We start from the raw sequence: 55,001 nt of genomic DNA, 5'->3' as shown, positions 1-55,001 counted from the left end.
TCACGAACTGAGCCGAGAACGAGATGTCAGATCCTGTGCCGTTTGTAACCGACAACGTACCCGCAGTGCCGGAGTCGTAATCGACGGTCAGGCCGGTAATTCCCAGCTCTTCGATCTTCGATTTCAATCCGACAGCAACAAGGTCACCGGTCGTCGTCGCAGCAGCATCTTCCGCGGAAACGGTATAGGAAACAACCTGATCGTTAATGGCGACGACAACCTTGTCTCCGGCCGCGAAAGCGCCGCTGGATTCATCGGTCACCAACGCCGTCGCGGCCGTTGCACCATTGTCAATGGTTGCCCCCACGCGGTCATTGCCGGTCGATGCGCCGGTAGAGCCGTCGAAAACCTGTTTGGTGACATATCCACCGGTCGACAGGTTCTGCCCCGAGACTGAGATTGACGACGCAGTCACTGCCCCGGTGTTGTCCCGATCCAGCGATGCGAGGATCGATGCAGAGCCGGTCGAGCCGTCAACAAGGTTCAGACCGTTGAACTGGGCCGCGCTGACAACCGATGCGATCTGATCCTTCAGTGCGGTCACATCGTCATTGATCTTACCGCGATCAACGTTGTCTTCCTGCGCCGCGACGATCTTGCTTTTCATCTGGGTCAAGAGGTCGGTGACAGTTTCAGACGCATTTCGCGCAACCGCAACAGTCGATTCGCCCAGCGCGAGGCTGTCTTTGATCGCGTTAAAGCCCTTGACGTCGGACTCCATCACTTTCGAGATCGCCCAAACCGCCGAGTTGTCCTTGGCTGTCGCGACGTCCTTACCGGTCGAAATCGCGTTCTGGGTCATCGCCAGGTTCTTGTTGACCGACTTGAGAGTTTGCAGCGCAACCATCGCGCCATTGTTTGTCAGAATGCTGGACATAGCTTTTATCCTTTTGCCTTCGGGCGATTTTCGCCCATGTTCACCCCACAATATCTGCGGGCATTGGTGTCTTTCTGACTTGTGCGACGCGCCGCGTGGCTGTTCGCGCCACCTGATGTTTCCAGGTGCAGCATCACTTTTGAGCCCGATCCCCTAACGGAGTGCTAAAACGCCCGAACCAGGTGTTTCAGATTTGAATCAAACCCAGGCCTATGCGCGTTTTTCCAGCTTTGCCGTATTTCGAACGGAAAACTCACTTCGTTGCCCATCCGCGCCGTACGTGCTGAATTCCTGCCGAACCCGTCGCAGTTCAGCCATGCGGCTGGCGACGGCCCGAATCCCGTCGGCGGCACTGTTCAGCAATGCCTGATTGCGTTCGACTTTCTGCTGAACCCGCATGAGTGCATCGCTGTTCAGCACCTGAAGGTCGTTGATCGCGCCAATCAGTTTTTCTTTTTCCGGCACCATATGCGTCAGACGATCCAGATCACCCTGCACAAGCGCCGCACGCTCCAGATCCAGAACTTCTTCCAGAGATTTGATCAGTGCCATGTCGACCTCAGACGTCATCGGTTTTCTCCATCAAAGATTTCAGCAGAATTTCTGATAAGCCCACTCCGCCAGCCCGGGCCAGTTGCCGGGCCTGATGCTGAACTAGAAACGAAGAGAACTGGTCTTCACCGGCCCCGCCACCGAAGGACTGGCGCGTTTTGCCCAATCCGGCGGACTTCATCATTTCGCTGAGGAATGCGGCCTCCAACTCGATGGCCGCGCTTTTTAGTCGGGTCTGGGTCAAGGGCGTTTGAACCGCCTGGGGAAATGTCGAAACCTGCATGGTATTCTCCGAAAATGCTTCGAACTTTCTCGATCAAAGGTGAAAGCGGTTAAAATAAACGTAACTTCCTGCGGGCAGAGTTCTGATCAGTCACACGGAGCCAGAGCAAAATGCCCAAACCACTAACGCTGGCGGCCGCAGCGCCAACAGCAACTGCGAAACCCAATTCGCCCGCAAAAGAACCGGGTCGTGCTACCGGGGTGGGCAGTTTCGAGGACATCCTTGAACAGGGAAACGAAACAAGTCCCGCCACCGACAATACGGTTTTGGACGCTTCTATCGAAACCACCGACGAAACTGCCGAGATTGAGGTGGAGGCCATTCTGCCAAACACGGCTGAGGCATCTGTCGTGGCGATTTCACCTCGGGCACCAGAGTTGGCAGATAACATTTCACCGCAGACCGAAATTGTCGGAACGTTTGAAACGCCTACGGCGAATACGGTGCATCCCGCGCCGTTTATACCTGCTAGGGCGGATATCCCCGCAACGGGCACGACAGAACCGGAACAAACCGTTGCGTCAACGGGTCTACCCCGTCAGACCGACATTCAACCCTTTGTGCCTGGGCAACCAACCGAAAGGCAGGTTCACGCCGCTTCGACCCAGGTCGTGCCTGCCCAAAAACCCACAGAGGCTTTGCCTGTTTTGGGCCAGCCACCCCAATCTAAGGACCAGACAACCGGGGTGAAAACCGAACGGCTCCTTGAAAGCACAAAGGCGGCGCCCGAGACAGCAGAAGTCGCTGCCACGCCCAAGCCGACAAATCCAAACCGCGCGACACCGGTTGCGCAGCTTCAACTGATCCTCAACTCAATCGAAGCGGAACAGGCGACACCGGCGCAGGAGGTTGACGCGGGGTCCATCGCCTTAAACGAACCCGTTCAGCAAGCCCCCCGCGAGGTGGCACAACACACGGCGATACCCTCTCCGTCCGCCCGTGCTGAAATTGCTCGTGCTATAGCCGGGCAATTGGCGGCAACGATTCAGACCCGACCGGGAACCGGCATCATGGAAATCTCGCTAAGCCCCGAAGAACTGGGGCGTGTATCCATTGTGCTGAACGGTAGGGATGACGGGCTCCAGATGACAATCGCCACCGAACGCCCGGACACGATGGAACTTATACGCCGCCACCTGTCCGTTCTTACGGAGGAGTTTCAGAAACTGGGCTATGGAAACCTGAACATCGATCTGGGGACTCCGTCGGATTCAGGTGCACGGGATAAACCGGCAAATGAATTCGACGCTCAGGCCACACCGGAATCCGAACTGGTTCGGAACGTACACCTCGCGCAAGCCACGCCACATCCACAAACTCCTGCTCCGGTCAGGGGCATCGATATGAGATATTGAAAGATGATCACACCCGTCACTGCCACACAGGCTGCCACATCTCAGGAAACTGCCGGTCCGTCCCGAAGTTCTGCGATCACTTCGGATTTCGAAACGTTTCTGTTGATGCTGACCGCGCAAGCCCAGAATCAGGACCCGCTGGAGCCGATGGACTCAACCGAATACGCATCGCAACTTGCGCAGTTTTCGATGGTTGAACAACAGGTTCAAACCAATGACCTGCTTTCCGCCCTGACCAGCACGCTTGGCAGTGTCAATCTGAACGACCTTGCAAGCTGGGTCGGAATGGACGTCAGATCTGCCTCGGGTTTTCATTTCAACGGCCAGCCAGTGACCCTGTTTTCGCGCGCGGATTCTGACGCGGACGCAACCAAACTGGTGATCCGTGATCATGAAGGCACAGTCGTCGACACGGTTTCTGTTCCTACAACGGCGACGGAGTTTGCTTGGGCAGGTGTAAGTTCCTCAGGTGATCCGATGGCTGCTGGCAACTACACCGCGACGCTTGAAAGCTACAAGAATGACCGGCTGATTTCCGAGAAACCCGTCGCTGCCTATAACCGGGTCGTCGAGGCGCAGGTGGGAGAAGATGCTGTTCTGCTGACCCTGCAAGGCGGTCAGGTGATTCCCGCAGATCTGGTCACGGCTGTTCGAACGGGCGCTTGATCTGTTGGGCTGGACGGGCCAAAGGTTGGCAACTTGACTCGCCAGAAGAAGTGAAAAGACCTCTGCCCGACCTGCCTGCCCCCCCTCATGATCTGGTTGAACACCTCAGCACTATGGGGTTGGTCAACATATACGCGCAGTTCGAAATCCTGTATGGTGGTCGGACCAACAGGGTGTGGAAAGTGCTGGGGGACAACGGCGACAAAGTACTGAAGCTCTACAGCCCGACCTTACGCAACCCCTTGTTTCGAAATGATGCAAAGCTGGAAGCTCTCTGCCTCAAGGCGCTTGGTCCGACCGGATTTGTACCAAGGCTGCGCGCCGCAGGACAGCACAGGAACGCGCATTGGGTGTTTTACGACCACGCACCCGGAACACCTTGGCGGAATGGGTCGGACAAGGTTGGTGAACTGCTGCGCAGGTTGCACTCGCTGCCCAACACCATTCCTGCGCCCGCCGGGAGTAACGGCAGCGCGGACCTGATGGCCCATGGGCACAGAATTCTGCAAGGGTGCAGGTCAGAAACCCGAAAAGAACTGGCAAAACTGCAACCTTCGATATCTGTTCCTTCCACGACCAAGACTTGCCTGATCCATGGCGACCCGGTCGCTGGAAATATTCTGGTCGCGTCCCGCGGCCTGACCTTGATCGACTGGCAATGCCCGGCCTTTGGCGACCCGTGCGAAGACCTTGCGCTGTTTCTGTCCCCGGCAATGCAAAGGTTGTACCGGGGCTCACCATTGTCGGACGCGGAAGAAGTTCAGTTTCTGTCCGCCTATCGCAGACCCGAGATTGTTGCCCGTTATCAACGGCTCAAGCCATGGTATGCTTGGCGCATGGCCGCTTATTGCCTGTGGCGCGCGGAAAACGGTGCACCCGACTATTCCGAAGGCTTGAAACTGGAAATCGAAACCCTGAATCCGAACGAATTCACCTGAGGTCCGAAAGCGCAAACAAGGCGTATGCCGGTGGCATCAATGCGCGACGCCAGCGGCCCAACGGAAACCGTTCAGGAGTTTGCCTCATCGGGGCAGGCAAACGGGCATCCTTGCCCAAAGCCAGCCGTGCCAATGCGCGTCCGCTGTATGTGCCCATAGCGACGCCGTTGCCGTGATACGCAAATCCGGCAAACATGCCTGGCTGCATGGGCACGGCACCAACAAAAGGCATCAGGCTTCGCGAGAGGCACACCATACCTGACCAGATATGAGTCGCCTCAACCGCCGCCCAGGCCGGGAACATGCGTTTGAAATCCTGTTGAACCTTTGCCCGGATCGCGGCCTCGGACCGGGGCGACGATAACAAGCCGCCTCTCATTCCGAACAAAAAGCGCCCATCCGGCATCAGGCGAAAATAGTGCAGAAGATTGCGCGTGTCGTAACATATCTGGTCCGAGTTCCAGCCCTGCGCCGATAGTTCTGCCTGGCTAAGCGGGCGCGTTACCATAACCGTCGATTGCGCAGGCAAGTAGCGTCCGGACATCCAATCGGGGATGTCTTCGCTAGAATACCCGTTGGTACAAATCAGCACGACCTGAGCGTTAACCTGCCCTGCGCTTGTTTGCAGTCTGAAGCCGGACGTTGTTTTTTCAATGTTCAAAACGGGGGTGTTCTGAAAGAAATTCACACCCGAAGCCGCCGCAGCGCTTGCCAACCCGAACAGGTATTTCCGGGGATTGAGCCCAAAGCCGACCGGCAGAGTACACCCTCCGAAGAATGCACCACCCATACCAAGCGCTGGCAAATCAGCAGCTTGGTGCAGAATGCCGGTCTCGTCCGCGTGTCGGCGCAGGACATCCATCGCATGTCGCGAATGGGCCAGTTGGGTTTCACCTTTGGAATGCGTATCCGCATCTATCCGATGCCGCGCCAGCAGATCGGCAACCAGCTGTACCGCGTCTTGTTCAGCCGTCTCATAGGCCTGAGCCGCTTCGCGGCCGTAGCGGCGCGCCATGGATTTTTGCCCAAGCTTTGACCCGCCAAGACAGCAGAAACCGCCATTGCGGCCTGATGCGCCCCACCCCGGTGGGCCTGCCTCGAGCACAGCAACCGAGGTCGCGTTTTCAGCCAGATGCAAAGCCGCTGAGACCCCTGTAAAGCCGCCACCGACGATGGCGACATCAACGTTCAGATCGCCCTGAAACTCTGGCCAGTTCGGGTTTGCAATGGTCTCGTCCCACCAGCAACCATCACGAGGACCCGCACCATAGGTGTATTCGGGAAATATCCGTTTCATTCGGTGCGCGCAGCGGCCTGCTCGTCCTGCCGTTGACGCATCATGGCGCGCTTGGTCACAAGTGAGGCCGTTATCACCCCAACCGTCACGACCGCAATCATGATCGTCGACAGCGCGTTTATCTCGGGGCTGACGCCCAGCCGCACGGCCGAAAAGATCTTGATCGGCAGGGTCGTCGCCGACGGGCCCGATGTGAACGACGCTATAACCAGATCATCCAGCGACAATGTGAAAGCCAGCAGCCAGCCCGAGATTACCGCGGGCGCGATAATCGGTAGGGTGACCAGACCAAAGGCCTGCGCGGGTGAACAACCCAGATCCAAAGCGGCTTCTTCCAGCGATTTGTCGAATGTCACAAGCCGTGACGAGACGACAACCGACACAAAACACATCGAAAATGTTGTGTGCGCCAGAACGATGGTCAGGATACCCCGGTCCAGCCCGATCCCGATAAAGAGCAACAGCAGCGACAGGCCGGTGATCACCTCGGGCATCACAAGCGGTGCGTAGATCATGCCGGAAAACAGTGTCCGACCAAAGAACCGCTTGCCCCTGACAAGCACATAAGCGGCCGCAGTCCCCAGAATGGTTGCCAATGTCGAAGAAAACACCGCAACCCGGACCGTGACCCATGCGGCATCCAGAAATGCCTCGTTCTGAACCAGTTCGCCATACCATTTGGTCGAAAACCCGGCCCAAACCGTGACCAGCTTGCTTTCGTTAAAGCTGAAGATGATCAGGATGATCATCGGAATATACAGGAACGCGAAACCCAGCGTCAGCGAAACCGTATTGAACCAGCTTAATCTGTTCATCCGTCAGCCTCCGCCTGTTTCTGCTGGTTGCGCTGGAACAGCACGATGGGAACGACCAGAATAAGCAACAGCACGATCGCGACAGCACTTGCCACGGGCCAGTCTCGGTTCGAGAAGAACTCTTCCCACAACACCTTGCCGATCATCAGCGTGCCGGACCCACCCAGCAGTGACGGGATCACAAACTCGCCGATCACGGGGATCATCACCAGAAAACAACCTGCGATGATGCCCGGTCTGGACAGTGGAACGGTGACCAGCCAGAAGGCTTGTGCCCTCGAACAACCCAAATCCTCGGCCGCCTCGATCAGCGAACCATCCATACGTTCCAATGACGAATAAATCGGCAGGATCATGAACGGGAGATAGGTGTAAACAATACCGATATAGACGGCAGTCGAGGTGTTCAGGATCGTCAAAGGCGTCGAAATGATACCCGTCCACAGAAGCAGTTGGTTAAGGTACCCTTCATTCGACAGAATGCCCATCCAAGCATAAACCCGGATCAGGAATGACGTCCAGAAAGGCAGGATCACCAGCATCATCAGCGTTGGCCGCCATTCCTCGGGCGCACGGGCCATGCCATAGGCGATGGGGTAACCAACCAGCAAAGTCAGGAAGGTTGAGATCAAAGCGATCTTGACGCTGGACAGATACGCTTTCCAATACAGGTCGTCCTCGGTCAGCCAGACGAAGTTTTCAAGATCAAGTTGGCTGAAGAACTCTTTGATCCCCGCCCAACCAGCGGAAAAATCCAGTGTCGGTGTATAGGGCGGGATCGCAAGCGCGGTATCCGACAGCGAAATCTTCAGAACGATGAAGAATGGCACCATGAACAGCGCCAACAGCCAGACATAAGGTATGGCGATCAGAACAGCACGGCGCATCAGTCGACCAGCAGAACCGCAGCGGTGGCCGTCCAGGACAGCCAGACCGGGTCTTCCCAGGTGAATGAACGGCGCGAGATGCGGCGGGTATTGGCCGTCTGCGCCTTGATGATTGTGCCGTTTGCAAGTTCAACGTGATAAGTGGACAGATTGCCCAGATACGCGATGTCATGAACCTTGCCTTGCACCGCATTCACTGCATCCGCCGGACGCTCAGCCGAGATTGTCACTTTTTCCGGGCGGATCGCCAGATGGCACAACTGACTGTTTTCAAAGTTCTTCGCTGACGCTGCGGTCAGCGGCGCTTGCCCTTCAGCCCAGTCTACCTGATAGGTATCCTCTCCGACAGATGTCGCGCGCCCTTCTATGATGTTCACGTCCCCGATGAAATCAGCGACATAGACCGAGGCAGGATTTTCGTAAATCCGGTCCGGAGTGGCAACCTGCATAAGCTGACCCTGATCCATCACCGCCACACGGCTGGCGACTGTCATGGCCTCTTCCTGATCGTGCGTAACGATCACGAATGTGGTGCCGGTTTTTTCCTGAATATCCATCAGTTCGAATTGGGTATCCTGGCGCAATTTCTTGTCCAGTGCGCCCAGCGGTTCATCCAGCAGCAAAAGCTTGGGTGCCTTGGCAAGCGAGCGCGCCAGCGCCACACGCTGCCTCTGCCCACCCGAAATCTGATGCGGTTTACGGCGGGCGAACTGTTCAAGCCGGGTCAGGCGCAGCATTTCTTCGACCCGGTCTTCCAGATCATGTTTGGGCATTCTGTCCCGGCGCAGGCCAAAGGCGATGTTTTCCCAGACGCTAAGATGCGGAAAAAGGGCATAGGACTGGAACATCATGTTTACGGCACGCTTATTGGGCGGGATTGGGTCGATATCCTTCCCTCCAAGCAGGATTTGGCCTTCGGTCGGTGTTTCGAACCCGGCCAGCATCCGCATCATCGTCGTTTTGCCACATCCAGACGGACCAAGCAGGGCAAAGAACTCTCGCTCGAAGATATCCAGAGACAGGTTGTCGATGGCAGTAAATTCACCAAAACGCTTGGTCACGTTTCGGAACTGGATCAAGGGTTTCGCCTGCGGGTCATCCCATGGCGCAAAGACGTCAGAATTCACTACGGCCCTCGTTCGAATAGCTGAAAAGAGAGGCAAGGCGGCGGCGCCGCCCTGCCGGTGCAATTCGGATCAGGTGCCCGATTTGACCTTGGTCCACAGACGCGTCACGACCCGCTGCGTTTTCGCCGGATAAGGTGTCGTGATGTACAGGTTCTGCATCGTGGCATCATCCGGGTAGATGGCCGGATCGCCGATCACGTCCTCTTCCAGAAATTCCTGAGACGCTTTGTTGCCGTTGGCGTAATACACATAGTTCGATGCCGCCGCCATGTTGTTGGCGTCCAGAATGAAGTTAAGGAACGTGTGCGCGCCTTCGGGATTTGGAGCATCGACAGGAATTGCCATCTGGTCGAACCACATCAGTGACCCTTCGGCGAAGGGGTGGTATTCGATCTCTACCCCGTTATCTGCCTCTGCGGCACGGTCGCGTGCCTGAAGGATGTCACCCGACCAGCCAACAGCAACGCAGATGTCGCCATTTGCCAGCGCATTGATATATTCCGAGCTGTGGAATTTCTGGATATGCGGGCGGACTGCTGTCAAAACCGCTTCGGTCTTGCCGATCACGTCCGCGTCGTGGCTGTCAGGGTTTTCTCCAAGGTATTGCAGCACCATGGGAATAATTTCGGCCGGGGCATCCAGGAAATGCACACCGCAAGTGGCCAGCTTTTCCATGTTCTCGGGTTTCAGGACCAAGTCCATGCTGTTCAGGGCAATGTCGTCGCCCAGAACCTCTTTGACCTTACCGACATTCACGCCGATCCCGGTTGTTCCCCACATGTAGTTGATCGAATACGCGTTGTCCGGGTCATAGCCGGCGGTTCGTTCTTCGATTACATCCCAAAGGTTTCCGGCGTTCGAAAGCTTGCTTTGGTCCAGCTGCTGAAACGCGCCGGCCTGGATCTGGCGCTGAAGGAATGTACCTGACGGCACAACCACATCATAGCCCGAGCCACCGGCCAGCATCTTGGTTTCCAGAACCTCGTTGCTGTCGAACACGTCATAGATCAGGGTCAGACCTGTTTCTGCTTCGAACTTGCTCAGCAGTTCTTCGTCGATGTAGTCGGACCAGTTGTAAACACGCACCTCTTCGGCAAATGCCGCCGAAGTCCCCAATGCGATGACCGCTGTCATGGTCAGCGTTTTGATTGTCATATTCTTCTCCCTGCAAGTGTACGGGTATTTTCCCGTTTTTTTGGATTTGATCAAGTTTTGCGTTTTCCCTCGATCCAGCGTATGGTTTCACGTGGCCAGTCACCTGACAAGTCAGGCTTAGTCGAAATAGGAAGAACCAATTGGATTTGATCAAAAATAAGGCATATGCGCCGTCGACCGAAGGGGGCAAACAACCCGCGCATGAGCAGGTTTACCAAACACTCAGATCACAGATTCTGTTCGGTGAACTGGTCCCAGGTCAGCCCGTCACAATCCAGGGTCTGACTGATTCGCTGGGTGTTGGGATGACTCCGGTCCGCGAAGCGATTCGCCGGTTGATCTCGGATGGAGGGTTGGTTTTCCAGGGCAATCGGCGCGTCAGTGTACCGTTGCTGAACTCCAACGATATTGAAGAGATGATCTTCGCCAGAATTTCAATAGAATCAGAGCTTTCCAGACGTGCAACCGCCAACCTGAAAACGCAGGACATTGATCACTTGGAACGCCTGGACAGGCATTTGGATCGCATGATCGCCGATGGAGATGTCGGTGGCTATCTGCGTTTGAACCAGGCTTTTCACGAAACGCTGTATTCTTACGCAAACGCGCCGATCCTCAGTGACCTGGCTGAAAGACTTTGGTTGCGGTTTGGCCCCTCATTGCGTGTTGTCTGCGGGCGCTTCGGCACACAGAGCCTTCCGGATCGGCACAAGGACATTATTGCCGCTTTGCGCGTCGGTGACGCTGAAATGACCGCAAAGGCAACCGCCCAGGACATCGAACAAGGCATGGACCTGATGGCGGAAGCATTGACGTCCGTCTGATTCAGCCTGATTCGATTGACAGGAAAAAATTTGATCATATTGTGTTCGCCAACTGCGTTCTTGAAGGAGATTCTCCGATGTCTATAATCACCAACCATATGCCGACCGCCGAGTTGCAGGCGCTGGATGCGGCGCATCACATTCACCCCTTCTCGGCCAATGGTGCGCTGGGGAAGGAAGGGGCGCGCGTGATCACACGTGCCACTGGCGTTTATCTGACTGACAGCGAAGGCGAAGAAATTCTGGACGCGATGGCGGGCCTGTGGTGCGTCAATATCGGGTACGGGCGTGATGAGCTGGCTGATGTTGCCGCGCGCCAGATGCGCGAGCTGCCCTATTACAACACCTTCTTCAAAACGACCCACGTCCCGGCGATTGCTTTGGCTGCCAAGATTGCCGAACTGGCTCCGGGCGACCTGAACCATGTCTTTTTCGCAGCAGGCGGGTCCGAGGCAAACGATACCAATATCCGCCTCGTGCGCACCTACTGGGCCCAGAAGGGCCAGCCTGACAAGAACATCATCATCAGCCGAAAGAACGCCTATCACGGCTCATCCGTGGGCTCGGCCTCGCTGGGTGGTATGGCCGGGATGCACGCACAGGGTGGCATTCCGATCCCGAACATCCACCACATCAACCAACCCAACTGGTGGGCCGAAGGCGGCGACATGTCGCCCGAAGAATTCGGTCTGGCCCGCGCGCGCGAGCTGGAAGAGGCGATTGAGGAGTTGGGCGAAGACCGGGTAGCCGCCTTTATCGCCGAGCCGGTTCAGGGTGCAGGCGGTGTGATTGTCGCGCCCGATACATACTGGCCGGAAATTCAGCGTATCTGCGACAAGTACGATATCTTGCTGATAGCTGACGAGGTCATCTGCGGATTTGGCCGGACAGGCAACTGGTTCGGGTCGCAAACCGTTGGCATCAAGCCGCATATCATGACCATCGCCAAGGGCCTTAGCTCGGGCTATGCGCCCATCGGCGGGTCCATCGTGAACGACGAAATCGCCGAAGTGATTGGCGGTACCGAATTCAACCACGGCTATACCTATTCCGGCCACCCGGTCGCGGCTGCCGTGGCATTGGAGAACCTGCGCATCCTCGAAGAAGAGAAGATCGTTGAGCATGTGCGCGACGTTGCCGCCCCCTATCTGAAAGAAAAGTGGGAAGCACTGGCAGATCATCCGCTGGTGGGTGAGGCCAAGATCGTTGGCATGATGGCCTCCATCGCGCTGACCCCGGACAAAGCAAGCCGCGCCAAATTCGCATCCGAACCCGGCACGGTCGGCTATATCTGCCGTGATCGGTGCTTTGCCAATAACCTGATCATGCGCCACGTCGGCGACCGGATGATCATTTCACCCCCGCTGATCCTGACACCTGCGGATATCGACGAGATGTTCGTGCGGATCTACAAGTCGCTGGACGAAGCGCAGGCCGAGATCATTGCACAAGGGCTGATGAAAGCCGCATCTTGATTTAGCGACTTATGCGTCTTCAAAGGCGGCCCATTCGGGCCGCCTTTTCTTTACCGTAACCTCTCCAGCAGGTTTGGCGTGGGGTATCCGTCCGGGACCAGCCCCTGCGCCAGTTGATACGCCCGAACCGCGTTGATCGTATTTGGCCCGGTGCGCCCGTCGACACCCTTTGTGTCAAAGCCCGCATCCGTCAGACGGTTCTGCAATTCCTTTTTCTCGGTAAAGCTCAGCACCCGGTCGCCGTGCGGCCAGCTGGCCCGAAACGCTGAGCCCCCTGCAAGCCGGTCAGACAGATGCCCGATGCCGATCACATAGGCATCGGCCCCATTATACGCCTCGATCACGTTGAAATTGTCAAAGATCATCAGCGCGACGCCCTGACTTCCGGCCGGAAGCAGGATCGCGGCCTTCCCATGATCCGGCACGACGGTGCCATCCCGCGACACGACACCCTGTGCGGCCCATTCAGACGGCATCAGCGTAAAATCACGACGGGCTGAGGCGTAATCGAAATCGGCGGGCAAACGCACCTCCACGCCCCATGGCTGACCCCTGGTCCAACCATGCCGCGCCAGATAAGACGCCGCCGAAGCCAGCGCATCCGTCGGATCATCCGACCAGATATCCCGTCGGCCATCACCGTCGAAATCCACCGCGTGATCCAGATATGACGTGGGCATGAATTGCGTATGCCCCATTGCGCCGGCCCAACTGCCAAGCATCTTGCCGGCGCTGATATCGCCAGCCTGCACGATCCGCAGGGCAGCGACCAACTGCGTTTCAAAGAATTGTGCCCGCCGCGCATCAAAGGCTAGTGTTGCCAATGAACGAAGCGTTGGACTGCTGCCGCGATAAGACCCGAAAGAGGTTTCAAGCCCCCAGATGGCAGCGACCACCTCTTTTTCGACACCGTATTCAGCCTCGATCCGGTTCAACACCTGCCGATGCCGCTGCAGGGCGGCGCGCCCGTTCGACAGGCGCGTTTCCGACACTGCGGTTTCAAGATACTCCCAGATGGGTTTCGAAAACTCCGCCTGATTGCGATCCCGTTCCAGGACATCTTCGTCATAGCTCATCCCCGAAAACACCTGAGTCAGTGTTCCCTGCGAAATGCCCTGCCGCCGCGCGCGTCCCTGAAAGGCGCCAAGCCAGGACTGAAACCTTGCCGTTGTCGCAGAAGCCACGGGCAAGGCCTCAATCAACGGGCGCGGGACCGGACGGATCGAAACGGTCACATCCGCCGAAGCCAGTTGCAGCGCTGCGCGTGAAATCCCGCTGTCTGCCCATCTGGTGTTTTCTGTTGTTTCCGCCTGCACTATGGATGCCCACAATGCGACGGTCATGACGCCGCCTACGCATTTTCGCATTCCGTTTTTTCCTGATTACTGCTCGACCACAGGGTAGCGCAGAATCAGAAATTCACAAAGTGCTCAGACGTTCGCCTCTCGCTCCTGCGCAGCACGCTCTGCCCGAATGCGTTCCAATGCCTCGCGCAGCAGGGGCACGCGGTTCGGCCTGAAACTTTGTTCCGTCACTGACATGTCCTGTAAGCGATCCAACCGGAAAACGCGAAAATCCTGTCGCAGGTGGCACCAGCCCAACAACACGTTCGAGTGATCCAGATAGACGATGCTCAAAGGGCTGACGCGCCTGTGCGTAGCGTCGCCTTTCGCGTCCGTATAGAAAAACTCAACCGCGCGCTCATCCCACGTCGCCTGCCGCAGAGTGGCCACGTCAATCGTGGGTTCAGGCGGGCGGTTGAACCGCGTAGCAGCCAGAACCGCATGGCTGAGCCGGTGGGACTGGCGTTGCGGCAAGCGTCCCTGAAGTTTCCGCAGGGCCGTGCCCGCTGCGCCCGACAAAGCCGGATCGCCAATCACCTGAACTTCGCGCAGGCCCAGAACCAACGCTTCAAGCTCATCATCAGTGAACCCCAATGGGGGCAGGGTTGCGTCCTCGATCAGCGTAAAGCCAAACCCCGCTTCGCCATCGATCACGGCACCCAGTCCGCGCAATGCATCAATATCCCGATGAATTGTTCGGGCCGAAACACCCAAATCCTGCGCCAACTGTTCGGATGTTCTAGGCGAAGGGCCAGAACGCAGGGCTTGCATCAGTTGGAACAAACGGGCGGTGCGGGACATGATGTATTATAGCTTATCCCTAATGACAGAAACTGTCATTAGGTCCCGATACTCAGTCAGCACCCCATAACACGGAGCCTTATAATGCTGACGCTTCTCACCTTCCCCTCTGCCTTCGGCCTGTTCAGTGCCAGCCCCTTCTGTGTCAAGACAGCATTGATGCTTCAGCAGTCCGGCCAGACCTGGCAGCGCTCGGACATGCTTGACCCCCGCAAGATGCCCCACCAGAAGCTGCCCGTTTTGCGGACGCCGGAACGCCTGGTCCCGGACAGCGACCTGATCCGCGATTGGTTGGAACAGCAGGGCGCGGATTTCGACAAAGGGTTGACGGATGTCGAAAAGGCGCAGTCCCGCGCCCTGGTGCGCATGGCCGAAGAGCATCTGTATTTTCACATCGTTCTGGATCGCTGGGGCAATGACCAAGTCTGGCCGATCTTGCGTGATACGTTCTTTACTAGAATTCCGGCGTTGATCCGAAAACCCGCATCCAATGCGATCCGGAAATCCGTTCTGAAGGGGATCACGTCGCAGGGAATCGGGCGGTTTTCGCTGTCCGAACGGCTGGACCGGATCGAACGTGACCTCGAGGCGATCTCGGCCTATCTGTGGCAATCCTCTTTCCTGCTTGGGGACCGGCCGACATCGGCTGACATGAGCGTTGGTCCAATGCTTGCCGCGATGCGCGCCACACCTGCGGACACCCCCCTGACCCGCCGGATCAAACAGGATAACCTGCTAAACAGCTACGTGGATCGGTTGGAACAGGCGATACCAATTGCATGAAACCCTTTGAAAACCCTTTGGTCGCTTCGGCCTTTGAAGCCCTGCCCCCGCAAATCCGTGCGGGGGCTCTGGCCTTGCGGGCGCTTGTGTTTGACACGGCAGCCTCTCTGCCTGCCGCCCCCACGGTGCAAGAGGAACTGCGGTGGGGTCAGCCCGCCTATCTTGCGCCCAAGGGGTCAACGATCCGGCTGGGCGCGCACAAGTCGGCAAGTTTCGCCTTGTTTGTGCACTGCCGAACCCGGTTGATAAGCGATTTCACATCCGCCTTTCCGGGCGAGGACCAGATAGATGGGAACCGTGCCGTTCTGTTTGATGACACTACACAAATCGATCCAACACGCCACGGATGGCTGATTGCCCGGGCGTTGACCTATCACCTCTGACGGCGTTTGCGTTCGACCTTGCGCTTGATCTTGTCTTTCTTGCGCTTGGTGCTGATCGCTTTGCGCCGGGATGATCGCCCTTTTGGCCCATGTCCGCGCGGCAAGGCCTGGTCATCGATGGACAGCAGCTCCAGCTCCAACCCGCCGGTCACAGGTGTCGCTTCGGTCAGTCGAACGGTGACACGTTGGCCGATGGCGATAATCAGCCCCGTGTCCGCCCCCATAAGTGTCCCGGCCTCGCGGTCGAAATGGAAGAACTCGCGCCCCAATGATCGCACCGGAACCAAGCCATCCGCGCCGGTTTCGTCCATTTTGACAAATGCACCAAACCGGGCAATGCCGCTGATCCGGCCCGTGAATTCATTGCCGACACGCTCGCTCAGATACGCGGCCAGATAGCGATCAGTCGTGTCCCGTTCAGCCATCATGGATCGGCGTTCGGTATCTGAAATATGAGTCGCCGTTTCTTCGAGCCGGGTAATCTCGTCTTCGGTCAAACCGTCCGTGCCCCAACCGTGGGCTGAGATCAGCGACCGATGCACGACCAAGTCGGCATAGCGCCGGATCGGCGAGGTGAAATGCGCGTAGTTCCGCAGCGCCAGCCCGAAATGGCCGAAGTTTTCAGGGTTGTAATAGGCCTGTGCCATCGACCGCAGGGTGGTCAGGTTGATCAGTTCCGCATCCTCGGTCCCGGCGGCGGCGTTCAGCAGCGCATTCAGGTGTCGGGTTTGCAGCACCTGCCCCTTGGCAAGGTTTAATCCGGCGGCCTGCGCCGTTTCCCGCAGGCTTTCCAGTTTCTCGGGCGCGGGTTCCTCGTGCACGCGAAACAGCAGCGGACGGCGCTTGGCGATAAGTGTCTCGGCAGCCGAGACGTTGGCGAGGATCATGAACTCTTCGATCAACCGATGCGCATCCAACCGGTCGCGGAACGCCACGCTTTCAACATGACCCGTCTCGCTGAGCACGATCTTACGCTCGGGCAGGTCCAGTTCCAGTGGCTGTCGCACAGCCCGCGCTTTCTTTAGCGCGGCATAGGCGGCGTAAAGCGGTTTCAAGACCGTCTCCAGCAATGGCCCAGTGCGGTCGTTCGGGTTGCCGTCGATGGCCTCCTGCACTTCGGCATAGTTCAGTGACGCAACCGAACGCATCAACCCCCGCACAAAACGATGACCAATCTTGTTACCGTCCGCGTCAATCTGCATCCGCACAGCGACACAGGCGCGCGGGACGCCTTCATGCAGGGAACACAGATCACCCGACAGCCGATCAGGCAGCATCGGCACCACACGGTCAGGGAAATAACTTGAATTGCCCCGCTTGCGCGCCTCGCGGTCCAGGGCCGAGCCGGGCAGCACATAAGCAGCAACATCGGCGATAGCGACCCAGATCACATGTCCACCAGGGTTCTTGGGGTCTTCATCCGCGTGCGCGTAACAGGCATCATCACGATCGCGCGCATCCGAAGGGTCGATGGTCAGCAGCGGCATGTCCCGCAGGTCCTCGCGGCCCTTCAGGCCAACGGGTTTGGCATTGTCTGCTTCTGCAATGACCTTGTCGGGAAAGTCATCCGGGATACCGTGCTGGTGGATCGCGATCAGCGAAACAGCCTTGGGCGCGGTCGGATCACCCAGCCGTTCAACGATGCGCGCGCGCGGCAGGCCCATACGGTTTTTCGGCCCGGCCTGTTCGGCCTCGACTAATTCGCCGTCTTTGGCACCATGCACCGCGCCATCGGCAACCAGCCATTCAGTCTGGCCTGCCTTGTCGATAGGAACGATTCTGCCCCCTTCGGCCCCTTTACGGAATATGCCCACGATCTTGCGCGGGTTGGTCCCGATTCGGCGGATCAGGCGGGCTTCGTAATTGTGATCTTCTTCGTGCACGACGGTCAGGCGGGCCAGAATGCGGTCACCCTCACCCAGGGCCGGGTCGCTGGCCCGCGCGATGATGAGAACGATGGGCTCGACGCCTTCGCCATGCCATTCCAGTGGACGGGCAAACAGATCACCATCGGCATTCGGGGCCTTCACCTGCAAGACACTGACAGGTGGAAGACGGTCTGGATCGCGATAGCTGCGCTTGCGTTTTTCAAGATGTCCTTCGGCCTCAAGCTCTTTGAGGATGCGCTTGAGGTCAATGCGATCCGCGCCCTTGATACCAAAGGCTTTGGCGATGTCGCGTTTCGAGGTCAGGGTGGGGTTCGCCGAGATCCAGTCAAGGACCTCCTGCTTGGTGGGGATGCGAGTCATGCTTCCGGCGTAGCACGCGTTTGCGACCGCGTCATGACCAAAAAACCTCAGGGTTTCAGATCAGCGACCGTATCCACATCGCGCAGCTGGTCCAGCAGGGTCACACGGCAGTTTGGGATTGAGGCAAGTGTGTCGGCCAATGCATGTTCTGTGGACCAGCGCACATCGTGGAACAGACCTGCGGGCAGCGCGCCATAGCGCTGCGCACCGACCAGCCAATAGCCGCCATCCGGCGCGGGGCCGAACACCATCTGGGTTCGCCTAAGCGCTCCAAAAGCGCGGGCAATATGTGCACGCGAAATACCCGGAGTATCCGCTCCGATCAGGCAAACCGGCCCCTTGGGCATTCCGCGCAACATCCGTCTCATCCGGTCCCCCAGATCGCCGGACCCCTGCGGCGCGCGCGGCAGATCAACGGGCCAGATACGGCTTGCAAGACCTTCTGCATCGGGCGACACGGCCAGCACGATCTGCCAGCGAGGGTCACGCAGCTTTCGGATCAAAGCGCGGGTCTGGTGCCGAAACCACCACGCGGCACCAACCATGCCGATATCACGCCCCAGCCGCGTCTTGACACGGCCCGGTCGAGGTTCCTTGACCATGATCACCAATGTGCGCTGCATGGATCAGGCGAAATAATCCGTCAGGATACGGGTATAGATCGATTTGAGTTGCTCGATCTGCACAACCTCAACGCACTCGTCCACCTGATGCATCGTGCGTCCGACCAAGCCGAACTCCACCACCGGACAATGGTTTTTGACAAAGCGCGCATCCGAGGTGCCGCCGGTTGTCGACAGTTCAGGCGTAACGCCGGTTTCGGCTTCGACCGCTTTGGCCACCAGATCCGACAAAGGCCCTGGTGGGGTCAGAAAACTTTCACCCGATATGCTGATCGTGACACCGATGTCGACACCGTATTGGGCTGCCACCTGATCCGCCTCTGATTGCAACCAGTCACTCAGGCTGGCCCCGGAATGCAGATCGTTAAAGCGGATATTGACCGCGCCGCTGCATTGCGACGGGATCACGTTGGTTGCGGCGTTTCCGGTGTCGATGGTGACAACAGCCAGTGTTGAGGCGTCGAAATGGTCCGTGCCCTGATCCAGTTCATGGCTGGCAAGCCGATCCATCAGCCGCGCCATGGCGGGCAGAGGGTTTTTGGCCCGATGGGGATAAGCCGAATGTCCCTGCACACCTGTAATCTTAAACCACGCAGTCATTGAGCCCCGGCGACCGATCTTGATCATCTCACCCATTTTGTTCGGGCATGTTGGCTCACCCACCAGACAGACCGACATACGCTCACCCGCGCCTTCCATGTAATCGAGAAGCGCAGTGGTGCCGTCCAACGCATCGCCTTCCTCATCACCAGTAATCGCCAGAACAATTGCCCCATCCGGCGGGGTGTCACGCACGAAATCCATTGCGGCAGCCGCAAAAGCCGCAACACCGGATTTCATATCGGTAGTACCGCGCCCATACATCACACCATCCCGCACTTCGGCCCCGAAGGGCGGCGCAGTCCAGGCAGCTTCGTCGCCGACAGGGACGACGTCTGTGTGACCGTTAAATCCGAAACTACGCGCATGACCTTTCTGCCCCCAACGCGCGAACAGGTTACTGATGCCGCCGCGATCGACGCGCGTGCATTCGAAACCTGCCTCCGACAGCACTGTCTCAAGCAAAACAAGTGCTCCGCCCTCTGAAGGTGTGACCGAAGGGCAACGGATCAGTTCGGCTGTCAATTGGACGGGATCAGTCATGCGGGGACCTCTGAAACTGTGTCTGACGCGGGTTCGCGCACAGATTCAACGATTTGGCCGGTTTTCCAACCCCAATCCGTAAAAAAACGGTCATCCGAATATGTAGATGTCAAAGCGGCACCCCAATAAAACATGGAACTTTACCCTGCGACCACCTTGCCGCCCGCTACAAATTCGCGTTACAGGGCCGCGAAACAGGTGAATTGAATATGAAGCGCGCCCTCTTCGCACTGATCTGCCTGACTTTCGCCGTCATCGCACAGCAGAGCCTGGCACAGTCCCTTTCGGTCACAACAGTGACCCGCCCGCCGTTTTCCTATGTCGAGGGCGGCCATGAAACCGGTTTTTCCATGGATTTGCTGGCGGCCCTGGCCGAGGCTCTGAACTGGGACTACACGGTCAACCGCGTCGACGCGTTTTCTGACATGTTGGGTGCCGTGCAGAGCGGATCTGCAGACCTTGCCATCGCCAATATCTCGATCACCGCCCTGCGCGAAACGCAAATGGACTTTTCTCAGCCGATCTTTGAAGCGGGTCTTCAGATCATGGTGCCCTCGGACGCGGTACGAAAACCTTCGATTTTGCAGGCTCTGCTATCGAAAGAACTTTTCATCGCTATCGGGCTGGCCTTTGCCATTCTCCTCGGTGGCGGCATGCTGATGTGGAGCTTTGAACGCCGTGCCCAACCCTATTTCGACCGCAACCTTAACGAGGCGTGGTTCCCATCGTTCTGGTGGGCACTCAATTTGGTTGTGAATGGCGGGTTCGAAGAACGAATGCCGCGAACACCGTTCGGTCGTATGCTGGGGGTTACCCTGGTGGTGTCATCCTTGTTCATCGTGTCGGTGTTTACCGCCCGCATCACCTCGGTCATGACGGTGGACGCCATTACCGGCAGCGTGAATTCGGTGAACGACCTTTACGGCAAGAATGTCGGGACAATCTCGGGGTCTACAGCGGCGAGCTTTCTGAACCGGCGCGAGATCGAATTCACCGGCTACCCCGGACTGAACGAGATGCTGGACGCCTTCAAAGCCGAAGAACTGAATGCCGTCGTGTTCGACGCGCCGATCCTGTCCTACTTTGCAGCTCATGAAGGGCGGCGGATTGCATCGATGACAGGTGGCGTCTTCCTGCGCGAGAATTACGGCATCGCATTTCCGACCGGATCACCGCTGGTCGAGGATGTTAACCAGGCATTGCTCGGCCTGCGCGAAGACGGAACCTATGACGAAATCTATCGCAAGTGGTTCGGGTCGCGAAACTAGGCTTGTGCTTCGTCTTCGAAAAACGGTGTCATCTGCGCGACGATCACTGCGTTTTCATCCAATGCTCTTTGCATCAGCGCACGTTCGTCCGGCTCGATATCGTGGCCTTGCGCTTCACGCTCGGCCAATGTGCCATATCCGGTGACATCCAGCGGTGCGGTGTCTGCCTGCTTCAGGATCGCAACCGTCTCACGCACGGCCTCGGCCTCATCCACGCCGCTGGCATAGCACATCAGTGCCGCGCCGGTCGCCCCATCAGGCAGGCCGTCGCCCTCCTTGCGGCCAATCTGGACCAAAAGGGTATAGACTTGCTGACGTGAGGGTTTCTTTTGCTTCTCCATGCACCGGGCCATAGCCCCGCGCCGGTTCGCGGTCAAGCAGCCAACAATTGCAGGAGCCCCGCCTTGCGCCCATAGTACCCGGAATAAACCGATCCCGGATACCAAAGGACGCCTTCATGCCCTACCCAGATTTCATAACGAGTTTTCCCAGCCTCGACGTACCGTTCCCCGACGACGTGGTGCAAACGGCCGTGATCCGGTCGGATGCAGGGTTGGTGGCGTTCTTTACTTTTCTTCAGGATTTCGAATTGCCCTTACATTCTCACAAAGCCCAATGGGGCACAGTGGTCGAGGGTGAGGTTGAATTGACCATCGACGGGCAGACCCTAACCTACCGCTCTGGCGACAGTTATTCGATCCCGTCAGGCGTGGAACATGGCGGCAAAATCAAGGCTGGCACACGGGTTATCGATGTTTTCGAGGAACCGGACCGGTATCCGATCAAGGGATTAGCTGGGCGAGAGACTCAGTGAACGCGAGTCTCGGCCTCCCTCATTGATTGAAGACCTCCGGCCCGAAAAGCTGTTGAGTTGAATCCGGCGGCGATGGTGAAACCGAAGGCAACGGTGAATCCGAAGGCGGCAGCGAAACCGAAAGTGCTGAAGTAAACACAGGAAGCACTGAAGTCGAAGCCATGCAGGGTGAGAACCGCTAAGCAGCACTTCAAAGCTGATCGCGGCCACGAACTTCGTATCTGGTTCAGTCGGCTTGACCCAAAAAACAAATAGGCCGGAGCAGTTATGCCCCGGCCTTGCGCGTTAATCAGAACGATCAGTCCCGCAGCAATTCGTTGATGCCCGTTTTCGAGCGGGTCTTTTCGTCAACCCGCTTCACGATCACAGCGCAATAGAGGCTGACGTTGTTCTTCGACGGCATGGAACCCGCGACCACAACCGAATAGGGCGGAACCTCGCCATACATGACTTCTCCGGTTTCGCGATCCACGATCTTGGTGGACTTACCAATGAACACGCCCATCCCCAGAACCGAGCCTTCGCGGACGATACATCCCTCCACCACTTCCGAGCGCGCGCCGATAAAGCAATTGTCTTCAATGATGGTCGGGCCAGCCTGCATCGGCTCAAGCACTCCGCCAATACCAACGCCGCCCGACAGGTGCACATTCTTGCCGATCTGTGCGCAGGATCCGACGGTGGCCCAGGTATCAACCATCGTGCCTTCGTCAACATAGGCCCCAAGGTTCACGAAAGACGGCATAAGCACCACGCCCGGTGCGATGTAAGCGGATTTGCGGACAACGCAGTTTGGAACCGCGCGGAACCCGGCAGAACGCCACTGGTTTTCACCCCAACCGGCGAACTTGCTGTCCACCTTGTCCCACCAGCCGCCGTCCTGCGGACCGCCCGGCTGGATTTCCATGTCCTTGATACGGAAGCCCAGCAGAACCGCCTTTTTGGCCCATTGGTTTACGTGCCAGTCACCGGATTCCAGCTTTTCCGCCACGCGCAACGAGCCACTGTCCAGCGCATTCAGCGTATCCTCGATCGCCTCGCGCTGCTCGCCTGTGGTGGCGGGCGTGATGGTCTCGCGTGCCTCCCAGGCGGTTTCGATGGCGGCTTCCAGTTGCGCGTTGGACATGGAGTGTCTCCCTACAGAATCTGTTCACGTTGATTTGGCCTATACGCAAGCCCGACCCATGGCGCAATGCGACGCAGACGGGCCCAATTGCGTCTGAGGCTCAGGGTCATCAGCTTGCGCGCCGGATATGGCGGGTCAGGATCGCCGTTGCTGTGGCCATTTCCTTGCGCTTCAACGCCCGCACAATGGCCGCATGATCCGTGTCAGCCCTCTGCACCCATTTCAACCGCCATTGCGCGAACAGATGGCGTGCGCTTGCGATATGCAGATCGTCGATTGCGTGCAAAAGCCGAGGCAGCCCGCAAGGTGTCAGGATGGCGCGATGGAACGTTCTGTTGAGGGCCTCCCATTGCGGCATCGACTGCGCCTCGTCACAGGCGATACGTGCGTTCTCGATCTTTTCCAACGCGACCGGAGACATGTTTTGCATCGATTGCTGCAACGCCAGCGTTTCCAACGCCACGCGCATTTCGATCACCTCCCGAACCTCTGCCGGGTCTAATGCTGTTACACGCATTCCCTTGCGCGGTTCATGCCGGGCCAACCCATGCGCCTCAAGCCGCAACAAGGCTTCGCGCACCGGAACATGGCTGGTATCGAAGGTTCGGGCAATATGGTCCTGCCGCAGCTTTTCACCGGCCGCTAGCTCTCCGGTGATGATCCGCTGGCTGAGGCTTTGGTAAATCGTGTCGGAGATCATTGCAGTCATGGATTATAGATAAAATCCACCATCCACATCCACAACCCGATAATTCACTCAGCGAACGGGTCCGGCGCGATATTTGCACCACAAACCAGAACGGCCACGCGCTCACCCGGTTCAGGTCGATACGCACCCGAGGTCAAGGCGGCCAATGCGGTCGCGCCCGCAGGCTCTACCAGAATGCGATGCGCGCGCCAAAGCGCCTGTTGTGCGGCCGCGATGGCATCGTCTGACACCAGAACCGAACTCATACCCTGTGCCAGTTCAAAACAGATTTCGCCGATCCGCCGCGCGCCCAGCGCGTTTGCGGCGATGCCCGACACGGAAACATCAACCGGCTCACCAGCGCACAACGCTGCATTCAACGCACAGGACGTTTCCGGCTCGACCGCCACAACCTTGCGCGCGCCACCGAACCAGGCCAGCGCCCCGGCGATCAGCCCGCCGCCACCAACAGCGACCAGTACCGTATCCGCCTGCAAGCCCTGGGCGTCCCATTCCGCAAAACAGGTTCCTTGCCCAGCCACCGTGGCCGGGGCGTCGTAAGCATGGATCTGCATTGCACCCCTTGTTGCCTCATGCTCCTGCGCTGCGGTCAGCGCGTTTGCGTATTCACCGGAAACAACGCTCAGGTCGGCGCCGGTTTGCCGGATCAGTGCGATCTTGGAAGGGCCTGCCAGTTCCGGCACAAATATCTTTGCAGGATAACCCAGCGTCTGCGCTGCATAAGCCGCCGCCGCACCATGATTGCCACCGGATGCGGCGACCACACCCGCGGGCGGCACATCCGAGCTGAGCAGCGTATTGAACGCACCCCGCGCCTTGAAACTGCCAGTATGCTGCATGTGCTCGAGTTTCAGCTCAACCGGATAGCCGGGAATGTTGCTTTCCATAACCGGGGTCACTTGCGCATATCCCGCGATGCGGTCCCGTGCTGCCGATATTTCACTTTTCCAATTCATTCTCGTCTTTCCGTGACTGGCACTCTGCCCGCGAACCCTATAGCTGTTTGTCAAACACGCAAGCAGGGATCGATCACCGATGAGAGAAGACCGCCACAGTCCGTTTCGCGATGCGCAGACCGACCGCTCGACCGCGAAAGAGGTTCCGGACACACCGCAAACACGCTCTCCGGCCTACCGTCTGGCTTTCGCGGATGACGAGTTTCTGTGCCGGGACGAGCTGCGCCCTGTACGCTTGCAGCTTGAGTTACTGAAACCCGAAATGATCATGACCGAGCGTGAGATCACGTCGACCATCGTCATGTTCGGCGGCGCCCGCATTCCCGAACCCTCGCAAAAGCACACCGCGCGGACAGAAACCCTGGCCGGTCTGTCGAAATATTATGATGAGGCACGCGAATTCGCGCGACTGATGACCGTGAAATCGAAAGAAACCGGATGCCGCGAGAATGTGATCGTCACTGGCGGCGGCCCCGGTGTGATGGAAGCTGGCAATCGCGGTGCACACGAAGCAGGCGGGTGCTCGATCGGGCTGAACATCGTGCTTCCGCACGAACAGGCACCAAACAGTTTCGTGACGCCAGATCTCAGCTTTAATTTCCACTATTTTGCGATCCGCAAAATGCACTTCCTGATGCGCGCCCGCGCCATCACCATCTTTCCCGGTGGGTTTGGGACGCTGGATGAACTGTTCGAATCCCTGACCCTGATCCAGACCGGCAGAATGGATCGTGTGCCTTTCCTGCTGTTTGGCCGCGCGTTCTGGGAAAAGGTCATCAACTGGGACGCACTGGCGGATGCCGGTACGATCTCGGACGAGGATCTGGACCTGTTCCGCTTTGTCGATACCGCGCAGGAGGCGGCCGAGATCATCGAGAACTGGGAACCCGCCCCGCCCCGCGACGAAATTCCGGGGCGCTGAGCGATGAAAACCCCAAAGACAGGCGAAATGCTCCACCTGCGTGGCAACGCGTTGTCAAAAGGCGAACCCGTCGCCCTTCCACTGACGCAAAGCAGCATGTTCCATCTGCCCGGTGCGCCGGACGGTCACCCGACCTATGGCCGCGTCGATAACCCCACCTGGGTACATCTTGAGCATGTTTTGTCGCATCTGGAAGACGCGCCTTGCCTCAGCTTCCCGTCCGGCATGGCCGCGATTTCTGCGGCTCTGTTTGCAACGGTGCAAGCCGGTTCGCGCCTTCTGATCCCTTCGGACGGGTACTATGTCACCCGTCTGCTGGCGGACCGGTTCCTTTCGCGTCTTGGCGTGACAGTTGAAGAGCGCCCGACCACTGCGTTTGCCGCAGGTGGTTTTGATAAGTTTGACGTTGTGTTCGCCGAAAGCCCTTCGAACCCCGGTCTGGACATGATTGACCTGAAAGTTATAGCCAAACAGGTGCGGTCTGCTGGCGGGGTGACGATTGCCGACAATACGACGTTGACACCGCTGGGTCAGCGTCCGTTGGATTTGGGCATCGACGTGGTCGTGTCGTCCGACACCAAGGCGATGGGCGGGCATTCCGACATGCTGATGGGTCACGTGGCCAGCCGCAACAGTGACATCATGGAACGGGTCGAGGAATGGCGGAGAGTCTCCGGCTCGATCCCCGGACCGCATGAGGCATGGCTGTTGCATCGCGGGTTGGAAACGCTGGATGTCCGGTTCGACCGGATGTGCAACTCGGCTCAGGTAATGGCAGAACGGTTGGCAGGTCACCCGGCGGTCAAGCAGGTCCGCTATCCCGGGCTGGCCGATGATCCATCACACACACTGGCGCAGGCACAAACGGCACGGTTCGGATTTCTGCTATCCTTGACTTTGGAAAGCGAAGACAAGGCCGAAGCCTTCATCAACACCTGCCCGCTTTTGCGCCCCGCCACATCCTTCGGAGGTGTTCACAGCTCGGCCGAACGCCGCGCGCGCTGGGGCGATAGCGTCGACCCGGCCTTCATCCGCCTGTCCGTTGGATGCGAACCGGTGGACGAACTGTGGCAGGCGATCGAGGTCAGCCTGAACGCGCTGTGATTACTTATTCGCGGCACGCAGGTCCTTGAAAACGTAGATCGGCAGTACCACGCTGGCGATCAGCGCCCCCAGCCAGACAAGCAGCGTCGCCGCCAGCAGGTTCGAGATACCGCCAACGGTCAGCCCCGACGCGATGAGGTCGGTCACCAGCAGGCCCACAAATGTCACGACCAGGGCGATCCCGCCTTTCAACGCTGGCGCTTTCTTTTCGCCAAGCTTCAGTATCAATGGCTCGGCGATCACCTGAACGACGGTGAAAACGATCACAACCACGATAAATGAGATCGGTTTGATCGCGAAACCGGACAGTATCAGCGAAGCCAGCAACAGCCCGATGGCATTGCCGGCCAGCAGGGCCAAAGCGGATTTAATTCTGCGCGACATGGGATGGCCTCCGTCAATCTACAATCAGAAATATGAAGATATTAGCAGGCTTCTAAGTTTTTTCGAGACAATTCAATCGCCTCTTCCTTTTGACCCGTTGAAAACACATGGTAGAACACTTTCATCAAGATCAGACCTGCCCTGACCCGCGAGTGTGAGATGAGCGACGATCCCTATTCCGTCCTTGGCGTACCGAAAGACGCCAGTGCCGACGAAATCAAGAAAGCCTACAGGCGTATTGCTAAGGAGTGCCACCCGGACCTGAAACCCGGCGATGCCAAGGCCGAGACTAAATTCAAGGCCGCCGCCGCTGCGTATGACGTGTTGAAAGATCCTGAAACCCGCGCCCGTTACGACAATGGCGAAATCGACGCATCGGGTCAGGAACGCCCGCAACAACACTATTACCGGGACTATGCTGAGGCCGCTGGAAACCCCTATCGCGGGCGTCAGGCGGACCCGGACGACATGTCGGACATCTTTGCCGAATTCATGCGCGGCCGCAGTGGATTTGGCGGCCAGCAAAGGCATGAGTTTCATGCGCCAGGGCATAACCTGAACTATTCCCTGCAAATCAGCTTTCTGGATGCCGTGTTTGGCGCCAGTCAGAAACTGACGCTACCAGACGGCAACCGGATCGAGGTCAAGATCCCCGCCGGGATAACCGAAGGTCAGACCATCCGCCTGCGCGGCAAGGGTGCTCCGGGTTATGGCGAAGGCCCTCCGGGGGATGCGTTGGTGACCGTCACGGTCGCCAAACATCCGGTGTTTGACCGTCAGGGCGACGACATCCATATTACGCTGCCGATCAGTATAGATGAGGCTATTCTGGGCGGCAAAGTCGCCGCCCCCACAATCGATGGTGGTGTAAACGTCAATGTTCCGGCGGGCACCAGCAGCGGTAAAACCCTTCGCCTGCGCGGCAAGGGGGTGAAGAAACGCGGCTCATCCCAGCGCGGCGACCAACTGATCGAATTGACTGTCTCGATGCCCGACAAGATCGATGATGACCTCAGGCAGTTCATGGAGACTTGGCGCGAAACGCACCGCTACGATCCGCGGAAAGGAATGCCGTCATGACCCTGACCGAAAAGGAACTGATCGAAACCGTCTCGCGCCTGACCTCTGACCGCCTGACCGAATATCTTGCGGCCGAGATCGTGATCCCTGAACAATCGGAGCAGGGGCTGGTCTATCACAGTATCGACGTTGCCCGGCTGGAACTGGCTTGCGAGTTGCACGAGCAATACGACATGGAGGCCGATGCGCTGTCGATGATGATCTCGCTGATTGATCAGATGCATGGGCTGCGCGCCGAACTGCGTGAGGTTCTGAACGCAGTCGAGGCGCAACCCGAGCCGGTGCGCCAACAACTGATCGAAGTTATCGGCACAGCGCGGTTCCGTCGCAGATAACAGGGTTTTGGGCGCAATGATTATGGCGTAGAAGGCCGCCTTGATCCTTTGTCAGGTAGCTTCCATGACCCAGCCCAGATCCGAGTTGCTGATGCCTGCGGGCAATCTGCGCAAACTTAAACTCGCCATCCTCTATGGGGCAGACGCCGTGTATCTGGGCACGCCGGATATGTCGCTGCGCACCAAGTCCGAGTTTTCGCTGGACGAGGTAATTGAAGGGGTCGAGTTCTGCCACAACCATGGCCGGCGCGCCTACCTGACACTGAACCTGTTCTCGCATAACAAAGACATCCCGAAACTGGACGAATACATCGACACGGTGCGCAAGGTGCAGCCCGACGGGTTGATCATCGCCGATCCGGGCGTATTCCAATACGTCCGCGAGCGCGCGCCCGAACTGCCGCTGCATATCTCGACCCAGGCCAATATCTGTTCGTGGTTGTCGGTGAAGTTCTGGCAGGATCAGGGGGCCGAGCTGGTGGTTCTGGCGCGTGAGGTTTCCTATCCCGAACTGGTCGAGATCCGTGAGAAATGCCCTGATATCAAGTTAGAAGCCTTCGTGCACGGCGCTATGTGCATGACCTATTCGGGCCGCTGCCTGCTGTCGAATTTCATGGCCGAACGCGGGGCCAACCAGGGCAACTGCGCCAATTCCTGCCGCTGGAACTACGGTCTGAAACTGCGCCTCAAGGATGGTACGCATCAGGAATTGCGTATCACCGAAGAAAACGCCGACCTGTTCGAATTCCTGCTGGAAGAAGGCTGTCGCCCCGGTGACCTGATGCCCGTCGAAGAGGATGATCGCGGCTCGTACATCCTAAACTCACGCGACCTCTGCATCATGCCGAAGCTGGACGAGTACCTGAAAATCGGTGTCGACAGCCTCAAGGTCGAAGGGCGCGGCAAATCGGAATACTACGCCGCGATCGTCGCGCGGGCCTATCGTATGGCCATCGATGACTATTTCGCGGATCCCGAAAACTGGGACCCCAAGCCTTACATGCGCGAGCTCGAAACCGTCGGAAATCGCGGCTATACGCTGGCCTTTCACGAGGGTCGGCTGACAAACTATGCACATGATTACGAACACACGGCCTCGATCTCGCAATGGGAATATGCCGGGATCGTCACCGAAGTGACCGAGGATGCCTTTCTGGTTGAGGTGAAGAACAAGCTGGAACCGGGTGATGTGCTGGATTTCGTCTCGCCAGTCGCACGCGACACGGTTCTGCTGCGGGTCTATGATTTCGAATGCGCCCATGATGGCGCACGGTTGGACGTGGTTCATGGCAGCACAAAAACCATCATCCGGTTGCCTTTCACCCTGTTTGATCACGAGGATATCGACGATCTGCGCGCCCGTTTTCCGGTCTATTCAGTGCTGCGCAAGGAACGCGCCCTGACCGACGAACACTGGAGCCGCATTCGCTTTGACAAGCTCGTGCAGGGATTGGAAACCTCCGGTCGCGACAATTCAACAGCTTATGCACGCCGTCGCGATGATCTGGTTGAAAAGATTGGCGAAGACGGTAACGAACGCCGGTTCAAGACAAACCGCATCGGCACGGAAGGATGCTGCGGCAAGGGCTGCAACGGATGCCTGATCTTCTGGCAGGATGACAAATACGCGTTGGCCCGCGAGGTACTGTCCAAACGAAAACAAGGCGAACAGCTCAGCCGCCGTGAGGCGACAGAACTCAAGCTGCCGGGTGAACCGGCTTAGTTTCCCACCCGATATTCTTCGGGGATAAAGAACGTATAGTCGCGATCCGCCACTTGCTCGTGACAGACATGGCAGTACGCGACCTCACTGGCGCGGTCCCCCATAGTATCCCCGAACACCGACCCGTCCGGCAGCACCATTATATAACGCCAGTCAGCGGTGATCGGGCTGGTACCGTCTGGCAATTTTTCCATTATGAACATGGCGCCTGGATGTATGTGACCTTCATCGGTCACCGTCATGCTGTCCTTGGCAAGCACCGATCCCATGGGAAGTTTTTCGCCTTGCTGCAATGTCCCGTAGTTATGTGCCATTCGGTTGGCATACGAGTTTACGTAACGCTGCCCGTGCGTGGCCGAGATATAAGGCGCGTCGTTAAAAAGCGGCCAGCTTTGGTAGTTGAGGATCAGATCCAGTTGCGCCGCGGCATACCCCCGTGCCATGCGACGGCTTAGTGAATGGTAGTGGGCCGCGGCCTCATCCTTGCTCAGCTCTGCCGGATTTTCGATCGCGATATGAGCGTTGTGACCATCCGCCGTTGCCAGTCCTGAAGAAATCAGAAGTATCGCGCACGCAATGGCTTTGTGCTGGAGAATTATTCGTAGATAGGAGTCCATTATTACGACCCACCTGAAAATCAGTTCGCCTGAGCGCCACGTGACGACAGTGTTCTTATTCTAGCGGCTCTGGGATCTCTTACCAGCTCAGGTCCCAGAATCTCACCGCCTTGTGCTTCGATTTGAACCTGCATCCTGCGGCATTGAATCTTTAAAATATAGCAAATTATGCATATTGAATCAGTATCTGAAACATTAAGTTTACAGGCACACTTCATGCGTGCAGGCGGTCATTTTGGACAATCAAAGCACGACCACCCAATCCATGATGAACCCGACAGAAAAACTACCGGGTTAAACCGGCTTCGGACTCAATCTGTTTGCGCGATTTGCGGGCACGTTCGGTTGCCGATTTCAACTGACCGCACGCCGCCATGATATCCTCGCCCCGTGTCTTGCGAATGGGAGAGGCGTAGCCTGCCTGATAGATGATGTTGGCAAAAGCGCGGATGCGGTTGTTCGAGCTGCGCTTGTACGGTGCACCGGGCCATTCGTTGAACGGGATCAGGTTGATCTTGGCCGGAATCTTGTGGTGCTTGATATGGTCGATCAAACGATGGGCATCCTCGTCACTGTCATTCACACCGTCCAGCATCACGTATTCGAACGTGATCCGCTCGGAGTTCGAGGCATTGGGATAGCTGGCCAGCGCCTGCAACAACTCATTGATATTCCAGCGCTTATTGATCGGGACCAGAACGTCGCGGGTTTCATCCGTGGTTGCATGGAAAGAGATCGCCAGCAGACAGCCGATTTCCTCGGCGGTGCGTGCAATTTCGGGTACCACTCCGCTGGTCGACAGCGTGATGCGGCGGCGCGACAGGGATATCCCCTCGGGGTCCATCGCGATCTTCATCGCGTCGCGGACATTTTCGAAATTGTAAAGCGGCTCACCCATTCCCATCAGAACGATGTTCGACAGAAGGCGCGTTTCATCCTTTGGTGCACCAGGGGTCGGCCATTCGTCAAGATCGTCGCGCGCCATCATGATCTGCCCGACAATTTCGGCAGATGTTAAATTACGTACAAGTTTCTGGGTGCCGGTATGACAAAACGAACATGTCAGTGTACATCCGACCTGAGACGATATGCACAGCGTTCCGCGATCTTCCTCGGGGATGTAGACCACCTCGACCTCGTGCCCACCCGCGATCCGGCACAGATATTTGCGGGTGCCGTCCTCGGACACCTGTCGGGTCACGACCTCAGGGATCTCGACCACAAAGTTTTCGGTAAGTTGCGCACGGTACGCTTTGGCGAGATTCGTCATCTGGGAAAAATCGCGCACGCCCCATTGATAGATCCACTGCCAGATCTGACCGGTGCGCATCTTTGCCTGCTTTTCAGGCGTACCATGTTCGATCAGGACCTCGCGCAAACGGTCGCGGGTGAGACCGACAAGGTTCACCTTCCCCTCGGGCAATTTACGAGGGAGAGTCATGACGTCTTGAGTGATCGGCGCTTTGGGCGACATTGTGGTACCTGCTGAGGCGTATCTTCAAGGATTCTGGCTTGGGATGCGCCTCTATATAGGAACCTGTGCAAAGATCAAAAGGAATCGTTTCAGTCAGTTTGCAAAACTCAACAGTTCTTCAACGCGTGCCCGCCCCAAATTCACCCGGCATGATGTGATTGCGATACCTGTACCCGATCCGCCGCCAAACGACGCGCCGACGGCGGCGCAATGCGTGTCGCGATAGGTTTCCCAGGCTGTTTGCGCCGCCATGAGGGCAGGTTCAGCCACCACCCGCCCGGTGACCTCATCCAGCTCCTTGGCAGATTGTACCGCCAAATCAAAACTCACCTGCAGCGCACGCGACACCCGTGTGTCCATCTCTCCGACGCAGGATCCGATTTCGACTTGTGATCCGGCGTCGGAACATTCCAACGCCGGGTCGGCGGTTGCGGTGGCTGGCAAAAGCAGTGCAATCAAGATCAGACGCATGGCCGCCTCATTCATCTATTCAGCAGGGGTCAGGCCAGAGTAACATGTTTTGCCAGAAAGGTTTAGATGCAGGTTGGCCCCCTGAATCAACGGAAATGCGGTTCCGCGTCAGACACCCGCGGGTGGGACATAACAATCTTCGGCATCCAGGGTCTTGACCGGATCGTTCGGTCCGCATTGTTCGCCGGTTACGGGATAAGTCTCGCCCTTGTTTTCACAGGCGCTCAGCAGCATGGCCGATATCATCATCAGCGCGGCAAGAGATTTGTTCAGCATGGTGGCAACTCCTTGGTTTCTCTTGAACTGATTAGTTCGGAAATCGTCAGAGCTCACATTGATACGGATCAAGTAAACGGGTTGATCCTGCGTAAAGTTGCATCTTGCGCTCTGGGGTGAGTAACAGTGCTGTTCCACGTTGTGATTGAGTTCTGCGGTGTTGAAGGTTCCCCATCTCAGAGGGTTTCAACATAGCTACGACGGAAGCGCTTGTGTGGCATACTGTTTGAATGCGGAGCGTACCGAAAGCGGCGCTTGGTGATACTGCATCCTGACAGGCACGAATAAGAAAAGGCTTACGCAGACCGGTCAACATCGCAGTCTTGGCCTTCAACTCGCCGCGCACAACGCGAGCGGATTGGGTTGATATGCGAACGATCAGTGACCGCAACGCGGGACAAAGTGTTCATTCGCCGTGTTTGAGTTTGTAGCTGCTTTGGTGCGCTTCGCAGACCTTCACTTTGAATTGCGCTAAGTTTGCTCGGCTTCAGTCGTTATTGGCACCGATGCCAAAAAACGCCTTTACGATCCTCCATCACTTCTAAATCGCTCTCAAACGTCCGTGCTGAACCTATGATGGAAGGGACTGGTATCAAACTGTCTACCTAGGCGTTTGCCAGAAAACCTTTCGTTCGTACTACATACTTACAAGAGGCTAGATCATCCTCCAGATACGCTCAAACTCTCAGAGACCGTGGCAATTCCGTCCAATTGAAGTCGATCTGTAGGCGCGTGAACAAGGGTGGTGAAGAACAGCCCTACGCCAATCACAAGAACGCATATTGCACCTGCAAGACGCGCACCTTTAGCGAAGCGTTGTCGCGTTGGCTGATCAGATGCGAAGCGGCGTTCTGCCCAACCACGGCCCCAGAGCGCAGCGACCCCCAGCGCGGACATGGCGACCGCCATACCGGCCGAGATCGAGACCACCATCAGAGTAGCCGGCCAGATCAGGTCATTCGCAAGGCCGAACAGCATCACGATCAATGCTCCGGTGCACGGGACGACACCCACGGCAGCCGCGACCCAGCCGCCTACCGCACGCGCCTCGTGCCCATTGCAGGCTGCGCAGGCACTGTGGGCGTGATCGGCATGATGATGGTCGTGCTTGTGCTGAACGGCTTCGGGCGTTTGCTGCCGCATGGCGCGAATGGCCTGCCAGAGCATCACGGCACCGATGGCGACAATCAGCGAATAGCTGAGAAGGCGGATCATCCTGTAATCGGAGGGGGCAGCTCCTGTCGCTTGCCGCACGGCGAGATCGAGAAGGAAGACGACCACGATCGCCGATGCGACGTGAAAGGCGGCGATGCGCGCGCCCATGTTGAGCCCGCGTCGGAGACTGCCACCTGTCCCCACAAAGTAAGAGATCACGACCGCCTTGCCGTGGCCTGGTCCCAGCGTGTGAAGTGCCCCGTATCCGAAGGCCAAAAGCACGGCCAAGAGAATTGCTTGTGCCGACCCCTCCTTGCCGATTTCTGACATTCCCGATGTGAAGAGCGTGTTTACCCAGATTTGCGCTCTGATGAGGGCCGGAACACCGGACGCGGAGGCCGCAACGATTTCACCCGGCTGGCCGGTTAGTGCTGCACCGTCCAGGCCGTATGAGGCGGGGATCTGCCGGCTTCCATCGATCAGAAACAGCGCATGCTCTGCGGGTCGATGGCGCAATGTCCCTTCCAACCGGACCGCTTCGAACCGCCGTTTCAGCTCCAGTCCCTCGGGGAAGGCGACGTGAATAATCTGATTGGGCGGCGGAGGTGGCGTGTGTATGCAGGCACCGACCCAGGGCACGAGCAGGAATTCGACAACGCGCTCGCCTTCCCACACCAGCGGCAGAACGAAACCGTCGAGAAGGACCTGTTGATCGAGGAAGGTCGACGTCACGCCGGTCGCTTCTTCGCGGCGCCGTTTCATTACGACCAGTCTTTGATCGAGGAGATAATCCGGGTCGAGGCCAGCAGCTTCGAGCCTGCCGCGGGCCGCTCTTGCAGCGTCCGGCAGACCGAGCGAGCCACTCCCGGCGGTCTCGGCTTTCTGGGAAATCAAGATATCTCGCAAGTCTTTTTTCTGTTCCAGCGTCATATCGAGGAAGGGGTCATCGAACGGCTCAACGGTGGGAGCGAGCGCATCCCAACTCGCGAACTGCGAATTCGCGCCGTCAGACGCTGCGGCGGCGACGGACTGGATGGCGATGACTAAGATGGCTAGAAGGCCACGCAGCCGCAGAAGTGACTGAACCATGCTGAACTTCCTACAAGTCGTTTTTGTAGATGGTCCCGCCCTTCATAATCAGGTCGAGCGCGGTTTCATGGTCTTCGAGGATGGAAATGTCCTCGAGCGGATTTCCGTCGATCAGCAACAGGTCTGCATGCGTACCTTCGACGAGCCGACCAACGATGCCGGGATAGGGACTGCGGTCACCAGAGAGCTGAAGCAGCTCACCGGAGTTTGCGGTCGCTTGGGTCAGGATCTCGGCAGGCGTGAACCAGTCAAGACGGGCCGCAAACTCCTTGTTCTGATCGGCGCACGCTTGTGGGTTCACAACGACGTCAGTGCCGAAAGCGATCTTAATCCCGTACTTTTTGGCCAGTGTGAACATGCTGTCGAGCCCGGCCTCAACCATCCGCCCTTTGGCGAGGCGCACGGGCCCGAGGTCAGGCGAAAAGGTGCGGTAGACAAGTACCTGCGGGCTCAGCCAGATATCATTCTCGGCCATCATCTGGGCGATTTCCTCGTTGATGAGGTTGCCGTGTTCAATGGAACGGACGCCCGCCTCGATGGCCTGCTTGATGCCATCGACAGTATAGACATGTGCCGTCACGTAGGTGCCGAAGCCGTCTGCTACCTCGACCGCCGCTTCTATTTCCTCTTTGATGAACTGCCGCCCATCAATCGGGTCGAACTCAGTTCCGACACCGCCGGCGAGGTGCATCTTGATCTGGCTTGCGCCACGCTTGAGGTTCTCCCGCGCGGCAGCGAGCACATCGTCGCGCCCATTTACGATCCTGCTGTAGCCCAGTCGTTCGAGGTTGTTTTCCGGTCCACCGAATTCGCGCGGGTTCATGAAGCGGGGATTAGCATCACCATGTCCGCCGAATTGAGAAATCGCCCGAAGCGATGGCCATACGCGCGGCCCGGCAATCTCGCCGCGGTCAGCGGCCAGCTTGGCGCCCCATGACGCGGCGCCCGCCGCCTTGATCCCGATGTAATCCAGATCCGGAGCGTAGGATCCGGCCATGTCCGCCACCGGCACCGTGCAGAGGCTGAGATGGTAGTGCATGTCGATGAAGCCTGGCGTCATGACGCGCCCCTCAGCGTCAATGACCGTGGCCCCCTCGGGCGTATCGAGTCCGGCCCCGATGGCGGCGATCATGCCGTCCTTGATCAGAACGTCCTGCCCCTCGATCAGGTCGGGACTAAGCCCGTCGAAGATACGCGCCCCTGTGATGAGAGTGCCGGCATCGGTGTTGTCCTGAGCTCCTGCCGGGCCGAACACGGCCAGCATGACAAGGGTTGTGGCAACGAAATTCTTTACAGACATACGGGCCTCCGCTGTGCGATGCAGGTTAGTCCGACGTCAGCGCCGAACTGTGAATTACAGGTTCAGTTCACTTCGGACTGAACGGTGACTTTCAGGCCGGGCCGAAGAAGATGCTCCGGATTCGGAAACTCGCCCCAAACCGTGATTTTCTGCGTCTCTTCCTCGAACGTGTAGCCACCCGAAACAAGCTTGCCCCGGTACGGGTATTCCTCGCCATCCGGCAGGGTGAGCGAGAGCACGACCCCTTCGATCAAGGCTTCGTCCGAGGCGAACATCTTCTGCCGCGCCGCGTACACATCGTAAGGCACCTCACCCACAACCTGGATCGGATCGAGTTGCGTAATGATAGCCATGGTGATGTCCCCGTCGCCGACATCCTGCCAGCCGTTTTCACGCACCATTGATGCACTCATCACTCCCGAGAAGGGTGCTTTCTGTATCATCTGCATCACGCCAAGTTTTGCAAGACCAACATTCGCCTCGGCCTGTGCGACGTTGGCAAAGGCGATATCACGAAGTGCTTCGGCCTTCTCCAGGTCGACAGCAGAAACCACATCCCGATCCGCAAGAGTCTCAGCGCGTTTGACGTCTGCTATCGCCTCAAGCAATTGCGCGCGCGCGGCATCGAGCTGCGCTTGGGCAAGTTGCAACCGGTACTCCGCAGGCGGCTTTGCGAACTCGAACAGGATGTCGCCTTCCTCGACCATTTGGCCGGGTGCGAAGGTAATTTCCCGCAACCATGCGCTGACGATTGGCGTGATCTCGGCTTCACGTGCCGGAACAACGGTACCCTCGAATTCTGCAACCTCGAGTATGTTTTCTTGCGCGGGGGCCATGTTTGGAAATGCCATCACAAGCGAACTCACGAATGCGATCATTTGCATTGAGCAAAGTCGCGCCCACTCGCTCCGCGAAATACTGCCTTTTGCGTCGGCACTGCCGGATATCTTCATAACGTTTCGCCCCTTTTGAACAGCCCAAGTGTCGCGACCACATTCAGAATTGTTCCGCAACCATTGATCAAAACAGCAATTAGAAACGCAGAAACACTCGCATAGTTCTCCAAGCCACTTTGAAAATACCGAAGGATATTCCCGGCTACCCCGCCGCCCCCGAAGAGGATGAGCGCCGGGATCATTCCGATCCGGTACCAGCCGATATGGCCCGAGCGGCCGAGCCAGAGAATGCCCAGATAGACGATGAACATAGCGATTGAGGGACCGATGGCCGCCGCGCTGAGCGCCTTGCCGGTGGTCTCGCTACGGATCAGGTTGACGACGAGATAGGTGAGCGAGGCCGCCGCGAAAATCGACTGAAGCAACAGCAGACGGTTTAACGACAGCATCGGTCCGACCGCCTCACTCGATCTCGTTTTTATAGATAACACCATCTTTCATGATGAGATCGAAATTTTCATGCGGATCGGCGATCAGATCAATGTCCTCAAGCGGATTGCCATCGACAAGGATCAGATCGGCGTAGGCACCTTCCGCGATGACCCCCAAGGGGCCAGCCGGATAGGGGTGGCGCGGGCCTGCGAGTTCCAGCAGTTCCGCATTGTTCGACGTGGCCTGCTTCAGAACTTCGTAAGGCGTGTACCACCTTTGAAGTTTCGCCAGAAACGCGCCCTGACGCTCAGCGAGAGCGGGATCGAACAGGATGTCGGTGCCAAAGGCCACCTTGACCCCTACTTCTTTCGCGGTCTTGTAAGTGAAGTCGGTGCCGTTCGTGACATCGATCCATTTCTGCTGGCTCACGGGGTCATCGAAAGTAAAGCCATCCTCGTCATCGAGCAGCGGCTGCACCGACAGCCAGACATCGTTGTCGCGCATCAATTCCATCGTCTCGCGGCTCATGAGAAAGCCATGCTCGATGGTTTTCACGCCGGCCTCGACCGAGATACGTACAGCTTCGTCCGTAAAGGTGTGAGAGGCGACGTAGGTGTTGTAGGTGTCGGCGACTTCGACGAAAGCCTCGATTTCGGCTCGCGTGTACTGCCTGACGTCGAGAGGGTCATAGGTGGACGACACCCCGCCCCCTGTAGAAATCTTGAGCTGCGTCGCTCCCATACGCATGATTTCGCGGGCGCGCTTGGTCACCTCTGGCACCCCGTCCGCCATCGCCATGACGCCAACGCTGAACCAGTACCACTGGGAGTCCGCAGGATTGGTCGGCACCGCCTGGTAGGGGCGGTAGTCGAAATGGCCGCCTGTCTGCGTCACGGGCGGCCCCGATGGCAGGATGCGCGGGCCTTTCAACTCCCCCCGATCGATCATCCGCTTGATCGCGAAGGAGTTGCCGCCGACGTCACGCGTGGTCGTGAAACCACGCATCAACGTCTTTTCCGCACCTTGTGCGCCGCGGATGGCGATTTCGAGCACGTCGCCAGTCACCACGACACTTTGCGGGTTGCAGCAGTATAGCGTGTGCCAATGAACGTCGATCAGCCCGGGGATCAGCGTGCGCCCGCCGCCGTCAATCACGCGGCCGCCTGCCACCGCGAGATCTTCGGCCGACACAGCAGTAATCAGATTGTCGGTCACGACCACATTGGCGTTTTCGATGAGCGCCTCGTTGACGCCGTCGAAAACATTCACGTTGGTAATTAAAATGGGACCATCCGCATCTTGCGCGCAGACTGCAGAAGCGCCTATTGCAAAAATGGCAAGGGCAAAGCTATTAAATTTCATCACGGTCTCCTATCGGCTGCCGTGAAGCCTATTGCTTTTTTCAATTATTGTGTGGTCACAAAGTTATGCAGAAATTAAAAAAAAACGAAATTATTCTGAAGGAACCGACGTACTTTCGTTTCTCAAGCACACTCAGCGTATTGATGAACGAGGGGCTTCTGCAAGGTCAGATCGTGCAGTATTCGCCAAGCGAGGGCGTCGATCAGGTGATGGGGTTCAAATCGGACCGCGTCGGGCTCGTCCATACACGTTTTCCGCATGAAGCTTGCATACGCACCGAGCAACCCCGAGGCTATGTCACTTTTACGCTACCGGTCACGGATGCAAGTGATTGGAAATTGAACGGTGCCTCCGGCGGCAAACGGACTTTATTCCTGAATTTCGGCTGGGACGAAACGGAGCTTTTTGCCCCGAGCCGCAATCTCTTTGCGGGCAGCGTGGACACCGACTTGCTACTTAAAGTCATGGCGGCTCTTGTAGGATACAACCCCGATGAGACTGATATCCCCAAAGGGCCGATATCGCTTGAGCCACATACATTCGGCAACCTGATATCGGCGCTTGCAAACGCTGTTTACGGATCAACGAACTTTGACGACCCGGAAGCTGTAGAGCAGACCGTGGCCATCGCTTTGGCTACCGCCTTAATCGGCGAGGGAACGACGCATACGCCGCAAAACATTCGTTCCTATGAAACATTTCGTACCGCGCAGCAGTATCTGATGCAAAACCAAGACACCACGGTTAGCCTGCACGATCTATGCGGTTTATGCGGGGTCAGCGCACCAACATTAAATGCAGCTTTTTATCAAGTAACCGGTCTTTCTCCAGCAAGATACACTAGGCACTTGAGCTTATCGCGTGTTCACAATGAACTGTCCTTAGCCCGCGAAGAAAAACTGACTGTGAAGATGGCTGCCCGACGAGCGGGATTTTCTGAACTCGGTCGCTTCAGTGGGTTTTACAAACGGGTATACGGAGAACTGCCGTCGCAGATACTGGTGCGCTAGTGCTCCCCTTGATTGGCACAGATCTTCGATCATGTCTTCGTCTCCAACATAGATGAATTCCGGCAAAGAACGTCGACTTTCATGCGACCGCCTTTATATGAACCGGTCCTTATCGCCGGTAGCAAGTAGCGAATTTTTCGTTTTTAGAAGCAAACGCCACAAGACAGGCGAAGTTATCTACGAGACTGGTTTCAAACCGTTGCTGAATGTCAGCTAAGCAATTGCCTTCGGAAATTGATGCTATCCGCAGCATTCAGTAGTTTGGGCTCAATCCTGCCATTTGAGGGCGGATTGAGCAATCGCAGCATGGGCTGACCCACTTGACGGAAGTCCACATAAGAAAAGCGCCGCCAATGACGCGACCATTTGCTTAGGTCGGGGTGCTTACTTGGTGCAGCGCTTTTCGGCGTCTTCGATTGCTGCGGTAAAGCCCAGCAGCGAGAAGGTGTCCTTGGTTTGCGTGCCGCGTTCGGACCGGGCAGTCAGAACAGCCTCGGTTCCGCGTTTCAGCGCGGTGACGATCTTGGCGTCATCTGCATCTGACGCAGGCCAGGCCCACTCACCTTCGGTGAACAGTTCAAACTCGGACCCGTCGACATTCAGGTTCACCGTCGATCCCGGAGCAAACGGGTAGCCGCCGGTAAAGGTCACTTGTCCTTTGACCTCGGCATTGGGGCGATAGAACACAAACAACAGGATGTCGCTGCGCCGCACGGATACGACGCGCCCGCCCCGGGTGTTCACCGTTTCCTTGGGGGCCGAAACGCTCCAGCATTCGGTGGGATCATCTTCGACAAAAACGCTCCAGTCCGTTTTTGCAGCAACCCGGTTTGTGCTTGTCGCCTGCTGGGCGATTGCAGAAGTCGCGGCGATGCCTGCCACACACAGGCCCGCAATCGTACGAACGAGCATTGATCCCATTTGTCCAGCCTCCTAGCTCGACCGATACCTCAAATCCATCGGACATGGCTGCGAACCCTTCCGGCCCGTCTATTCCGTTGCGCATTCCGATGATTGCCGACATACACACACTAACGCAGGTTTCGCCACAGGCGAAAGGGCGATTGGCAGAATTTTGCGCATTAATTTCGGAGGTCCAGATGACGCAGCCCGTAGCAATGACAGAACTGCGGCGTGGCAACTTGCTGGAAAGCCTGCATCTGGGCCACGCGGTCATCTGCGACGACACCGGCCAGATCGTGCGCAGCTGGGGCGACCCGCAGGCGGTTATCTATCCGCGCTCATCCGCCAAGATGATTCAGGCGCTTCCGCTGGTCACGTCGGGAGCCGCGGCAAAATACGGATTGAACAGCGAACATCTTGCGCTGGCCTGCGCGTCCCACAATGGGGCCGCGATCCATACCGACCGCGTGACAGCGTGGCTTGATCATCTGGGGCTGAGCGAGCACGACTTGCGCTGCGGGCCACAGGAGCCAGCGGACACTGCCGCGCGGGATCGGCTTATCCTGGCGGATGACACCCCGTGCCAGATCCACAACAACTGTTCCGGCAAGCATTGTGGTTTCCTGACACTGGGTCAGCATATGGGCGCAGGGCCGGAATATCTGGAAATCGATCACCCGGTGCAGCAGGCCTGCTTGTCTGCCATCGAAGAGACGTCAGGCGAAACCAGCCCCGGTTACGGTATTGACGGCTGTTCCGCCCCGAATTTCGCCGTGTCGCTGACCGGGCTGGCCCGGTCGATGGCATGGTTCGCCAGCGCCTCGGATCGGTCCGACCGTTCCAGCGAGGCAGCGGTTCAGTTGGTGGCGGCCATGGTGAAACACCCGGAACTGGTCGCCGGTGAGACCCGTGCCTGCACCGAACTGATGCGCGCCATGAACGGACGCGCCGCCATCAAGACCGGGGCCGAGGCGGTGTTTGTAGCCATCATCCCGGAAAAACGCATGGGCGTTGCGCTGAAGATTACCGACGGCACCACACGGGCCAGCGAATGCGCCATCGCCGCTATTCTGGTGAGCCTTGGTGTGCTGGAGGCCGATCACCCGGCCACCCGCAAGTTCATGAACGCCACGCAATACAGCCGCCGGGGGCTGGAATGCGGCGTGATCAAACCTGCGCCGGGTTTCCCCGGCTAAGGCCCCTACATCTCGATCTCGTGCACCTCGGCCACCTCGACCGAGCCCGAGCCGTTGACGACCATCGGACAGCCCTTGGCCATCTCGGTCGCGGCTTCGATACTGTCGGCCTTGATCACGGTAAAGCCCGAGGCCGGGTTTGCGCCGCCATTGTCGACAACCCCGCTGCTGCTGACCGTATAGGACTGTCCGACCGGGTTGCCGGGGATTTCCAACGCTTCGGCCATACCCTGAAACCATGCGCCCCAAGCGGCCATGGTCGCCTCAATCTCGGCGGGGTCGGTCGGGGTGTGTCCCCCGTGATAAACAAACAAATATTGGGGCATATCGCTCCTCCCTGATGAAACCTTATTTGCACTTCGCTTCGAGTTTGCGCAGCGAAGACGTCCAGCCCTGATTGTGGTTCGCGGCTGCTTCGGCATCGGCCAGTTCGCGGTGGTCCAAAACCAAGCGTGACCCTGTGCCCGTCGCTGTGACCGTGAAGGAAACGTGGCTTTCGGCCCCGCGCTGATCCTGATCGTCATGCCAGCCCCAGGTAAACCCCACCGAGTTTGGCGGGTCGACATGCGTGACGTGGCCCGAGACCTTGTATTGCTGGCCCTCGCCGTTTTCCATGACCGAATACCACGGGCCGGTGCGCGAGAAATCCAGATTATGCTCGGGGACATGCATCCCTTCGGGCCCCCACCATTGCAACAACCGGCTGCCGTCGCTGATCCATGCAAACAGATCCTCTGGGCTGACGGGGAAGTCCCGTTCCAGTTTCAGGTCGGCCATGACTTCTCCCTTTCGATGATATCACTGAGGCGATCGAGGCTGCTTTCCCAGAATTGCCGTTTGGAGATCGTCCAGTCGGCAATCATCCGCAGCCCGTCGGACCGGATGGAGTACATCCGTTGGGTGCCCCGCACGCGCTGCTGCACCAACCCTGCCTCGCGCAACACTTTCAGATGGCGCGAAATCGCAGCACCGGACATTCCGCGCCCTTCGATCAGGTCACCGGCGGGCAGTTCGCCCTGCTCCATCAGCTGCTCGACAATCGAGAACCGGGTGGCATCGGACAAAGCGGAAAAGGTGGTCAGAAGCGTGCTCATAACCTCTATTTAACACAAGTGTTAAATAATGAAAAGCCCTGTCAGGATTCGGTAAAATCCAAGCGACTGTACCCTTGCAGGTAAAGCAGTGCCGTCAGATCGCCGTGATTCACCCGCACGTCACATTTCGCGGCCACCGACGGCTTGGCGTGAAGGGCAACCCCGGTTCCGGCCCGCCCCAGCATGCCCAGATCATTGGCCCCGTCGCCCACGGCGATCACGTCATTTTCGGACAACCCAAGACGCGTGGAAATCTGCTCAAGCGCCTCGATCTTGGCTTGCCGCCCCAATATGGGACGCGCCACATCGCCCGTCAGTTTGCCATCTGCGGCCAGCAGAGTGTTGGCGCGATTTTCATCGAACCCCAGCAGCTCTGCCACCCGCGCGGTGAAGGCGGTAAAGCCACCGGACACCAGTGCAGCATAGGCACCGTTGGCTCGCATTGTTGCCAGCAACGCCTGTCCGCCGGGCATCAGGGTGATCCGTTCGCGCAGGACTTTGCCAATGACGCTTTCATCCAGATCCTTCAGCAGACCAACCCGTTCGATCAGAGCACCTTCGAAATCCAGCTCTCCGTTCATGGCGCGGGCGGTGATGTCCTTGACCCTTTCGCCGACGCCAGCCTCATCCGCCAGTTCGTCAATGCATTCCTGCTGGATCATGGTGCTGTCCATATCGGCCAACAGCATCTTTTTGCGCCTCCCCTGTGCGGGCTGCACAATCAGGTCCACGCCCATGCCTTGCAGATCAGCCCAAACATCCCAGCGATTGGCGGGCATGTCACTCAGCTCAAACTCGACCGCCTCGTCAGGGCTGAGCCACAGGACATCTCCACCGCCCCACGCGTTGCGCAGCGATTCAGGCAAGGCACGGTCCAGCGAGGGTGCAACCGGGTTGGTCAGCAAAGTGGCGACGTACATATTCCAATCTCCAGTGTCATACCCATGCGGGACGGTCAGGGCGTCAACGGTGTTCGACCTTGTTCGGTCAGTTCCCAGCATTTCTGTCCCTCGAATACAGCGACGCCCGTCGGGCGTCCGTACCCGGCCCCCGTGTCCAGATTGATCCGGTTGCCATAATGCGTCGCCTGATCCACAGGCGTGTGACCATGAACGATCAGTTTGGGGTGCGGGCCGTGGTAGTCGTGGAAGTCCTGTCTGATCCAGATCAGATCACTTGCCTGCTGTTCATTCAGCGGCACACCCGGACGGATACCCGCATGAACAAAGACAATCTCGGGCGTCTGATGCATCACCACCAGATCGCGCAGGAAGGTCAGGTGCGACTTCGGCACGGCTGTCTGAGCCATACGGTGCAGGTTTTCAAGGCGGATCTGACCTTCGAATTCCACCCCATAGCTGCGCAGGGTGTCGACCCCGCCCAACCTGTCATGCAGCCAGTGGTATCCCACCAACAAATGCGGATCGTGGCGCGGAGTGTCCTCCATGAACCAGGCAAACATGCGGTCGTGATTGCCCAGAAGAGTAATCCAGTTCCGACCCGCATCACGCCCGGCAATCAGGCGGTCGATCAGCCCGCGACTGTCAGGGCCGCGATCCACGTAATCACCAAGGAACACGATCTGCGCATCGAGGCCGCCATCGCTTTGGATCAGAGACAGCGCGCGGTCCAGTTCGGCCACCTGCCCGTGCAGATCACCAATGGCATAGACTGGCAATGTCATAGAATCCTCCGGCGGTATGAGTCAGCTCGCTTGTGACTCAGATTGCGAAATCAGAGAAGAAAGGACCCGGGTATTCGCATAACCGGGTCGTGAACTGTTTCTTAAACTCAACAGCCGCGATCAGGCGACGTCGAATTCCAGCGGTTTGATCTGCGTGAACAGGCCTGTTTCGGCAAGCTTTGCCCGTGCTTCGGCCGGGACCGGTTCGTCGACATAGAGCAACGCAATCGCTTCGCCGCCAGCCTCTGTGCGGCCGAGGGTAAAATTGGCGATGTTGACGTTGTTCTCACCCATGGTCTGACCCAGCGTGCCGATGATGCCGGGCACGTCTTCGTTGGTGGTGTACAGCATATGAGCGCCGACCTCGGCATCGATATTGATGCCTTTGATCTGGATGAAGCGCGGCTTGCCATCGCTGAACACCGTACCCGCGATCGACCGTTCACGCTTGTCCGTTACGACCGTGACCTTGATATAGCCATCAAAAACACCCGACTTATCCTGATTGGTGGTCGAGATTTTGATCCCGCGTTCTTTCGCGACCACAGGGGCCGAGACCATGTTCACCTCGGGGTTGAACTTTTTCATGATCCCCGCGACCACCGAACAGTTCAGCGCAGCCAGGTTCATTTCAGCGGCCACACCGTCATAGAGGATGTTGATCGCCTTGACCGGTTCATCCGTCATCTGGCCGATGAAGCTGCCCAGATGACCTGCCAGCTTGATCCACGGCCCCATCAGCTTGGCTTCTTCCGCTGTCACGCTGGGCATGTTCAGCGCGTTCTCGACCGCGCCCGTCAGCAGGTAGTTCGAAATCTGTTCAGCCACCTGCAAGGCCACGTTCTCCTGCGCCTCGGTGGTCGCCGCACCCAGATGGGGCGTGCAGACCACGTTGGGCAGGTTGAACAATGCGTTGTCCTTGGCGGGTTCCTCGCTGAACACGTCAAAGGCCGCTCCGGCAACATGACCGGATTGCAGCATTTCGGCCAGAGCCACTTCATCGACCAGACCGCCGCGGGCACAGTTGATGATCCGTACGCCTTTTTTGGTTTTGGCCAGATTCTCGCGGCTCAGGATGTTGCGGGTCTGATCCGTCAGCGGCACATGCAGGGTAATGAAATCGGCGCGCGCCAGCAGTTCGTCCAGCTCGACCTTCTCGACGCCCATCTTGGACGCTTTCTCTTCGCCCAGATAAGGATCATAAGCGATGACTTTCATTTTCAGGCCCAAAGCCCGTTCGCACACGATGCCACCAATGTTACCGGCACCGATCACGCCCAGTGTCTTGTTGGTCAGCTCGATCCCCATGAACTTGGACTTTTCCCACTTGCCCGCATGGGTCGAGGTGCTGGCCTCGGGGATTTGCCGCGCCACGGCGAACATCATCGCGATGGCGTGTTCGGCGGTGGTGATCATGTTGCCGAAGGGTGTGTTCATCACGATCACCCCTTTTTTCGAGGCCGCCTCTTTGTCGACATTGTCGGTGCCGATCCCGGCGCGGCCGATGACCTTCAGCCTGTCGGCTTTTTCCAGAAGGGTCGGTGTAACCTTGGTTGCCGAACGGATGGCGAGGCCATCATATTGACCGATCACCTCGGCAAGCTTGTCTTTGTCTTTGCCCAGCTCGGGCATGAAATCCACGTCGATGCCGCGGTCGCGGAAAATCTGCACTGCGGTTTCGCTGAGATTGTCGGATACGAGTACTTTGGGAGCCATTTTGGTTGGTCCTTTGAATTCTTCAGAGGGTAGCGCGCTGACGCCCGCCTTACATCAGTGATGGGGTAGGCCGGGCTTCAGCCCGGCACATGAAACTCAGGCAGCCTGCGCCTGCGCTTTGATCTCGGTCGCAAAGGCCCATGCCAGCCAGGGCAGCATCGCCTGAATATCCGAGGTTTCAACCGTACCGCCGCACCAGATGCGCAGGCCCGCAGGCGCGTCGCGATAAGCGCCGATATCAAGTGCGATATTCTCGGCTTCAAGTCGCTTGGCGACTGCCTTGGCAAAGGCTGCACCGTCCTGAATACGCGCGTCGGTGAACTTCAGGCAGACCGAAGTGTTCGACCGTGTCGCCTCATCCTCTGCCAGGTTTGCGATCCAGCCGTTCTGGTCGCAGAACGCGTGTACCGCACCCGCATTGGCATCCGCACGCGCGATCAGCCCCTGCAATCCGCCCACCGAGCGGGCCCAGTCCAGCGCAAAAAGATAATCTTCGACCGCCAGCATTGACGGCGTGTTGATCGTTGCCCCGGTAAAGATGCCTTCGATCAGTTTGCCGCCCTTGGTCAGGCGGAAAATCTTGGGCAGCGGCCATGCGGGGGTATAGCTTTCCAACCGTTCAACAGCACGCGGGCTGAGGATCAGCATCCCGTGGGCCGCTTCGCCCCCCAGTACTTTCTGCCAGCTGAAGGTTGTTACATCCAGCTTGTCCCAGGGCAGATCCATCGCAAAGGCCGCCGAGGTTGCATCGCAGATCGTCAGGCCCTGGCGGTCATCGGCAATCCAGTCGCCATTGGGTACCCGTACACCCGAGGTGGTGCCGTTCCACGTAAAGACCACGTCATTCGCGAAATCGACCGAGGCCAGATCAACGATCTGCCCGTAATCCGCCGTCTTCACCTCGGCGTCGATTTTCAACTGCTTGACCACATCGGTCACCCAGCCGGACCCAAAGCTTTCCCAGGCCAGCATCTCGACCTTGCGCGCACCCAGCAAAGACCACAGCGCCATTTCAACCGCGCCGGTGTCCGAAGCGGGAACGATGCCAATGCGATAATCCGCCGGAATGCCCAGAATCTCGCGCGTGCCTTCGATGGCCGCCTTCAGCTTATCCTTGCCAGTAGCGGCGCGGTGCGACCGGCCCAATGCGGCATCAGCCAGTTTTGTCAGGTCAAATGTGGGGGGTTTGGCACAGGGGCCCGAAGAAAAGCGCGGATTTGCCGGCCGCGTCGCCGGTTGTTCGATCGTCATGTGTATTACCCTTCCAGATACACGCCCCTCGTTGGGGAGGGGTGTCCCACGGACAGACCTAGGGGGCCTTCGCACCTGCAGCAAGCAGAAAAGACGCTTTACCGGGTAAAAACGACATCTGAAACGGGCACAAATCAGAACACGCGTTTCCGATTGGCGAAAAACCCCGCCGATGTTTCGGCGGGGTAGGGTTGTGTTACTCTGCGGCGTCTTCGTATGCGTCCATGGGTGGGCATGTGCAGACGAGGTTTCGGTCGCCGTATGCGTTGTCGACGCGGTTGACGGGGGACCAGTATTTGTCGACGCCCATGGAGCCCGGAGGGAAGCAGGCCTGTTCGCGGGTGTAGGGGCGGTCCCAGTCGCCGACCAGATCACGCACCGTGTGAGGGGCGTTTTTCAGCGGGTTGTTTTCCGCGTCGATCTTGCCGTCGATGATGTCCTGCGCTTCCGAGCGGATCGAGAGCATGGCGTCGCAGAAACGGTCGAGCTCGTCCTTGGGTTCGGATTCGGTGGGCTCGACCATCAGGGTTCCGGCCACCGGCCAGCTCATCGTGGGGGCGTGGAAGCCTGAATCGACCAGACGCTTGGCCACATCGTCGACGGTGACATGCGCCGCCTCGTCCAGCGGTCTTGTGTCGAGGATGCATTCATGCGCCACCCGGCCCGTTTCCGATGTGTAGAGGATCGGATAGGCGTCCTTGAGCCGCGCCGCGATGTAGTTGGCGTTCAGGATCGCCACTTTGGTGGCCTGCGTCAGCCCCGCACCGCCCATCAGCAGCACATAGGCCCATGAGACGGGAAGGATCGAGGGCGAGCCGAATGGGGCCGCCGAGACCGGACCCACGGCGGTGCCATATTCCGGGTGGCCCGGCAGATGCTCGGCCAGATGCGCCTTGACGCCGATCGGACCCATGCCGGGGCCGCCACCGCCATGCGGGATGCAGAAGGTCTTGTGCAGGTTCAGGTGGCTGACATCGCCGCCAATGTCACCGGGGCGCGACAGGCCGACCATGGCGTTCATGTTGGCGCCGTCGATATAGACCTGACCGCCGTGATCATGGGTGATCTGGCAGACCTCCTGCACGGTGGTCTCAAACACGCCATGGGTCGAGGGGTAGGTGATCATGCAGGCGGCCAGATGGTCCGAATGCTTTTCCGCCTTTTCGCGGAAGTCATTCAGATCGATGTTGCCCTTGTCATCCGATTTCACCGGCACAACCTGCCAGCCCACCATCTGCGCCGAAGCCGGGTTGGTGCCATGGGCCGAGGTCGGGATCAGGCAGACATTGCGCTGCCCTTCGCCACGGGCGAAGTGATAGTTGCGGATGGTCAGAAGGCCCGCATATTCGCCCTGCGCGCCCGAGTTGGGCTGCTGGCTGATTGCGTCATACCCGGTGATCTGGCACAGCTTGTCGTTCAGATCCGCAATCATCTCGTGATAGCCCCGCGCCTGATCTTCGGGCACGAAGGGATGCAGGTTGCCGAACTCGGGCCAGGTGACCGGGATCATCTCGATCGTGGCGTTCAGCTTCATGGTGCACGAGCCCAGCGGGATCATCGCCCGGTCCAGCGCCAGATCGCGGTCGGCCAGACGGCGCATATAGCGGGTGATCTCGGCCTCGGCCCGGTTCTTGTGGAAGATCGGGTGGGTCAGGTACTCGCTTTCGCGCAGCGCGTAATCCGGCAGGCGGTATTGCTTGTTCGAGCTGTCATCCTTGCGGTCGATGCCGAAGGCACCCCAGACCGCCTCGATGGTTTCGGGGCGGGTCTGTTCGTCCAGGCTGATGCCCACGCGGGTCTCGCCGACCTTGCGCAGGTTGACGCCACGGGCCACGGCGGCCTCCATCACTACGTTCTGCAGGTGGCCGACCTCGACCGTGATGGTGTCGAAGAACACTTCGGGTTCCACCGCAAAGCCCGCCTCTTCCAGACCGGCGGCCAGGCGCGAGGTTTTGCGGTGCACCGATTGCGCGATCGCCTTGATGCCGTCGGGTCCGTGATAGACCGCATACATCGAGGCAATGACCGCCAGCAGCGCCTGCGCGGTACAGACGTTCGAGTTCGCCTTTTCGCGGCGGATGTGCTGCTCGCGGGTCTGCAGCGCCAGGCGGTAGGCCTTGTTGCCGCGGCTGTCGATGCTGACCCCGATGATCCGGCCCGGCATCGAGCGCTTCAGCTTGTCGGTGGTCGCCATATACGCGGCGTGCGGGCCGCCATAACCCATCGGCACGCCAAAGCGCTGGGTCGAGCCGATGGCGATATCCGCGCCCATCTCGCCGGGGGATTTCAGCAGCGCCAGCGACAGGATGTCAGCGGCGACAACGGCGATGGCGTTATGTTCATGCAGCGCCGCGATCTCGTTCGTGAAGTCGCGCACATGGCCATGGGTGCCCGGATACTGGAAGATTGCACCAAAGACGGCACCTGCATCCAGCTGATCGGGATCGCCCACCTGCACGTCGATGCCCAGCGGCTCGGCGCGGGTTTTGATGACCGCGATGGTCTGCGGATGGCAGTTGCGGTCGACGAAGAAGGCCGCGTTATTGGCCTTGGACCGGCCGCCGCGCTTGGCCATCGCCATGGCTTCTGCCGCGGCAGTGGCTTCGTCCAGCAGCGAGGCGTTGGCCACATCGAGCCCGGTCAGGTCGCTGACCATGGTCTGGAAGTTCAGCAGCGCTTCGAGCCGGCCCTGGCTGATCTCGGGCTGATAGGGTGTGTAGGCCGTGTACCAGGCCGGGTTTTCCAGAATGTTGCGCAGGATCGGCGCCGGGGTGGTGGTGCCGTAATAGCCCTGACCGATCAGCGAGGTCAGAACCTTGTTCTTGCCCGCCACCTGCTTCATGTGAAAGAGCGCATCGCGTTCCGTCATCGCCGGGCCCCAGTCCAGCGGCTCCTTCTGCCGGATCGCGGGCGGGACGGTGGCGTCGATCAGCTGGTCCAGCGTCTTGAAGCCGATCACCTGCAGCATGTCGCGCATCTCGGTGGGCGACGGGCCGATGTGGCGGCGATTGGCGAAGTCATAGGCTTCGTAGTCGGTCAGTTTGAAGGCCATTGCAGCGCTCCTCAAAGAATGTCTCGCCCGGCCGCTCTGGCAGATGCCTCCGGCGGGAGTATTTGGAAAAAGATGAAGCGGGGAGCCCCGGTCTCTGGGGCTCCGGGCCGGATTTAGCCGATGAAGGCCTTGTAGCCGGCTTCGTCCATCAGATCTTCCAGCTGCGCGGCATCGGCGATCTTGATCTTGTAGATCCAGGCCTCGCCTTCGGGGTCGTCGTTCAGCGCGCCGGGATTGTCGGCCAGCGACTCGTTCACCTCGATAATCTCACCATCAACCGGCGCGTAAAGCTCGGAGGCGGCCTTGACGGATTCGATCACGCCGATCTCGCTGTCCTTGTCGAACTCTTCGCCCACTTCCTGCTGCTCGACAAAGACCACCTCACCCAGCTGCTCGGCCGCGTGTTTGGTGATGCCCAGCGTGGCCGTGTCGCCTTCGACCGCCAGCCATTCATGCTCTTCGGAATAATAGGTTGCCATGGTGTCTCTCTCCTGACTTCAACGCTTGTAATTCTGTTTGACGAAGGGCAGCGCCACGATCTGCGCCGGTTGCGCCTTGCCCCGGATGATCAGGTTGACCTTCTCGCCCGGCTCGCCATGGCCCGCGGACACATAGCCCATTGCAACCGGGCCGCCGACCGTGGGGCCAAAGCTGCCCGAGGTGATCTGACCGATGGTGTTGCCCTCAAGGCATTGCACCTCGACCCCCTGACGCGCGGGCGCGCGGCCGTCGGGCTTGATGCCCACCAGCTTGCGCGCAGGCCCCTCGGCCAGTTCGCGCTGCACACGTTCCGCACCCGGAAAGCCGCCTTCTTCCTTGCGGCGTTTCTGCATCGCCCAGCCAAGGCCGGCCTCGACCGGCGAGGTGCTCTGGTCAATGTCATTGCCGTACAGGCACAGACCCGCCTCCAGCCGCAGGCTGTCGCGCGCGCCCAGACCCGCCGGTTCGCAATCCTCATGCGCCAGGAACGCCCGGGTAATCTCGATCGCCTTGTCTTCGGGGATCGAGATCTCGTACCCGTCCTCACCCGTATATCCCAGCCGCGAGATGCGGCATTCGACACCCAGGATGTCAGCAATCGTGGTTTCCATGAACTTGAGGTCGCGCGCCGCAGGGCAGAGCGCACTCACCACGTCCTCGGCCTTGGGACCTTGCACGGCCACCAGCGCGCGGTCGAAGATCTCGGTCACTTCGACACCTTCGAGATTGTCGCGCATATGCGGAATGTCCTGATGGCGCAGCGCCGCGTTCACGACCACAAAGTAATGATCCCCCGCATTCGACACGATCAGGTCATCCATGATCCCGCCTTCGGCATTGGTGAAGAACCCGTACCGCGCCTTGCCTTCCTTCAGCGTCGCATAAGCCTGCGGACACAGAGCTTCCAGCTTCTCGCCCACATTCTCGCCCCGCAAAATCACCTGACCCATATGCGACACATCAAACAACGCCGCCTTCTCGCGGCACTGCTTATGCTCGCCCATGATCCCCAGCGGATACTGAACTGGCATCTCCCACCCGGCAAAATCAACCATCTTGCCGCCCAACTCAACATGCAAGGCATACAACGGCGTGCGTCTAATCTCGGTCATCTTGGATACCTTTTCGTATCTTTCGGTTTCGAACGCATTCCCGTCAGTCTGCCCCACGCTATCAATTTTGCAACGATTCCGGTCAAATTGCGAACCAGAGTACCGCCTGTGGGACAAGTCTGTATACGGGCGTATGCATCCTTAGCGTTCCTATAGGAAACTTTTTTCCGTTAGGCAACATTGGTCTTTTGGCTTTTGCAAAGGTTTGCCGATCACAGTTTCGAGCGCGACGATAACACCAGACAAACCAACCGCAATGGCCTGTAAAAACAGTATTTTGCCCGCACCTTATCGCACCCGCCCTTCAAGTGACTGCACTGCGAGATCCAGCACACTCAGCCCGGCCACAAGATCGCTTTCGGCGGTATCTTCGGCAAAATCGTGGCTTATACCGTTGATTGACGGCACGAACAGCATCGCAACGGGCATCAGGCGCGACACGTTTGTGGCATCGTGCAACGCGCCCGACGGCATCCTGCGCCATTTGCCGGGGGCCACCTGTTCGGCCCCATGTTCCAGCGCCGCGCGCAGGGTCTGATCCATCGTGACGGGTTCCAACCCGAGCAAAGGGCCGTAGGTCAGCACCATGTCCTGTTCGCTGGCTACTTCCTGTGCTGTGGTACGGAAGATCTCCTCCATCCGCGACAGCCGATCCGGATCGCCATCGCGCCACTGCATCGAGAACCGCGCCCGACCCGGCACGATGGACGACGCATTGGGGTGAAGATCGACCCGCCCGATGGTCCAGACGGTTTGTGGTGTCACCACGTTGCGAAACCGTTCGTTGAGGCGCGTGTTGAACAGTGACAACGCCTGAAACGCATCCTGGCGCAAATGCATCGGTGTGGTGCCCGCGTGATTCTGCTGCCCTTCGAAAGTGACCGACATGTCCCGGATGCCGACGATATCGGTCACGACGCCGATCTGCTCGTTCGCTGCGTCCAGAGAGGGGCCCTGTTCGATATGCATCTCGACAAAGCCGCTGAACCGCGCGGGATCGACAAAACCCTGCGACAGATCCGCCATGGAAGATCGGGCCTCGCCAAAGCTGACGCCAGAACCGTCGGTCAACACATCGGCCTTGTCCAGCGGCAGACCGCCGGACCAGACCGCCGAGCCCGTGGTCACACCGAACCGGCCTTCTTCGTCCTGAAAACTGACGACCGAGATCGGCTGGTCGCTGGACCGCGCGATCTCCAGCGCGGCAATCACGCCGAGCGCGCCGTCCAGCCAGCCGCCTTCGGGCTGGCTGTCGGAATGCGACCCCATGAGCAGAGAACGGCCAGGCGCCAGCCCGAACAGATTGCCGACCGGGTCGAAATGCGGTGTCAGACCTGCGTCGGCCATACGGTCCGCCAGCCATTGGCGCGCCGCAATATCCGCTTTTGAATAGGCCGGGCGGATGACTCCTTTGCCCACACCCGAGGCACCGAATTCACGCAGCTTGTGCAGATCATCGAGAAAACGCGTGTGATCGACGGCCATGAATCCCTCCGGGCGCAGTTGGTCAGGGCGACCATAGCCAGAAACCGGACAGCTGCGAATGTTTTTCCGGCGAGATCAAGAAACCCCTCTGGTCCCGGCAAGGAACCTGCCCTAAGACTTCGGCGCAAGAGGGAGCAACATGTCACATATCACATTGGTGCGCCACGGGCAGGCAAACACGACAGCGCGCGACGAAGCAAGCTATGACAAGCTGAGCGATCTGGGCCATCAACAGGCCCGCTGGCTGGGCGCGCATCTGCGTGACACCCGCAGCCACTATACACGCGTCTATTGTGGCACCCTGACCCGCCACACCGAGACGGTGGCCAGCATGGAATTGACCGATCCTGTCTGCGACGCACGGCTGAACGAGATCGAGTATTTCACCCTTGCACAGTTGTTCGAAGAACAGCACGGCGTCGAAATCCCGACCGACCGCGAGGGATTTGTCGAACACTTGCCCAAAACCTTCGCGGCCTGGGCCAGTGGAAAGATCGAGAACGCTCCGGAAACCTTCGACGCGTTTGAAGCCCGCGTCCGCGATGCGCTGCACGAGATCGGGACCGAGGGCGGACCGGCCATCGTCGTGACCTCGGGCGGGTTGATCTCGATGGTGGTGCGGCAGGCGATGGGGTTGGACATCCCGTCGATGGCGCGGGTGGCCCTTGCCATCATGAACACGTCGATGCATCGTCTGCACCCGATTGGCGCGCAGCTGAGCCCGGTCCTGTTCAATGCGGTGCCGCATCTGGAAGCACCTGACCGGCAGTTTGCGCAGACCCACCTGTAGGAAGCAGATTGGAGATCCCCGATGCAGCTTTATTACGCACCCCGAACCATCTCGGTCGCTGTTGCGATTGCTCTGGAAGAGGCCGGACTGGACTATGAAGCAATCAAGCTGGACTTTGCCGATGGGGAACAGACAAAACCGGCCTACAAGCAGATCAAT

Annotated in this window: 57 protein-coding genes (2 of these 57 cut by a window edge); 18 read left to right on the top strand and 39 right to left on the bottom strand. The window is 58.4% G+C overall.

Features of this window, described 5'->3' with window-relative positions; genetic code table 11:
- The 3 genes from ACR0JI_RS06960 to ACR0JI_RS06950 form a co-directional block, all read right to left on the bottom strand.
- Positions 1-877 carry the 5' portion of a flagellin N-terminal helical domain-containing protein gene (locus ACR0JI_RS06960; RefSeq protein WP_209505009.1) on the bottom strand. The gene continues 335 nt to the left of window position 1, outside the view, so only the first 877 of its 1,212 coding nucleotides appear in the window; the start codon lies at positions 875-877; its stop codon lies beyond the left edge, outside the window.
- Between the two features lie 210 nt (positions 878-1,087).
- Complete coding sequence (locus tag ACR0JI_RS06955; RefSeq protein WP_480474172.1) at positions 1,088-1,447, bottom strand: flagellar biosynthesis protein FlgN; 360 nt, start codon at positions 1,445-1,447, stop codon at positions 1,088-1,090.
- A complete protein-coding gene (locus tag ACR0JI_RS06950) occupies positions 1,437-1,712 on the bottom strand; it encodes a rod-binding protein (RefSeq protein ID WP_480474173.1) in 276 nt (91 codons plus the stop codon). The genes ACR0JI_RS06955 and ACR0JI_RS06950 overlap by 11 nt, the downstream gene beginning before the upstream one ends.
- A 110-nt stretch (positions 1,713-1,822) precedes the next feature.
- On the opposite strand from ACR0JI_RS06950, the gene ACR0JI_RS06945 reads away from it, so the two are divergent.
- From ACR0JI_RS06945 to ACR0JI_RS06935, 3 genes are read left to right on the top strand one after another with little or no spacing between them, the layout of a single operon-like run.
- A complete protein-coding gene (locus tag ACR0JI_RS06945) occupies positions 1,823-3,067 on the top strand; it encodes a flagellar hook-length control protein FliK (RefSeq protein WP_480474174.1) in 1,245 nt (414 codons plus the stop codon).
- Between the two features lie 3 nt (positions 3,068-3,070).
- Positions 3,071-3,733 carry a flagellar hook capping FlgD N-terminal domain-containing protein gene (locus tag ACR0JI_RS06940; RefSeq protein ID WP_480474175.1) on the top strand — a complete coding sequence of 221 codons (663 nt, stop codon included), beginning with the start codon at positions 3,071-3,073 and terminating at the stop codon, positions 3,731-3,733.
- A gap of 50 nt (positions 3,734-3,783) precedes the next feature.
- Positions 3,784-4,671 carry a phosphotransferase gene (locus tag ACR0JI_RS06935; RefSeq protein ID WP_480493899.1) on the top strand — a complete coding sequence of 296 codons (888 nt, stop codon included), beginning with the start codon at positions 3,784-3,786 and terminating at the stop codon, positions 4,669-4,671.
- Here the strand turns inward: ACR0JI_RS06935 and ACR0JI_RS06930 are convergent.
- The 5 genes from ACR0JI_RS06930 to ACR0JI_RS06910 all read right to left on the bottom strand — a co-directional run bounded on the left by ACR0JI_RS06930 (position 4,664) and on the right by ACR0JI_RS06910 (position 9,952).
- On the bottom strand, positions 4,664-5,968 hold the full coding sequence (locus ACR0JI_RS06930; protein WP_480493900.1) for an NAD(P)/FAD-dependent oxidoreductase: 1,305 nt from the start codon (positions 5,966-5,968) through the stop codon (positions 4,664-4,666). The two genes, ACR0JI_RS06935 and ACR0JI_RS06930, sit on opposite strands and share 8 nt — an antisense overlap.
- Positions 5,965-6,783, bottom strand: coding sequence for an ABC transporter permease (locus tag ACR0JI_RS06925; protein WP_480474178.1), 819 nt, complete (start codon positions 6,781-6,783; stop codon positions 5,965-5,967). Before ACR0JI_RS06925 ends, ACR0JI_RS06930 begins: the two co-directional genes overlap by 4 nt.
- Positions 6,780-7,670 (bottom strand): ABC transporter permease subunit, encoded by an 891-nt coding sequence (locus ACR0JI_RS06920; RefSeq protein WP_480474179.1) that lies wholly within the window; start codon positions 7,668-7,670, stop codon positions 6,780-6,782. Before ACR0JI_RS06920 ends, ACR0JI_RS06925 begins: the two co-directional genes overlap by 4 nt.
- On the bottom strand, positions 7,670-8,797 hold the full coding sequence (locus tag ACR0JI_RS06915) for an ABC transporter ATP-binding protein (RefSeq protein ID WP_480474180.1): 1,128 nt from the start codon (positions 8,795-8,797) through the stop codon (positions 7,670-7,672). The genes ACR0JI_RS06920 and ACR0JI_RS06915 overlap by 1 nt, the downstream gene beginning before the upstream one ends.
- Before the next feature lie 69 nt (positions 8,798-8,866).
- Positions 8,867-9,952 carry a polyamine ABC transporter substrate-binding protein gene (locus ACR0JI_RS06910; protein ID WP_480474181.1) on the bottom strand — a complete coding sequence of 362 codons (1,086 nt, stop codon included), beginning with the start codon at positions 9,950-9,952 and terminating at the stop codon, positions 8,867-8,869.
- Positions 9,953-10,092: 140 nt separating this feature from the next.
- Here ACR0JI_RS06910 and ACR0JI_RS06905 point away from each other — a divergent pair, with 140 nt between their 5' ends.
- Together ACR0JI_RS06905 and ACR0JI_RS06900 are read left to right on the top strand one after the other, a co-directional pair.
- Positions 10,093-10,776, top strand: coding sequence for a GntR family transcriptional regulator (locus ACR0JI_RS06905; RefSeq protein ID WP_480474182.1), 684 nt, complete (start codon positions 10,093-10,095; stop codon positions 10,774-10,776).
- Between the two features lie 77 nt (positions 10,777-10,853).
- Entirely contained in the window at positions 10,854-12,251 is a 1,398-nt protein-coding gene (locus ACR0JI_RS06900; protein ID WP_480474183.1) for an aspartate aminotransferase family protein, read from the top strand.
- Between the two features lie 50 nt (positions 12,252-12,301).
- Here the strand turns inward: ACR0JI_RS06900 and ACR0JI_RS06895 are convergent, their stop codons facing one another.
- The gene (locus tag ACR0JI_RS06895; RefSeq protein WP_480474184.1) at positions 12,302-13,594 is read right to left on the bottom strand and encodes a lytic murein transglycosylase; all 1,293 of its coding nucleotides are present in this window, start codon (positions 13,592-13,594) and stop codon (positions 12,302-12,304) included.
- Between the two features lie 87 nt (positions 13,595-13,681).
- Complete coding sequence (locus ACR0JI_RS06890) at positions 13,682-14,395, bottom strand: helix-turn-helix transcriptional regulator (RefSeq protein ID WP_480474185.1); 714 nt, start codon at positions 14,393-14,395, stop codon at positions 13,682-13,684.
- 84 nt (positions 14,396-14,479) lie between these two features.
- Between ACR0JI_RS06890 and ACR0JI_RS06885 the strand changes: the two genes are divergently transcribed.
- Together ACR0JI_RS06885 and ACR0JI_RS06880 are read left to right on the top strand one after the other, a co-directional pair.
- On the top strand, positions 14,480-15,178 hold the full coding sequence (locus ACR0JI_RS06885) for a glutathione S-transferase family protein (protein ID WP_480474186.1): 699 nt from the start codon (positions 14,480-14,482) through the stop codon (positions 15,176-15,178).
- Positions 15,175-15,561, top strand: a complete 387-nt coding sequence (locus tag ACR0JI_RS06880) for a DUF1801 domain-containing protein (protein ID WP_480474187.1) — start codon at positions 15,175-15,177, stop codon at positions 15,559-15,561. Before ACR0JI_RS06885 ends, ACR0JI_RS06880 begins: the two co-directional genes overlap by 4 nt.
- Here the strand turns inward: ACR0JI_RS06880 and rnr are convergent.
- Genes rnr through dapE form a run of 3 tightly spaced genes read right to left on the bottom strand, consistent with a single transcriptional unit; the run spans position 15,552 to position 19,576 of the window.
- Positions 15,552-17,810 carry a ribonuclease R gene (rnr, locus tag ACR0JI_RS06875; RefSeq protein ID WP_480474188.1) on the bottom strand — a complete coding sequence of 753 codons (2,259 nt, stop codon included), beginning with the start codon at positions 17,808-17,810 and terminating at the stop codon, positions 15,552-15,554. The genes ACR0JI_RS06880 and rnr overlap by 10 nt on opposite strands.
- Positions 17,811-17,857: 47 nt before the next feature.
- Positions 17,858-18,433: a TIGR04282 family arsenosugar biosynthesis glycosyltransferase gene (locus ACR0JI_RS06870; RefSeq protein WP_480474189.1), complete on the bottom strand. Its 576-nt coding sequence runs from the start codon at positions 18,431-18,433 to the stop codon at positions 17,858-17,860.
- 3 nt (positions 18,434-18,436) lie between these two features.
- The gene (gene dapE, locus ACR0JI_RS06865) at positions 18,437-19,576 is read right to left on the bottom strand and encodes a succinyl-diaminopimelate desuccinylase (RefSeq protein WP_480474190.1); all 1,140 of its coding nucleotides are present in this window, start codon (positions 19,574-19,576) and stop codon (positions 18,437-18,439) included.
- Positions 19,577-19,785: 209 nt separating this feature from the next.
- Here dapE and ACR0JI_RS06860 point away from each other — a divergent pair, with 209 nt between their 5' ends.
- Complete coding sequence (locus tag ACR0JI_RS06860) at positions 19,786-20,844, top strand: transporter substrate-binding domain-containing protein (protein WP_480474191.1); 1,059 nt, start codon at positions 19,786-19,788, stop codon at positions 20,842-20,844.
- Here ACR0JI_RS06860 and ACR0JI_RS06855 read toward each other — a convergent pair.
- Positions 20,841-21,185: a hypothetical protein gene (locus ACR0JI_RS06855; RefSeq protein ID WP_480474192.1), complete on the bottom strand. Its 345-nt coding sequence runs from the start codon at positions 21,183-21,185 to the stop codon at positions 20,841-20,843. The genes ACR0JI_RS06860 and ACR0JI_RS06855 overlap by 4 nt on opposite strands.
- Positions 21,186-21,301: 116 nt before the next feature.
- On the opposite strand from ACR0JI_RS06855, the gene ACR0JI_RS06850 reads away from it, so the two are divergent.
- The gene (locus ACR0JI_RS06850; RefSeq protein ID WP_480474193.1) at positions 21,302-21,658 is read left to right on the top strand and encodes a cupin domain-containing protein; all 357 of its coding nucleotides are present in this window, start codon (positions 21,302-21,304) and stop codon (positions 21,656-21,658) included.
- A gap of 298 nt (positions 21,659-21,956) precedes the next feature.
- Here ACR0JI_RS06850 and dapD read toward each other — a convergent pair whose 3' ends face one another.
- The 3 genes from dapD to ACR0JI_RS06835 form a co-directional block, all read right to left on the bottom strand.
- Entirely contained in the window at positions 21,957-22,784 is an 828-nt protein-coding gene (gene dapD / locus ACR0JI_RS06845; protein WP_480474194.1) for a 2,3,4,5-tetrahydropyridine-2,6-dicarboxylate N-succinyltransferase, read from the bottom strand.
- Positions 22,785-22,893: 109 nt separating this feature from the next.
- Complete coding sequence (locus tag ACR0JI_RS06840) at positions 22,894-23,493, bottom strand: GntR family transcriptional regulator (RefSeq protein WP_209598385.1); 600 nt, start codon at positions 23,491-23,493, stop codon at positions 22,894-22,896.
- A 44-nt stretch (positions 23,494-23,537) separates the two neighbouring features.
- Positions 23,538-24,449, bottom strand: a complete 912-nt coding sequence (locus tag ACR0JI_RS06835) for a threonine/serine dehydratase (RefSeq protein ID WP_480493901.1) — start codon at positions 24,447-24,449, stop codon at positions 23,538-23,540.
- Positions 24,450-24,528: 79 nt separating this feature from the next.
- Between ACR0JI_RS06835 and ACR0JI_RS06830 the strand changes: the two genes are divergently transcribed.
- Both ACR0JI_RS06830 and ACR0JI_RS06825 read left to right on the top strand, forming a co-directional pair.
- Positions 24,529-25,371 carry an LOG family protein gene (locus tag ACR0JI_RS06830; RefSeq protein WP_267363716.1) on the top strand — a complete coding sequence of 281 codons (843 nt, stop codon included), beginning with the start codon at positions 24,529-24,531 and terminating at the stop codon, positions 25,369-25,371.
- Between the two features lie 3 nt (positions 25,372-25,374).
- Positions 25,375-26,475 (top strand): cystathionine gamma-lyase, encoded by a 1,101-nt coding sequence (locus ACR0JI_RS06825; RefSeq protein ID WP_480493902.1) that lies wholly within the window; start codon positions 25,375-25,377, stop codon positions 26,473-26,475.
- On the opposite strand, the gene ACR0JI_RS06820 is transcribed toward ACR0JI_RS06825, so the two are convergent.
- A complete protein-coding gene (locus ACR0JI_RS06820; RefSeq protein WP_480493903.1) occupies positions 26,476-26,859 on the bottom strand; it encodes a hypothetical protein in 384 nt (127 codons plus the stop codon).
- A gap of 159 nt (positions 26,860-27,018) precedes the next feature.
- On the opposite strand from ACR0JI_RS06820, the gene ACR0JI_RS06815 reads away from it, so the two are divergent.
- From ACR0JI_RS06815 to ACR0JI_RS06805, 3 genes are all read left to right on the top strand, one after another.
- Positions 27,019-27,939: a DnaJ C-terminal domain-containing protein gene (locus tag ACR0JI_RS06815; RefSeq protein WP_480493904.1), complete on the top strand. Its 921-nt coding sequence runs from the start codon at positions 27,019-27,021 to the stop codon at positions 27,937-27,939.
- On the top strand, positions 27,936-28,274 hold the full coding sequence (locus tag ACR0JI_RS06810) for a hypothetical protein (RefSeq protein WP_480484160.1): 339 nt from the start codon (positions 27,936-27,938) through the stop codon (positions 28,272-28,274). The genes ACR0JI_RS06815 and ACR0JI_RS06810 overlap by 4 nt, the downstream gene beginning before the upstream one ends.
- A 64-nt stretch (positions 28,275-28,338) precedes the next feature.
- Positions 28,339-29,997 carry a U32 family peptidase gene (locus ACR0JI_RS06805; protein ID WP_480493905.1) on the top strand — a complete coding sequence of 553 codons (1,659 nt, stop codon included), beginning with the start codon at positions 28,339-28,341 and terminating at the stop codon, positions 29,995-29,997.
- Here ACR0JI_RS06805 and ACR0JI_RS06800 read toward each other — a convergent pair.
- The 9 genes from ACR0JI_RS06800 to ACR0JI_RS06760 form a co-directional block, all read right to left on the bottom strand.
- Positions 29,994-30,614 carry a cytochrome P460 family protein gene (locus ACR0JI_RS06800; protein WP_480493906.1) on the bottom strand — a complete coding sequence of 207 codons (621 nt, stop codon included), beginning with the start codon at positions 30,612-30,614 and terminating at the stop codon, positions 29,994-29,996. The genes ACR0JI_RS06805 and ACR0JI_RS06800 overlap by 4 nt on opposite strands.
- Before the next feature lie 286 nt (positions 30,615-30,900).
- Positions 30,901-32,088, bottom strand: coding sequence for a dual-specificity RNA methyltransferase RlmN (rlmN, locus tag ACR0JI_RS06795; RefSeq protein ID WP_480493907.1), 1,188 nt, complete (start codon positions 32,086-32,088; stop codon positions 30,901-30,903).
- Positions 32,089-32,181: 93 nt separating this feature from the next.
- Positions 32,182-32,559 (bottom strand): lysozyme inhibitor LprI family protein, encoded by a 378-nt coding sequence (locus ACR0JI_RS06790; protein ID WP_480493908.1) that lies wholly within the window; start codon positions 32,557-32,559, stop codon positions 32,182-32,184.
- A 108-nt stretch (positions 32,560-32,667) separates the two neighbouring features.
- Positions 32,668-32,835, bottom strand: coding sequence for a hypothetical protein (locus ACR0JI_RS06785; RefSeq protein ID WP_209598391.1), 168 nt, complete (start codon positions 32,833-32,835; stop codon positions 32,668-32,670).
- A 660-nt stretch (positions 32,836-33,495) separates the two neighbouring features.
- Complete coding sequence (locus ACR0JI_RS06780; protein ID WP_480493909.1) at positions 33,496-35,079, bottom strand: HoxN/HupN/NixA family nickel/cobalt transporter; 1,584 nt, start codon at positions 35,077-35,079, stop codon at positions 33,496-33,498.
- 10 nt (positions 35,080-35,089) lie between these two features.
- Positions 35,090-36,379 carry a metal-dependent hydrolase family protein gene (locus ACR0JI_RS06775; RefSeq protein ID WP_480493910.1) on the bottom strand — a complete coding sequence of 430 codons (1,290 nt, stop codon included), beginning with the start codon at positions 36,377-36,379 and terminating at the stop codon, positions 35,090-35,092.
- Positions 36,380-36,441: 62 nt separating this feature from the next.
- A complete protein-coding gene (locus tag ACR0JI_RS06770) occupies positions 36,442-37,230 on the bottom strand; it encodes an efflux RND transporter periplasmic adaptor subunit (RefSeq protein WP_480493911.1) in 789 nt (262 codons plus the stop codon).
- A gap of 98 nt (positions 37,231-37,328) precedes the next feature.
- Entirely contained in the window at positions 37,329-37,724 is a 396-nt protein-coding gene (locus ACR0JI_RS06765; protein ID WP_480493912.1) for a hypothetical protein, read from the bottom strand.
- 13 nt (positions 37,725-37,737) lie between these two features.
- Positions 37,738-39,069 carry a metal-dependent hydrolase family protein gene (locus tag ACR0JI_RS06760; protein WP_480493913.1) on the bottom strand — a complete coding sequence of 444 codons (1,332 nt, stop codon included), beginning with the start codon at positions 39,067-39,069 and terminating at the stop codon, positions 37,738-37,740.
- A gap of 65 nt (positions 39,070-39,134) precedes the next feature.
- Here ACR0JI_RS06760 and ACR0JI_RS06755 point away from each other — a divergent pair, with 65 nt between their 5' ends.
- Positions 39,135-40,079, top strand: coding sequence for a helix-turn-helix domain-containing protein (locus tag ACR0JI_RS06755; protein ID WP_480493914.1), 945 nt, complete (start codon positions 39,135-39,137; stop codon positions 40,077-40,079).
- 384 nt (positions 40,080-40,463) lie between these two features.
- On the opposite strand, the gene ACR0JI_RS06750 is transcribed toward ACR0JI_RS06755, so the two are convergent.
- Positions 40,464-41,000: an invasion associated locus B family protein gene (locus ACR0JI_RS06750; protein WP_480474205.1), complete on the bottom strand. Its 537-nt coding sequence runs from the start codon at positions 40,998-41,000 to the stop codon at positions 40,464-40,466.
- A 179-nt stretch (positions 41,001-41,179) separates the two neighbouring features.
- Between ACR0JI_RS06750 and ACR0JI_RS06745 the strand changes: the two genes are divergently transcribed.
- Positions 41,180-42,178 (top strand): asparaginase, encoded by a 999-nt coding sequence (locus ACR0JI_RS06745; RefSeq protein ID WP_480493915.1) that lies wholly within the window; start codon positions 41,180-41,182, stop codon positions 42,176-42,178.
- A 5-nt stretch (positions 42,179-42,183) separates the two neighbouring features.
- On the opposite strand, the gene ACR0JI_RS06740 is transcribed toward ACR0JI_RS06745, so the two are convergent.
- The 11 genes from ACR0JI_RS06740 to ACR0JI_RS06690 all read right to left on the bottom strand — a co-directional run bounded on the left by ACR0JI_RS06740 (position 42,184) and on the right by ACR0JI_RS06690 (position 54,052).
- A complete protein-coding gene (locus ACR0JI_RS06740) occupies positions 42,184-42,504 on the bottom strand; it encodes a YciI family protein (protein ID WP_267364302.1) in 321 nt (106 codons plus the stop codon).
- A 22-nt stretch (positions 42,505-42,526) separates the two neighbouring features.
- Entirely contained in the window at positions 42,527-42,955 is a 429-nt protein-coding gene (locus ACR0JI_RS06735; protein ID WP_480493916.1) for an SRPBCC family protein, read from the bottom strand.
- On the bottom strand, positions 42,943-43,272 hold the full coding sequence (locus tag ACR0JI_RS06730; protein WP_480493917.1) for an ArsR/SmtB family transcription factor: 330 nt from the start codon (positions 43,270-43,272) through the stop codon (positions 42,943-42,945). Before ACR0JI_RS06730 ends, ACR0JI_RS06735 begins: the two co-directional genes overlap by 13 nt.
- A 41-nt stretch (positions 43,273-43,313) precedes the next feature.
- Positions 43,314-44,192: a phosphoserine phosphatase SerB gene (serB, locus tag ACR0JI_RS06725; protein WP_480494046.1), complete on the bottom strand. Its 879-nt coding sequence runs from the start codon at positions 44,190-44,192 to the stop codon at positions 43,314-43,316.
- A gap of 35 nt (positions 44,193-44,227) precedes the next feature.
- Positions 44,228-44,956, bottom strand: a complete 729-nt coding sequence (locus ACR0JI_RS06720; protein WP_480493918.1) for a metallophosphoesterase family protein — start codon at positions 44,954-44,956, stop codon at positions 44,228-44,230.
- A gap of 120 nt (positions 44,957-45,076) precedes the next feature.
- A complete protein-coding gene (gene serA, locus ACR0JI_RS06715; protein ID WP_480493919.1) occupies positions 45,077-46,672 on the bottom strand; it encodes a phosphoglycerate dehydrogenase in 1,596 nt (531 codons plus the stop codon).
- Positions 46,673-46,768: 96 nt separating this feature from the next.
- Positions 46,769-47,923 carry a phosphoserine transaminase gene (locus ACR0JI_RS06710; protein WP_480493920.1) on the bottom strand — a complete coding sequence of 385 codons (1,155 nt, stop codon included), beginning with the start codon at positions 47,921-47,923 and terminating at the stop codon, positions 46,769-46,771.
- A gap of 196 nt (positions 47,924-48,119) precedes the next feature.
- The gene (gene gcvP / locus ACR0JI_RS06705) at positions 48,120-50,975 is read right to left on the bottom strand and encodes an aminomethyl-transferring glycine dehydrogenase (RefSeq protein WP_480493921.1); all 2,856 of its coding nucleotides are present in this window, start codon (positions 50,973-50,975) and stop codon (positions 48,120-48,122) included.
- 113 nt (positions 50,976-51,088) lie between these two features.
- Complete coding sequence (gene gcvH / locus ACR0JI_RS06700; RefSeq protein WP_480493922.1) at positions 51,089-51,454, bottom strand: glycine cleavage system protein GcvH; 366 nt, start codon at positions 51,452-51,454, stop codon at positions 51,089-51,091.
- An 18-nt stretch (positions 51,455-51,472) separates the two neighbouring features.
- The gene (gene gcvT / locus ACR0JI_RS06695) at positions 51,473-52,567 is read right to left on the bottom strand and encodes a glycine cleavage system aminomethyltransferase GcvT (protein ID WP_480493923.1); all 1,095 of its coding nucleotides are present in this window, start codon (positions 52,565-52,567) and stop codon (positions 51,473-51,475) included.
- 288 nt (positions 52,568-52,855) lie between these two features.
- Positions 52,856-54,052, bottom strand: coding sequence for a Zn-dependent hydrolase (locus tag ACR0JI_RS06690; RefSeq protein WP_480493924.1), 1,197 nt, complete (start codon positions 54,050-54,052; stop codon positions 52,856-52,858).
- Between the two features lie 139 nt (positions 54,053-54,191).
- Here ACR0JI_RS06690 and ACR0JI_RS06685 point away from each other — a divergent pair, with 139 nt between their 5' ends.
- Positions 54,192-54,842: a histidine phosphatase family protein gene (locus ACR0JI_RS06685; protein WP_480493925.1), complete on the top strand. Its 651-nt coding sequence runs from the start codon at positions 54,192-54,194 to the stop codon at positions 54,840-54,842.
- Between the two features lie 21 nt (positions 54,843-54,863).
- On the top strand, positions 54,864-55,001 hold the beginning of the coding sequence (locus ACR0JI_RS06680) for a glutathione S-transferase family protein (protein WP_480474213.1). It continues 477 nt past the right edge of the window; only the first 138 of its 615 coding nucleotides appear in the window; its start codon is at positions 54,864-54,866; its stop codon lies beyond the right edge, outside the window.

This window comes from Ruegeria sp. N10, assembly GCF_056531545.1.
The sequence above is the reverse complement of the archived record's forward strand: the minus strand, read 5'-3'. Positions and strand labels throughout refer to the sequence as shown.

Excerpts from the sequence above, each read along its gene's own strand:
- ACR0JI_RS06955 (WP_480474172.1), bottom strand. The coding sequence starts at position 1,447 with ATGACGTCTGAGGTCGACATGGCACTGATCAAATCTCTGGAAGAAGTT.
- ACR0JI_RS06950 (WP_480474173.1), bottom strand. The coding sequence starts at position 1,712 with ATGCAGGTTTCGACATTTCCCCAGGCGGTTCAAACGCCCTTGACCCAG.
- ACR0JI_RS06945 (WP_480474174.1), top strand. The coding sequence starts at position 1,823 with ATGCCCAAACCACTAACGCTGGCGGCCGCAGCGCCAACAGCAACTGCG.
- ACR0JI_RS06940 (WP_480474175.1), top strand. The coding sequence starts at position 3,071 with ATGATCACACCCGTCACTGCCACACAGGCTGCCACATCTCAGGAAACT.
- ACR0JI_RS06930 (WP_480493900.1), bottom strand. The coding sequence starts at position 5,968 with ATGAAACGGATATTTCCCGAATACACCTATGGTGCGGGTCCTCGTGAT.
- ACR0JI_RS06925 (WP_480474178.1), bottom strand. The coding sequence starts at position 6,783 with ATGAACAGATTAAGCTGGTTCAATACGGTTTCGCTGACGCTGGGTTTC.
- ACR0JI_RS06920 (WP_480474179.1), bottom strand. The coding sequence starts at position 7,670 with ATGCGCCGTGCTGTTCTGATCGCCATACCTTATGTCTGGCTGTTGGCG.
- ACR0JI_RS06910 (WP_480474181.1), bottom strand. The coding sequence starts at position 9,952 with ATGACAATCAAAACGCTGACCATGACAGCGGTCATCGCATTGGGGACT.
- ACR0JI_RS06900 (WP_480474183.1), top strand. The coding sequence starts at position 10,854 with ATGTCTATAATCACCAACCATATGCCGACCGCCGAGTTGCAGGCGCTG.
- ACR0JI_RS06895 (WP_480474184.1), bottom strand. The coding sequence starts at position 13,594 with ATGACCGTCGCATTGTGGGCATCCATAGTGCAGGCGGAAACAACAGAA.
- ACR0JI_RS06890 (WP_480474185.1), bottom strand. The coding sequence starts at position 14,395 with ATGTCCCGCACCGCCCGTTTGTTCCAACTGATGCAAGCCCTGCGTTCT.
- ACR0JI_RS06885 (WP_480474186.1), top strand. The coding sequence starts at position 14,480 with ATGCTGACGCTTCTCACCTTCCCCTCTGCCTTCGGCCTGTTCAGTGCC.
- ACR0JI_RS06880 (WP_480474187.1), top strand. The coding sequence starts at position 15,175 with ATGAAACCCTTTGAAAACCCTTTGGTCGCTTCGGCCTTTGAAGCCCTG.
- rnr (WP_480474188.1), bottom strand. The coding sequence starts at position 17,810 with ATGACTCGCATCCCCACCAAGCAGGAGGTCCTTGACTGGATCTCGGCG.
- ACR0JI_RS06870 (WP_480474189.1), bottom strand. The coding sequence starts at position 18,433 with ATGCAGCGCACATTGGTGATCATGGTCAAGGAACCTCGACCGGGCCGT.
- dapE (WP_480474190.1), bottom strand. The coding sequence starts at position 19,576 with ATGACTGATCCCGTCCAATTGACAGCCGAACTGATCCGTTGCCCTTCG.
- ACR0JI_RS06860 (WP_480474191.1), top strand. The coding sequence starts at position 19,786 with ATGAAGCGCGCCCTCTTCGCACTGATCTGCCTGACTTTCGCCGTCATC.
- ACR0JI_RS06855 (WP_480474192.1), bottom strand. The coding sequence starts at position 21,185 with ATGGAGAAGCAAAAGAAACCCTCACGTCAGCAAGTCTATACCCTTTTG.
- ACR0JI_RS06850 (WP_480474193.1), top strand. The coding sequence starts at position 21,302 with ATGCCCTACCCAGATTTCATAACGAGTTTTCCCAGCCTCGACGTACCG.
- dapD (WP_480474194.1), bottom strand. The coding sequence starts at position 22,784 with ATGTCCAACGCGCAACTGGAAGCCGCCATCGAAACCGCCTGGGAGGCA.
- ACR0JI_RS06840 (WP_209598385.1), bottom strand. The coding sequence starts at position 23,493 with ATGACTGCAATGATCTCCGACACGATTTACCAAAGCCTCAGCCAGCGG.
- ACR0JI_RS06835 (WP_480493901.1), bottom strand. The coding sequence starts at position 24,449 with ATGAATTGGAAAAGTGAAATATCGGCAGCACGGGACCGCATCGCGGGA.
- ACR0JI_RS06830 (WP_267363716.1), top strand. The coding sequence starts at position 24,529 with ATGAGAGAAGACCGCCACAGTCCGTTTCGCGATGCGCAGACCGACCGC.
- ACR0JI_RS06825 (WP_480493902.1), top strand. The coding sequence starts at position 25,375 with ATGAAAACCCCAAAGACAGGCGAAATGCTCCACCTGCGTGGCAACGCG.
- ACR0JI_RS06820 (WP_480493903.1), bottom strand. The coding sequence starts at position 26,859 with ATGTCGCGCAGAATTAAATCCGCTTTGGCCCTGCTGGCCGGCAATGCC.
- ACR0JI_RS06815 (WP_480493904.1), top strand. The coding sequence starts at position 27,019 with ATGAGCGACGATCCCTATTCCGTCCTTGGCGTACCGAAAGACGCCAGT.
- ACR0JI_RS06810 (WP_480484160.1), top strand. The coding sequence starts at position 27,936 with ATGACCCTGACCGAAAAGGAACTGATCGAAACCGTCTCGCGCCTGACC.
- ACR0JI_RS06805 (WP_480493905.1), top strand. The coding sequence starts at position 28,339 with ATGACCCAGCCCAGATCCGAGTTGCTGATGCCTGCGGGCAATCTGCGC.
- ACR0JI_RS06800 (WP_480493906.1), bottom strand. The coding sequence starts at position 30,614 with ATGGACTCCTATCTACGAATAATTCTCCAGCACAAAGCCATTGCGTGC.
- rlmN (WP_480493907.1), bottom strand. The coding sequence starts at position 32,088 with ATGTCGCCCAAAGCGCCGATCACTCAAGACGTCATGACTCTCCCTCGT.
- ACR0JI_RS06790 (WP_480493908.1), bottom strand. The coding sequence starts at position 32,559 with ATGCGTCTGATCTTGATTGCACTGCTTTTGCCAGCCACCGCAACCGCC.
- ACR0JI_RS06785 (WP_209598391.1), bottom strand. The coding sequence starts at position 32,835 with ATGCTGAACAAATCTCTTGCCGCGCTGATGATGATATCGGCCATGCTG.
- ACR0JI_RS06780 (WP_480493909.1), bottom strand. The coding sequence starts at position 35,079 with ATGGTTCAGTCACTTCTGCGGCTGCGTGGCCTTCTAGCCATCTTAGTC.
- ACR0JI_RS06775 (WP_480493910.1), bottom strand. The coding sequence starts at position 36,379 with ATGTCTGTAAAGAATTTCGTTGCCACAACCCTTGTCATGCTGGCCGTG.
- ACR0JI_RS06770 (WP_480493911.1), bottom strand. The coding sequence starts at position 37,230 with ATGGCATTTCCAAACATGGCCCCCGCGCAAGAAAACATACTCGAGGTT.
- ACR0JI_RS06765 (WP_480493912.1), bottom strand. The coding sequence starts at position 37,724 with ATGCTGTCGTTAAACCGTCTGCTGTTGCTTCAGTCGATTTTCGCGGCG.
- ACR0JI_RS06760 (WP_480493913.1), bottom strand. The coding sequence starts at position 39,069 with ATGAAATTTAATAGCTTTGCCCTTGCCATTTTTGCAATAGGCGCTTCT.
- ACR0JI_RS06755 (WP_480493914.1), top strand. The coding sequence starts at position 39,135 with ATGCAGAAATTAAAAAAAAACGAAATTATTCTGAAGGAACCGACGTAC.
- ACR0JI_RS06750 (WP_480474205.1), bottom strand. The coding sequence starts at position 41,000 with ATGGGATCAATGCTCGTTCGTACGATTGCGGGCCTGTGTGTGGCAGGC.
- ACR0JI_RS06745 (WP_480493915.1), top strand. The coding sequence starts at position 41,180 with ATGACGCAGCCCGTAGCAATGACAGAACTGCGGCGTGGCAACTTGCTG.
- ACR0JI_RS06740 (WP_267364302.1), bottom strand. The coding sequence starts at position 42,504 with ATGCCCCAATATTTGTTTGTTTATCACGGGGGACACACCCCGACCGAC.
- ACR0JI_RS06735 (WP_480493916.1), bottom strand. The coding sequence starts at position 42,955 with ATGGCCGACCTGAAACTGGAACGGGACTTCCCCGTCAGCCCAGAGGAT.
- ACR0JI_RS06730 (WP_480493917.1), bottom strand. The coding sequence starts at position 43,272 with ATGAGCACGCTTCTGACCACCTTTTCCGCTTTGTCCGATGCCACCCGG.
- serB (WP_480494046.1), bottom strand. The coding sequence starts at position 44,192 with ATGTACGTCGCCACTTTGCTGACCAACCCGGTTGCACCCTCGCTGGAC.
- ACR0JI_RS06720 (WP_480493918.1), bottom strand. The coding sequence starts at position 44,956 with ATGACATTGCCAGTCTATGCCATTGGTGATCTGCACGGGCAGGTGGCC.
- serA (WP_480493919.1), bottom strand. The coding sequence starts at position 46,672 with ATGGCTCCCAAAGTACTCGTATCCGACAATCTCAGCGAAACCGCAGTG.
- ACR0JI_RS06710 (WP_480493920.1), bottom strand. The coding sequence starts at position 47,923 with ATGACGATCGAACAACCGGCGACGCGGCCGGCAAATCCGCGCTTTTCT.
- gcvP (WP_480493921.1), bottom strand. The coding sequence starts at position 50,975 with ATGGCCTTCAAACTGACCGACTACGAAGCCTATGACTTCGCCAATCGC.
- gcvH (WP_480493922.1), bottom strand. The coding sequence starts at position 51,454 with ATGGCAACCTATTATTCCGAAGAGCATGAATGGCTGGCGGTCGAAGGC.
- gcvT (WP_480493923.1), bottom strand. The coding sequence starts at position 52,567 with ATGACCGAGATTAGACGCACGCCGTTGTATGCCTTGCATGTTGAGTTG.
- ACR0JI_RS06690 (WP_480493924.1), bottom strand. The coding sequence starts at position 54,052 with ATGGCCGTCGATCACACGCGTTTTCTCGATGATCTGCACAAGCTGCGT.
- ACR0JI_RS06685 (WP_480493925.1), top strand. The coding sequence starts at position 54,192 with ATGTCACATATCACATTGGTGCGCCACGGGCAGGCAAACACGACAGCG.